General features: G+C 70.3%; 44 protein-coding genes and 1 pseudogene. 25 read left to right on the top strand and 20 right to left on the bottom strand.

Translation table 11 applies throughout. The annotated features are described in order from the left end of the window. Positions 1-20 precede the first annotated feature (20 nt). On the bottom strand, positions 21-1,454 hold the full coding sequence (locus Ahu01nite_RS06620; protein WP_203835513.1) for an MFS transporter: 1,434 nt from the start codon (positions 1,452-1,454) through the stop codon (positions 21-23). A 39-nt stretch (positions 1,455-1,493) separates the two neighbouring features. Next, on the bottom strand, positions 1,494-3,374 hold the full coding sequence (locus Ahu01nite_RS06615; protein WP_239158668.1) for a glycoside hydrolase family 30 beta sandwich domain-containing protein: 1,881 nt from the start codon (positions 3,372-3,374) through the stop codon (positions 1,494-1,496). A 106-nt stretch (positions 3,375-3,480) separates the two neighbouring features. Between Ahu01nite_RS06615 and Ahu01nite_RS06610 the strand changes: the two genes are divergently transcribed. Genes Ahu01nite_RS06610 through Ahu01nite_RS06595 form a run of 4 tightly spaced genes read left to right on the top strand, consistent with a single transcriptional unit; the run spans position 3,481 to position 8,385 of the window. Continuing rightward, on the top strand, positions 3,481-4,509 hold the full coding sequence (locus Ahu01nite_RS06610; protein ID WP_203835512.1) for a LacI family DNA-binding transcriptional regulator: 1,029 nt from the start codon (positions 3,481-3,483) through the stop codon (positions 4,507-4,509). Next, positions 4,506-5,543 carry a Gfo/Idh/MocA family oxidoreductase gene (locus Ahu01nite_RS06605; protein WP_203835511.1) on the top strand — a complete coding sequence of 346 codons (1,038 nt, stop codon included), beginning with the start codon at positions 4,506-4,508 and terminating at the stop codon, positions 5,541-5,543. Before Ahu01nite_RS06610 ends, Ahu01nite_RS06605 begins: the two co-directional genes overlap by 4 nt. Positions 5,544-5,571: 28 nt before the next feature. Then, complete coding sequence (locus Ahu01nite_RS06600) at positions 5,572-8,208, top strand: putative bifunctional diguanylate cyclase/phosphodiesterase (RefSeq protein ID WP_203835510.1); 2,637 nt, start codon at positions 5,572-5,574, stop codon at positions 8,206-8,208. Positions 8,209-8,217: 9 nt separating this feature from the next. After that, positions 8,218-8,385, top strand: coding sequence for a hypothetical protein (locus tag Ahu01nite_RS06595; RefSeq protein WP_203835509.1), 168 nt, complete (start codon positions 8,218-8,220; stop codon positions 8,383-8,385). On the opposite strand, the gene Ahu01nite_RS06590 is transcribed toward Ahu01nite_RS06595, so the two are convergent. Next, complete coding sequence (locus Ahu01nite_RS06590; RefSeq protein ID WP_203835508.1) at positions 8,363-9,226, bottom strand: GNAT family N-acetyltransferase; 864 nt, start codon at positions 9,224-9,226, stop codon at positions 8,363-8,365. The two genes, Ahu01nite_RS06595 and Ahu01nite_RS06590, sit on opposite strands and share 23 nt — an antisense overlap. A 53-nt stretch (positions 9,227-9,279) precedes the next feature. Here Ahu01nite_RS06590 and Ahu01nite_RS06585 point away from each other — a divergent pair, with 53 nt between their 5' ends. Then, the gene (locus Ahu01nite_RS06585; RefSeq protein WP_239158667.1) at positions 9,280-9,879 is read left to right on the top strand and encodes a hypothetical protein; all 600 of its coding nucleotides are present in this window, start codon (positions 9,280-9,282) and stop codon (positions 9,877-9,879) included. Here the strand turns inward: Ahu01nite_RS06585 and Ahu01nite_RS06580 are convergent. Beyond that, on the bottom strand, positions 9,857-10,465 hold the full coding sequence (locus tag Ahu01nite_RS06580) for a hypothetical protein (protein WP_203835506.1): 609 nt from the start codon (positions 10,463-10,465) through the stop codon (positions 9,857-9,859). The two genes, Ahu01nite_RS06585 and Ahu01nite_RS06580, sit on opposite strands and share 23 nt — an antisense overlap. An 81-nt stretch (positions 10,466-10,546) precedes the next feature. Here Ahu01nite_RS06580 and Ahu01nite_RS06575 point away from each other — a divergent pair, with 81 nt between their 5' ends. Genes Ahu01nite_RS06575 through Ahu01nite_RS06565 form a run of 3 tightly spaced genes read left to right on the top strand, consistent with a single transcriptional unit; the run spans position 10,547 to position 12,599 of the window. Then, positions 10,547-10,978 (top strand): hypothetical protein, encoded by a 432-nt coding sequence (locus tag Ahu01nite_RS06575; protein WP_203835505.1) that lies wholly within the window; start codon positions 10,547-10,549, stop codon positions 10,976-10,978. 12 nt (positions 10,979-10,990) lie between these two features. Next, complete coding sequence (locus tag Ahu01nite_RS06570) at positions 10,991-11,917, top strand: 2-deoxy-5-keto-D-gluconate 6-phosphate aldolase domain-containing protein (RefSeq protein ID WP_203835504.1); 927 nt, start codon at positions 10,991-10,993, stop codon at positions 11,915-11,917. Between the two features lie 13 nt (positions 11,918-11,930). After that, positions 11,931-12,599, top strand: a complete 669-nt coding sequence (locus Ahu01nite_RS06565) for a GNAT family N-acetyltransferase (RefSeq protein WP_203835503.1) — start codon at positions 11,931-11,933, stop codon at positions 12,597-12,599. 2 nt (positions 12,600-12,601) lie between these two features. Here Ahu01nite_RS06565 and Ahu01nite_RS06560 read toward each other — a convergent pair whose 3' ends face one another. After that, entirely contained in the window at positions 12,602-14,152 is a 1,551-nt protein-coding gene (locus Ahu01nite_RS06560; RefSeq protein ID WP_203835502.1) for a glycerophosphodiester phosphodiesterase family protein, read from the bottom strand. Between the two features lie 71 nt (positions 14,153-14,223). Further along, positions 14,224-14,937: a DUF1775 domain-containing protein gene (locus Ahu01nite_RS06555; RefSeq protein WP_239158666.1), complete on the bottom strand. Its 714-nt coding sequence runs from the start codon at positions 14,935-14,937 to the stop codon at positions 14,224-14,226. A 110-nt stretch (positions 14,938-15,047) separates the two neighbouring features. Here Ahu01nite_RS06555 and Ahu01nite_RS06550 point away from each other — a divergent pair, with 110 nt between their 5' ends. Next, positions 15,048-15,959 (top strand): 5'-3' exonuclease, encoded by a 912-nt coding sequence (locus tag Ahu01nite_RS06550; RefSeq protein WP_239158665.1) that lies wholly within the window; start codon positions 15,048-15,050, stop codon positions 15,957-15,959. A gap of 166 nt (positions 15,960-16,125) precedes the next feature. On the opposite strand, the gene Ahu01nite_RS06545 is transcribed toward Ahu01nite_RS06550, so the two are convergent. From Ahu01nite_RS06545 to Ahu01nite_RS06520, 6 genes are all read right to left on the bottom strand, one after another. Then, entirely contained in the window at positions 16,126-16,791 is a 666-nt protein-coding gene (locus Ahu01nite_RS06545) for a hypothetical protein (protein WP_203835501.1), read from the bottom strand. Between the two features lie 47 nt (positions 16,792-16,838). Beyond that, a complete protein-coding gene (locus Ahu01nite_RS06540) occupies positions 16,839-17,729 on the bottom strand; it encodes a GNAT family N-acetyltransferase (RefSeq protein WP_203835500.1) in 891 nt (296 codons plus the stop codon). 170 nt (positions 17,730-17,899) lie between these two features. Next, the gene (locus tag Ahu01nite_RS06535; RefSeq protein ID WP_203835499.1) at positions 17,900-19,195 is read right to left on the bottom strand and encodes an FAD-binding oxidoreductase; all 1,296 of its coding nucleotides are present in this window, start codon (positions 19,193-19,195) and stop codon (positions 17,900-17,902) included. Further along, positions 19,192-20,262 carry an LLM class flavin-dependent oxidoreductase gene (locus Ahu01nite_RS06530; RefSeq protein WP_203835498.1) on the bottom strand — a complete coding sequence of 357 codons (1,071 nt, stop codon included), beginning with the start codon at positions 20,260-20,262 and terminating at the stop codon, positions 19,192-19,194. The genes Ahu01nite_RS06535 and Ahu01nite_RS06530 overlap by 4 nt, the downstream gene beginning before the upstream one ends. Further along, a complete protein-coding gene (locus Ahu01nite_RS06525; RefSeq protein ID WP_203835497.1) occupies positions 20,252-21,094 on the bottom strand; it encodes a sulfurtransferase in 843 nt (280 codons plus the stop codon). The genes Ahu01nite_RS06530 and Ahu01nite_RS06525 overlap by 11 nt, the downstream gene beginning before the upstream one ends. After that, positions 21,091-21,798: an alpha/beta hydrolase gene (locus Ahu01nite_RS06520; RefSeq protein ID WP_203835496.1), complete on the bottom strand. Its 708-nt coding sequence runs from the start codon at positions 21,796-21,798 to the stop codon at positions 21,091-21,093. Before Ahu01nite_RS06520 ends, Ahu01nite_RS06525 begins: the two co-directional genes overlap by 4 nt. A gap of 122 nt (positions 21,799-21,920) precedes the next feature. Here Ahu01nite_RS06520 and Ahu01nite_RS06515 point away from each other — a divergent pair, with 122 nt between their 5' ends. Both Ahu01nite_RS06515 and Ahu01nite_RS06510 read left to right on the top strand, forming a co-directional pair. Further along, complete coding sequence (locus Ahu01nite_RS06515; protein WP_203835495.1) at positions 21,921-22,766, top strand: LysR family transcriptional regulator; 846 nt, start codon at positions 21,921-21,923, stop codon at positions 22,764-22,766. After that, on the top strand, positions 22,766-23,842 hold the full coding sequence (locus Ahu01nite_RS06510; RefSeq protein WP_203835494.1) for a M20 family metallopeptidase: 1,077 nt from the start codon (positions 22,766-22,768) through the stop codon (positions 23,840-23,842). Before Ahu01nite_RS06515 ends, Ahu01nite_RS06510 begins: the two co-directional genes overlap by 1 nt. Here the strand turns inward: Ahu01nite_RS06510 and Ahu01nite_RS06505 are convergent. After that, positions 23,817-26,867, bottom strand: a complete 3,051-nt coding sequence (locus Ahu01nite_RS06505) for an NACHT domain-containing protein (protein ID WP_203835493.1) — start codon at positions 26,865-26,867, stop codon at positions 23,817-23,819. The genes Ahu01nite_RS06510 and Ahu01nite_RS06505 overlap by 26 nt on opposite strands. 78 nt (positions 26,868-26,945) lie before the next feature. Here Ahu01nite_RS06505 and Ahu01nite_RS06500 point away from each other — a divergent pair, with 78 nt between their 5' ends. Next, on the top strand, positions 26,946-27,872 hold the full coding sequence (locus Ahu01nite_RS06500; RefSeq protein ID WP_203835492.1) for an RICIN domain-containing protein: 927 nt from the start codon (positions 26,946-26,948) through the stop codon (positions 27,870-27,872). On the opposite strand, the gene Ahu01nite_RS06495 is transcribed toward Ahu01nite_RS06500, so the two are convergent. After that, positions 27,860-28,303: an SRPBCC family protein gene (locus Ahu01nite_RS06495; protein WP_203835491.1), complete on the bottom strand. Its 444-nt coding sequence runs from the start codon at positions 28,301-28,303 to the stop codon at positions 27,860-27,862. The two genes, Ahu01nite_RS06500 and Ahu01nite_RS06495, sit on opposite strands and share 13 nt — an antisense overlap. 137 nt (positions 28,304-28,440) lie before the next feature. Here Ahu01nite_RS06495 and Ahu01nite_RS06490 point away from each other — a divergent pair, with 137 nt between their 5' ends. The 4 genes from Ahu01nite_RS06490 to Ahu01nite_RS06475 are packed head-to-tail and all read left to right on the top strand — an operon-like array spanning position 28,441 to position 31,481. Continuing rightward, positions 28,441-28,719: a hypothetical protein gene (locus tag Ahu01nite_RS06490; RefSeq protein WP_203835490.1), complete on the top strand. Its 279-nt coding sequence runs from the start codon at positions 28,441-28,443 to the stop codon at positions 28,717-28,719. A 15-nt stretch (positions 28,720-28,734) separates the two neighbouring features. Beyond that, entirely contained in the window at positions 28,735-30,138 is a 1,404-nt protein-coding gene (locus Ahu01nite_RS06485) for a DUF4331 domain-containing protein (protein WP_203835489.1), read from the top strand. Next, positions 30,135-30,467, top strand: a complete 333-nt coding sequence (locus tag Ahu01nite_RS06480; protein ID WP_203835488.1) for a phospholipase — start codon at positions 30,135-30,137, stop codon at positions 30,465-30,467. The genes Ahu01nite_RS06485 and Ahu01nite_RS06480 overlap by 4 nt, the downstream gene beginning before the upstream one ends. Before the next feature lie 36 nt (positions 30,468-30,503). Further along, positions 30,504-31,481, top strand: a complete 978-nt coding sequence (locus tag Ahu01nite_RS06475; RefSeq protein ID WP_203835487.1) for an AraC family transcriptional regulator — start codon at positions 30,504-30,506, stop codon at positions 31,479-31,481. A gap of 6 nt (positions 31,482-31,487) precedes the next feature. Here the strand turns inward: Ahu01nite_RS06475 and Ahu01nite_RS06470 are convergent, their stop codons facing one another. Continuing rightward, positions 31,488-31,721, bottom strand: coding sequence for a hypothetical protein (locus tag Ahu01nite_RS06470; RefSeq protein ID WP_203835486.1), 234 nt, complete (start codon positions 31,719-31,721; stop codon positions 31,488-31,490). Positions 31,722-31,895: 174 nt separating this feature from the next. Then, positions 31,896-32,927, bottom strand: a complete 1,032-nt coding sequence (locus tag Ahu01nite_RS06465) for a hypothetical protein (protein ID WP_203835485.1) — start codon at positions 32,925-32,927, stop codon at positions 31,896-31,898. Positions 32,928-32,968: 41 nt separating this feature from the next. Between Ahu01nite_RS06465 and Ahu01nite_RS06460 the strand changes: the two genes are divergently transcribed. From Ahu01nite_RS06460 to Ahu01nite_RS06450, 3 genes are read left to right on the top strand one after another with little or no spacing between them, the layout of a single operon-like run. Next, on the top strand, positions 32,969-34,108 hold the full coding sequence (locus Ahu01nite_RS06460; protein WP_203835484.1) for an MFS transporter: 1,140 nt from the start codon (positions 32,969-32,971) through the stop codon (positions 34,106-34,108). A gap of 60 nt (positions 34,109-34,168) precedes the next feature. Beyond that, positions 34,169-34,933, top strand: a complete 765-nt coding sequence (locus Ahu01nite_RS06455) for an SDR family NAD(P)-dependent oxidoreductase (RefSeq protein WP_203835483.1) — start codon at positions 34,169-34,171, stop codon at positions 34,931-34,933. Positions 34,934-34,991: 58 nt separating this feature from the next. After that, positions 34,992-35,591 carry a TetR/AcrR family transcriptional regulator gene (locus Ahu01nite_RS06450; RefSeq protein ID WP_203835482.1) on the top strand — a complete coding sequence of 200 codons (600 nt, stop codon included), beginning with the start codon at positions 34,992-34,994 and terminating at the stop codon, positions 35,589-35,591. 135 nt (positions 35,592-35,726) lie between these two features. On the opposite strand, the gene glgC is transcribed toward Ahu01nite_RS06450, so the two are convergent. Next, a complete protein-coding gene (glgC, locus tag Ahu01nite_RS06445) occupies positions 35,727-36,959 on the bottom strand; it encodes a glucose-1-phosphate adenylyltransferase (RefSeq protein WP_203835481.1) in 1,233 nt (410 codons plus the stop codon). 60 nt (positions 36,960-37,019) lie between these two features. Between glgC and glgA the strand changes: the two genes are divergently transcribed. Further along, on the top strand, positions 37,020-38,243 hold the full coding sequence (gene glgA, locus Ahu01nite_RS06440) for a glycogen synthase (protein WP_203835480.1): 1,224 nt from the start codon (positions 37,020-37,022) through the stop codon (positions 38,241-38,243). On the opposite strand, the gene Ahu01nite_RS06435 is transcribed toward glgA, so the two are convergent. After that, positions 38,225-39,124 carry an NAD(P)/FAD-dependent oxidoreductase gene (locus Ahu01nite_RS06435; RefSeq protein ID WP_203835479.1) on the bottom strand — a complete coding sequence of 300 codons (900 nt, stop codon included), beginning with the start codon at positions 39,122-39,124 and terminating at the stop codon, positions 38,225-38,227. The genes glgA and Ahu01nite_RS06435 overlap by 19 nt on opposite strands. 162 nt (positions 39,125-39,286) lie before the next feature. On the opposite strand from Ahu01nite_RS06435, the gene Ahu01nite_RS06430 reads away from it, so the two are divergent. Then, entirely contained in the window at positions 39,287-40,927 is a 1,641-nt protein-coding gene (locus Ahu01nite_RS06430; RefSeq protein WP_203835478.1) for a glycoside hydrolase family 10-like protein, read from the top strand. Here the strand turns inward: Ahu01nite_RS06430 and Ahu01nite_RS06425 are convergent. Together Ahu01nite_RS06425 and Ahu01nite_RS06420 are read right to left on the bottom strand one after the other, a co-directional pair. Further along, entirely contained in the window at positions 40,917-42,551 is a 1,635-nt protein-coding gene (locus tag Ahu01nite_RS06425; protein ID WP_203835477.1) for an ABC-F family ATP-binding cassette domain-containing protein, read from the bottom strand. The genes Ahu01nite_RS06430 and Ahu01nite_RS06425 overlap by 11 nt on opposite strands. A 24-nt stretch (positions 42,552-42,575) precedes the next feature. Then, a complete protein-coding gene (locus Ahu01nite_RS06420) occupies positions 42,576-43,397 on the bottom strand; it encodes a PhzF family phenazine biosynthesis protein (protein ID WP_203835476.1) in 822 nt (273 codons plus the stop codon). 110 nt (positions 43,398-43,507) lie between these two features. Between Ahu01nite_RS06420 and Ahu01nite_RS06415 the strand changes: the two genes are divergently transcribed. The 4 genes and pseudogenes from Ahu01nite_RS06415 to Ahu01nite_RS06400 form a co-directional block, all read left to right on the top strand. After that, positions 43,508-44,929: a sigma 54-interacting transcriptional regulator gene (locus tag Ahu01nite_RS06415; protein WP_203835475.1), complete on the top strand. Its 1,422-nt coding sequence runs from the start codon at positions 43,508-43,510 to the stop codon at positions 44,927-44,929. Between the two features lie 38 nt (positions 44,930-44,967). After that, positions 44,968-46,923 carry a vWA domain-containing protein gene (locus Ahu01nite_RS06410; protein ID WP_203835474.1) on the top strand — a complete coding sequence of 652 codons (1,956 nt, stop codon included), beginning with the start codon at positions 44,968-44,970 and terminating at the stop codon, positions 46,921-46,923. Between the two features lie 399 nt (positions 46,924-47,322). Beyond that, positions 47,323-47,943 (top strand): cardiolipin synthase ClsA, encoded by a 621-nt coding sequence (clsA, locus tag Ahu01nite_RS06405; protein ID WP_203835473.1) that lies wholly within the window; start codon positions 47,323-47,325, stop codon positions 47,941-47,943. 623 nt (positions 47,944-48,566) lie between these two features. After that, positions 48,567-48,808, top strand: a pseudogene (locus Ahu01nite_RS06400) (hypothetical protein); the annotation flags it as partial.

Here is a 48,808-nt window from a genome sequence, read left to right as displayed (position 1 = left end):
TTGCAGGCCGGGCGGGGTCGTCACGGGCGGGATTCTTGCAGGGTGGGCGAAGGGGCGTCGCGGGATTTGCGGGTGGTCAGGACGTCGGTGACGGCGGCGGTCAGGGCGATGAGGACGAAGGCGAGGGTGACCAGCAGGGCTGTTCGGAGGGCGAGGGACCAGCTGCCGCCGTTGGAGGCCAGGCGGTTGAAGAAGACCGCGCCGACGACGGCGATGCCCAGGGCTGTGCCGATTCGCTGGCCGGTCTGCAGGACGGCGCCTGCGCTGCCGGCGCGACCGACCGGGACCTCGGAGAGGGTGAGGGTCTGGTTGGGGCTGATGACCAGGCCGCTGCCGATGCCTGCGACCAGCAGGGGGAGGGCTGCCGCCCAGCCGGCGTGGTGGCCCGGGACGAAGTGGAGCGCCACGAGGGTGGCGAGCAGGCCGATGGTGACCAGGCTCAGGCCGGTGACCACGAGGTGGTGGCCGTAGCGGTTGACGACGCGGCCGCCGAGGCCCGCTGAGACGGCTGAGCCTACGGCGAACGGGGTCAGGGACAGGCCGGCGAGCAGGGCGGAGTAGTGCAGGCCGCTCTGCAGGTACAGGGTGTAGATGAAGAAGATCGTGGTGAAGCCGGCGAAGTAGAACGCGCCGATGAGGGCGCCCAGCCCGTACGAGCGGACCTTGAACAGGCTCAGGTCGATCACCGGGGTGCCGCCGCGGCGTTCGAAGCGGCGTTCCCAGGCTACGAAGCCGGCGAGGACGACCGCCGAGGCCACGGTGAGCAGCCATTTGGCCGGGCCGTGCCACTCGCGCTCTTCGACGAGGGGCAACAGCAGCAGGAGTACGCCCAGGCCGAGCAGTCCGACGCCGGCGGGGTCGAGGCTGCCGGGGGTGGAGTCGCGGGCGGGGGCGGCGGGGATCCAGCGTCGGCCGAGGATGATGGCGACGACGCCGATGGGAACGTTGATGAAGAAAATCCAGCGCCAGCCCTGGGAGGCGCCGAGAAGCTGGATGAGCAGGCCGCCGAGCAGGGGGCCGACCGCGGAGGAGATGCCGACGGTGGCGCCGAAGAGGCCGAACGGGCGGCCGCGTTCCTCGGGTTCGAAGAGTTGCTGGATGAGGCCGGAGACCTGGGGGCTGACCACGCCGGCTGCCGCGCCCTGGACGAGGCGGGCGATGATCAGCCAGAGGGCGCCGGTGGCGAGGCCGGCGGCGGCGCTGGCCAGGACGAAGACCGCGAGGCCGGCGATGAAGACGTCGCGGCGGCCGCGGGCGTCGCCGTAGCGGCCGGCCGGGACGAGCAGGAGGCCGAATGTCAGCGCGTAGCCGGACAGGACCCACTGCAGGCCGCCGGAGCTGAGGCCGAGGTCGTCGCGGATCGAGGGGAGGGCGACGTTGACGATGCTGACGTCGAGCAGTGTCATGAAGCCGGCCACCAGGGCGACGGTCATCGCCTTCCAACGGTTTGTCACCGCCGGGGAGTGCCCAGGTGGCCTGCTCCAAAACAGTGACTACCGGTACAGCCGGAGGTCGGCGATGCTCCACCAACTGCTGCTGGATCCGGTGCTGGTGACGCGCAGGTAGCGGGAGCGGGTGGTGCCGACGGTCACGGTGGTGAGCTGGCCGGTGCCCGTGCCGGTGGCCAGGGTGCGCCAGTGGATGCCGTCGTTGCTCGCGGTCAGGGTGAACGCGCGGGCGTAGTCGCCGAGGTTGTCGCCGCTGTCGATGGCGATTTTCGCGTACGTGGTGGGCGTACCCAAATCGGCTTGCAGGTATTGGCCGGGCGCCTGCGGAGCCTGGCTGGACCACCGGGTGGCGGCGTCGGCGTCGACCGCGTCCTGCGCGCCGGGTGACGAGGCGGTCGCGGTGGGCTCGGTGGTGACCTGGTGGGGGACGGGGAAGGCGCCGCGGGGCCAGGTGAACGTCGCGAGCGCGCCGCCGGGCAGGGAGTATTCGAACGAGCGGGCACCGACGGCGACGGTGAAACTGCGTGGTGCGTCGTTCTCGTTGTGCACGATCAGGGCCGTGGAACCGTCGGGGTTGCGGAAGGCGACGTCCATCAGCTGGCCGTTCCAGCCGGTGGTGCCGAACGACGTGCTGGCGATGCGTACGGCGCCAGGTTTCACGAACTTCGACAGGTGGCCGATCGTGTAGTACTCGGCGTCGCGGGTGACGGTGCCGTCGGGTTGCAGGGTGAGCAGGCCGGTGCACGTGTCGCAGCCGCCGAGGTGCGGGCCGCCGGTGCTGTCCAGGGCGATGTTCCAGTTCACGACCGATTTTGCCCAGTTGCGCGTGGTGCCGATCGCGAGGGTTCGCGCGTGCCAGGTCAGCGTGCCCCGGAAGATGTCCGCGGGGGTGTCGTCGGGTCCGTGCGAGCCCGAGCATTCGGTGAACCAGATGCCCTTGGCGGGAAAGGCCTGGTGCAGCGCGGTCTGGGCGCTCGGGTCACCCGAATAGCAGTGGTACGCGGTCCCGGCGAGCCACTTGCCCGCCGGCGACGCGAGCAGCCGGTACGGGTAGTCGGTCTCGGGGTCCTCGCCGGCGGGGGTGGTCGCGACGTCGCCGGGGTGCGTGGTCCAGTTGTGGTCGTACCCGAGGATCTTCGTGCGCGGGGACGCCTTGCGCAGCAGCGGGCCGAGCGCGGAGATGACCTTCGCTTCCTGGGGTACGGGCAGCGCGGTGCCCGGGTACCCGCCGTCGTGCCGGTTCTGCGGTTCGTTCTGCACGGTCAGGTAGTCGATCGGTACGCCGGCCCTCGCGTACGCCTGCACGTACTTGACCAGGTACCGCGCGTAGGCGTCGTACACCGCCGGGTCGTCCTTGAGGTGGCCGCCGATGAGGGAACCGCTGGTCTTCATCCAGGCGGGCGGGCTCCACGGCGTACCCATGACGGTCAGTTGGGGGTTGAGCTGGCGCGCGCGACGCAGCAGCGGCAGGATCTGGGCCTCGTCGTGGGCGATGCTGAAGTGCCGCAGGGCGTAATCGGTCTGGCCGGCGGGCACGTCGTCATAGCTGTAGTGCGTGGCGGTGGCGGTGAAGTCCGAGGAGCCGACCGGCTGGCGCAGGAAGCTGACCCCGATGCCCTGCCGCGAGTCGAACAGCGATCGCAGCGCTGCGTCCCGTTTCGCCGGGTCGAGCCGGTAGAGCACGGCGGCGGCGGAATCGGTCAGCGAGGCGCCGAACCCGTCCATGCTCTGGTAGCTCACGCTCGGGTCGATGGTGATCGTCGTCAGGTCACTCGTGCCTTTACCGAACGCGAGCGGTGCACGCTCGTGCAGCTCCTCGGCGCGGTCGGGAGTCGTGACCCAGACCCGCACGTCGGCGCGTGCGGAAGATGGATGGAAACCGGGCAAAGGGCTGAAAGCCAGCACTGCGGCAAGCAGAATCCGCACAACCGCCTCCTGTAACAAATGAAACACGCCAGCGGCGTTTCTATCGACAGGAAACAATGCGGAAACCAAACTGTCAACACTTGCGAAGAGCGGCAGGAGGGCAACCATGAAACAGAGCGATGAAACAAGGCGCGGCGGCACGGTGCGGGACGTCGCCGCCGCCACGGGCGTGTCGATTGCGACGGTCTCCCGGGTGCTCAACGGGCGCGGCAACGTCGCCCAGCACACCCGCGAGGTGGTCGAGCAGGCGCTGGCCGAGCTCGGTGGCACCGGCCCCCGCCCCCGCGGACCTGCCCGCCCGGCGGCCGGGGCGGTGTTCGTGCGCTGTCCGTACGTGCTCACCGACTATTTCGGGCTGATCGTGTCGTCCATCGCCGAGACGCTCGACCTGCACGGGCGCGCGATGCTGCTCAGCGCCGGCGAGGCCGCGCAACGCACCCCGGTGCTCAGCCGGCTGCCCACCCGCGCGGGGGTCGCCGGAGCCGTGCTGATCCTGCCCCCCGAACCCGCCGAGGAGCTGGCCGCGCTGCGCCGGCGCCAGTTCCCGTTCGTGGTCGCCGACCCCCGGGAGCCGCCGCCGCGCGACACCCTCGCCGTCTCCGCCGCGCACGCCGCCGGGGCTCGCAGCCTCACCGCCCATCTCACCGCCCTCGGGCACCGCCGGATCGGGGTGGTGGCCGGGCCCGACGAGTGGATGGCCAGCGACGCCCGCCTCGCCGGACACCACACGGCGCTCGCCGCGGCCGGTGTGCTGCCCGACCCGGCCCTGGTCCGGCACGTCGAGCCGACCGTCGAGCAGGGGCGGCAGGCGGCCGCCGAGCTGCTGGCCCTGGCCGATCCGCCGACTGCGATCGTCGGGTTCAACGACAAGACCGCCGTCGGTGCACTTCAGGCTGCTGCCGAGCGTGCTCTGCGCGTACCCGACGATCTCTCGGTTGCGGGTTTTGACGACATCGACCTCAGCCGGGCCACCAGCCCCATGCTCACCACCGTGCGCCAGCCCCTCGCGGAGCTGGGCCGGATGGCCGTGTCGCTGCTCGACCGCGCGATGCAGCGGCACGACCAGGAGGCCCTGCACGTCGAGCTGGCCACCGAGCTCGTCGTGCGGGGCTCGACGGGTAGGGTGCGGCCGTGACCACGTTCGTGACGGTGGGCGCCGGATGGCGTTCGCAGATGTTCTGGCGGATCGCCGAAGGCCTCGACGGCGTCGACTGCGTGGGCGCCGTCGTGCGCACCCCGCGTGACCTGCCGGTCCCCGCCTTCGGCAGCCTGGCCGAGGTCGACGCCGACTTCGTGGTCAGCGCGGTGTCCTGGGAGGCCAACCCGGGTGTGATCACCGAGGCGGTCGGGCGGGGTCTGCCCGTGCTCGCCGAGACCCCGCCCGCCAAGGACGCCCCCGCGCTGCGGGAGCTCTGGACGGCCGTGGGGGAGTCCGGGCTGGTCCAGGTGGCGGAGCAGTATCTACTGATGCCCGCGCACGCCGCCCGGCAGGCCGCGGTCCGGGCAGGTCTCATCGGTACGCCGTCCCAGGTGCAGGTCTCGTCGACGCACCTCTACCACGCGGTCGCGATGATCCGCGGGCTGCTCGGTGCCGGTCACGGCCCGGTCGCCGTGCGGGCGACGTCGACCACCGCCCCGCTGGTGAACCCGCTGACCCGCGACGGATGGACCGGTGACGCCGACCCGCAGCCGGCCGGGACGATGATCGCCACGCTCGACTTCGGCGGCGGGCTCTCCGGGCTCTACGACTTCACGGACAACCAGTGGCACAACCAGCTGCGCTTCCGGCGGCTCCTGGTCCGCGGCAGCCACGGCGAGCTGCGCGACGACGAGGTCGTACGGCTCACGGCGCCGCGCACGGTCGTGCGTACCCCGCTGGTGCGCCGGCAGACGGGCTACGACCTGGACCTCGACGGGTTCGACACGGACACCATCACGCTCGGCGGCGACGTGCTCTACCGCAACCCCTACCCGGGGCGGCGCTGGAGCGACGAGGAGATCGCCATCGCGACCCTGCTGGACGCGACTGCGGCCTGGGTTCGCGGCGAGGGCCCGCCGCCGTACCCCCTGGCAGAGGGCGCCCAGGATCACCTGATCGCGCTCGCCATGCAGGAGTCCGCCGAGACCGACCGGACCGTCACGACGACGGCCGAGAGCTGGGGCTCATAAATCGGGCGTTCCCGCCGATGTGACGTACATGACGTCCCAGCGGGTGCGCGCGTGCTTTGTCGCGTGGATCGTGGCACTTTGCGTCGTTTATTACGCGTGGCCCGCTTCCCACGTCTACTCGTGGGGTGCGATCGGCTTCTCCAGCGCCGCGGCGGTCGTGGCCGGCGCCATGAGGAACCGGCCCGCCCGGCGGCTTCCCTGGTATCTGATCGCGCTGGCGCTGGCGGTCTTCGTCTCCGGCGACACGGTGTACTACGTCAAGACCGCACTCGGCATCGTGCCGCCGTTCCCGGACTGGTCCGACGTGCTGTACCTGCTGGTCTACCCGCTGCTCGCGGTCGGGCTGGTGCTGTTCATCCGCACCCGGGCCGGTGACCGCAACCGGGCCGCGCTGCTCGACGCGCTGGTGCCCACGGTCAGCCTCGGGCTGCTCTCCTGGGTGTACCTGATCGCGCCGTACACCCGCGACACCGACCTGAGCGTGCTCGAGAAGGCCGTGTCGGTCGCCTATCCGCTCGGCGACGTGCTGGCCCTCGCCATCCTCATGCGCCTGCTCGCCACCCCCGGGCGCAAACCCGTCGCCCTGCAACTGCTGTCGGTCAGCATCCTCGGCGTCCTCGTCTCGGACATCATCTACGGCCTCGCCCGCCTCGACAGCGACTGGGCGGTCGGCGGCCCGATCGACCTCGGCTGGGTCGTGTTCTACGCCGCGGCAGGGCTCGCCGCCCTGCACCCCTCGATGGTCACGCTCACCGAGGACGCCCGGCACATCGCCACGACCATGCCCACCGGTGGCCGCCGGCTCGCGTCCCTGACCGCCGCGTCCCTGATCGCCCCGGCGGTGCTGCTCGCCGAGCACCTCACCGGCGGCGTCGTCGACGCCCCGGTCATCGCCGCCGGCTCCGCGCTGATGTTCCTGCTGGTCATGGCACGGGTCGGCGGGCTGCTCACCGACCGGATCGCGCTGGCCTCCGAGATCAGCCGTCGCGACGGCGAGGCCTACTTCCGGACCCTGATCCAGAGCGCGTCCGACGTCATCCTGATCGTCGGGGACGACGACCGCGTCCGGTACGCGAGCCCGTCCGCAGCCGCCCTGCTCGGCCACCCCGACCTCACCGGCTCGTCGCTCGACGAGTTCATCGCCGATACCCACCGCCCGGCGCTGAGCGACGCGCTGACCCTCGCGCGCGCCGGGCGTACGGACACCGACGGTCTCGACCTCACCGCGATCACCGCCGACCGCCGCCCGCTGCAGGTCGAGTGCGGCATCCGTGACCTGCGCGCCGACCACACCGTGGCGGGCCTCGTCCTCACGATCCGCGACGTCACCGACCGCCGCCGCCTCGAGAACGACCTCGCCCACCAGGCCTTCCACGACGGGCTCACGGGGCTGGCCAACCGGGTGCTGTTCCGCAACAGGCTCGACCACGCGTACGCCGTGGCCGCCCTGGGCGGCCACGACCTCGGCGTGCTCTTCGTCGACCTGGACGACTTCAAGGAGGTCAACGACACCCTTGGGCACGCGATCGGCGACCAGCTCCTGATCGCCGTCGGTCAGCGCATCACCCAGGCCATCGGCGTGCACAACACCGCCGCGCGCATGGGCGGCGACGAGTTCGCCGCCCTGATCGCCTCCGCCGACGGTGACGCCGTCGCCGACCGCATCGTGGCCGCGCTGGCCGTCCCGGTCGAGCTCAGCGACGGCCTCGGCGGCACCCACATCGTCAGCGGTGCGGCCAGCGTCGGCGTCGCCACCAGCCAGGACGCGAAGAGCCCCACCGAACTGCTGCGCCACGCGGACCTCGCGCTCTACCTCGCCAAGGGCGCCGGCAAAGGCACCTGGCAGCGGTACCGCAACGACCTGCACTCCGCGATGGTGGAACGGCTCGCGCTGCGGACCGCGCTGCACGAGGCCGTCGACGCGGAACAGTTCGTGCTGCAATACCAGCCGATCGTCGATGTGCGTACGCAGATCGTCGTCGGCGTCGAATCCCTGGTGCGGTGGCAGCATCCCGATCGGGGGCTGCTCTCGCCGTACCACTTCATCGAACTGGCCGAGGAGAACGGCGCGATCGTCGGCATCGGCGAATGGGTGCTGCGCGAATCGTTGCGCCAATTCGCCCAGTGGCGTTCCGCGGGTTCCACGCTGCGCTACATCAGCGTCAACGTCTCCGCCCGGCAGTTCCGCCAGCCCGGCTTCGTCGACCGGGTACGCGCCGCACTCGACGAGTTCGGGGCGCGCCCCGAATGGCTGCTGCTGGAGATCACCGAGAGCCTGGTGCTGCGCGACGCCGAGCAGGTGTGGGCGGATCTGGAGACGTTGCGCGCGGTGGGCGTACGCATAGCGATCGACGATTTCGGCACCGGGTATTCGTCCCTGAGTTACCTGCGGCAGATGCCGGTCGACGTCCTGAAGATCGACAAGTCGTTCATCGACGACATCCTCGCCAGCAAACAGCAACGCGCCCTCGTCAACGCGATCGTCACGCTGGCCCGCAATCTGAACCTCACCGTCGTCGCGGAGGGCATCGAGCACGCCGACCAGCGCGCCATGCTCGCCAGAATGGGCTGCCCCTACGGCCAGGGCTACCTGTTCTCCCGCCCGGTCTGGCCGGACGACGTGCCCGCGCTCACAGCGTCGATCGTGGCCGGCGTGGCGGGGTAAGTTCGGCTCATGGCTACCTACAACGTGATCTGGAACGACGAGCGCGGCACCCAGGCCCTCGAAGCGGACGACGTCATCCTCGAGGACGGCATCTACGAATTCTGGCGCGAGAACGAGGTCTTCCTCCGCGTCCCCACCACCGACATCAAGGAGCTCACCCCGATCGCTCAGGTGTGACGAGCCCCTTGCGGTAAACGGTCGCACTGCGCCGCACGACCATGCCGGCCCGCTGATACAACCCCAGCGCTGAATGCGTCCACAACGTGCAGGAACGGATGTCCTTCTCCTGGAGATCGCGGAACGCCCGTCGCAGCAACAGCCGGGCGATTCCGCGACTCCGGTAAGCCTGATCCACCGCCACCCGCTCGACATACCCGTCCGCGAGCGTCAGCACAGCCCCGACAATCCGCTCCCCGTCGAACGCCACGGGCGAGAATTCCGGCGCGAAATCACTGCGACCCACGGTCTGCTGTTCCCATTCCGCGAACTCCAGCCTGCGCCCCTGCAACTTCTGAAAAGCATCCTCCACCATGTCGTACGCCGCCCGCGCATCACTCTCGCGATAGGCCCGCACGGTGATCCCGCTCATCTCGCCGGCCTCAGGCTCGTCGTCCAGCACCTTCTCCAGCATCCACGACGTCACCATCGCCTCGAACCCGTGCGCAACCATCAACGCCCCGGCAGCCACATCCTCGTCCCGCACGGTCTGCGCCACCTGCTCCGACCCGGCCTTCACGGCCCGCCCCTCGATCCAGCTGAGCAACTCCCCACCGAGCCCCCGCCCCCGATGCGCCGGATGAACATCAGCCTCCGACCGCCGATCCACCCACGCCCGCGCCACGATCACGCCGTCCTCGTCCTCGACAACCCGCGTATCCAGCGCCAGCTGCAACCCCGGCCGCCGCAGATCCGCGGCGATCCGCTCCGCATCCGGCCCGTCCGGATCACACAGGGCCACAAGGTCCCGGATCGCCGGCACATCGCCCGTCGTCGCAGACCGCCATCGATAAGAAGCCATGCGCGCGATTTTAGGGGACCTTGCCGCTCGTCCGCGGGTGGCACTATCGGCAGGTGACAACGTCTGCCCCGCCCCGCATCGCCGTGACCAGCACCGCCACCGGCCTGTTCCTGATGAGCTTCTTCACCCTGCTCTGGGCTTCGAACACCTTCACCGGCTGGCCGGCCGCGATCGCCGGGACCATCATGACGTTGGCGGTTGCCGCGGTCGGGTGCTTCATCTTCCAGGGCGTGCGGCTCCTGCGCGCCCGCAAGCAGTTCCGGGCCGAGCTCTCCGCGGACGACGCCAAGATCCGCAGCAGATCGGGCCAGGCATTCGGCATCATCTTCGGCGCGGAAGGCCTGGCCATCTGGCTGGTCGTCCTCATCCTCAACGCAACGAACAACAGCGACTACGTCGTCCCCGCCATCGCCCTCATCGTCGGCTTGCACTTCTACCCGATGGCCCGCGTCTTCCGCCGCACCATCGACCTCTACCTCGCCACGTGGACCTGCCTGGTCGCGGTCGCGGGCATCGTGGCGATCGCCCTGGGTGCATCCGCGAACGGGACCGCATCGGCGGTCGGCCTCGGCGCAGCAACCGCGACGACGGCCTACGGCATCTACATGTTCCGCGGCGCCACCGACCTCCTCAACCGGGTGGGTCGGCAGTAACAGGGATAGTCGGAGGGTCCTCTATCTCGGGCCGGCGGGCGTTCTCATAGCCCAGCCTCGGGGAGGGTTGCGCCGCGCGGGGCGAGAACTCGCCGCTGACACCGAGATCCGCACGTGCGGCTCGGTGAAATCCGTTGATTGCCGTGAAATAGTCGTCAAATGCCTTGGCCCAGCCATCCCGGTCGGTGTCGTCCAGAAGTCCGCGTGCGAACCACTCGATCCTCCAAATCGCACGATTGAGTTCCTGCCCCGCGGCCACGACGTTGCTCCCGCCGATCAGATTGACGGTTTCGAAGGAGGAGCTTCGCGCCATGTTCGCCTCCGCGAGTGGCTCCAAGCCTGCTTCGCGCTGCAACGGTGGCGCGTGGTCGTCGAGCTGAACCGATGCGGCGATTCGCTCGGCTATGTCACGCATCCGCTTCACACAACTCACGTACTGGCCGTAGGCCTGCAATTTCCGTTCTCGCCACTCGCGTCCGAGGGCCCATTGCTCCCTGCGCTGTTCTGCCATAAATGTGAAGAAGTACGACAGGGCGGCCCCTACGATGACTCCGGTGAGCGCGAGGATCGGGGTCAGCGAGTTCACCCACGAGGACTAACCGTGTCGTGGCGCTTCGGGCAAGAGCATGTCGTTGATCCGTCATCAGACACGCCGTGAAGGAGAGGGATGTACAGCCGACGTGACCTGGTTCAGGCCTACCTGGGTGCGCAGAATTGGGGATATGGCGGCTACTACACGGAGTCGCCAACCTTCAACGCCGCCCTGGAAGAGTATTACGTGCAGCTGCTCGACGGTCTGCAGAAGCTGTTCGGCCTGCAGTTCGACATGGTGGGCTCCCCGAATCCCGCGCTGATGATGCTGTTCCGGTCGACCGCTGAATCGCTGCTCGCTCTGCGTACGCCATGGTCAGGGTTCCTGGAATCAGGGCTCCTCGTTCGCAAACTTGAGGAGGCGGGGGAGCACGGGGTCCGGGTCACCGAGGCCGGCGAGAAGATCGATGCTCTGATTGCTGAGGCCCGCGAGGCCCATCTGACGCCGAGCCGAGCCCGTTCAATCACGCCCTCTGGGAATAGCGATGTGATGTACGAGTCGCTTTAGGGGGTGCCACGCGTGGGCAACCCCGTGGTCATGACGTGGGAATCTGGGAGTGACGGTCCGCTATTCATCCTGGCGATGGATCACCGGGATTCGTTCGGGAAGACGCTGTTCGGGGTGGCGGGCGATGAGCCTGATCCCGATCAGCTGGCGGGGATCAAGCAGGCCAAGCGGCTCATCTTCGAGGGGCTCGAGGTCGCTGCGGCGCAGTTGCCCACCGGCCGGGCGGGGGTGCTGGTCGATGAGCAGTACGGCCAGGACGTGATCGACAAGATTCCACGGGATGAGGACGGCGTCGTGCTGGCGGTGCCGATCGAGGCGAGTGGGCAGGAATGGTTCACGTTCCAGTGGGCTTCGCAGTGGCTGGAGCACATCGACCAGATTCGGCCGGATTTTGCGAAGGTGCTGGTGCGGGACAATCCCGACTTTCCCGTCGGTGCGCGGGAGCAGCAGTTCGATCTGCTCGCTGATGTGACGGAGAAGCTGGGCGATCTGGGCGTACCGATGCTGTATGAGTTGCTGGTGCCCGCGACCGAGGCGCAGTTGCACAGCGTGGGCGGGGATGCGTACCGATATGATCGGGATCTTAGGCCTGAGCTGGTGGAGCGGGTGATTGCCGATAACCAGCGGCACGGGGTGGCGCCGGCGATCTGGAAGGTCGAGGGGCTGGAGACCGTGGAGGCCGCGCGGTTGATCGCCGGGCAGGTCAAAGCGGGGGATTCGCACGCGGATCTGATCGTTCTGGGCCGGGACGCGCCGCAGGAACGGCTTTACCACTGGCTCGAGGTCGCGAGTGAGGTGCCGGAGTTCGTGGGGTTCGCGATCGGGCGGAGCATCTGGGAGGACGCCATTCGCGAGCACAACGAGAACCACGACGACGAGGCCGCGCGGAAGGCGATCGCCCAGCGGTATCTGGATTGCGTGGCCCGCTGGAAGGCCTGAGAGGATCAAGGGCGTGGAAAACCTCGACAACCCGGTCTGGGCGGCACTCTCCGGGCCGCAGAAGAACCTTTCCCAGAGGTACGCGAGAAGCGCGCGCTTCGACCCCGCGATCAGCGCGTTTGCCGCGCTGGAAGACCCGTCCGACCCGCTCGCCTGGGCGGATCTGCGGTCCCTGCTGGACGAGGGCGAAACGGTGATTCTGGCCGCGCCGGGACTGGTCGTACCGGACGGATTCGGGGCGGAAGGTCTCACTCCGGGGCTGCAGCTCGTCGGTGCCGGCTACCACGGCGCGCCCGCCGCGGAGGCCGAGGTGCTGACCGGTGCCGACGCTCCCGAGGTGATGGATCTCGTCGCCCGCACCCGGCCGGGGCCGTTCCGGGAGCGGACGATCGAGCTCGGCACGTACCTGGGGATCCGGCGTGGCGGGAAGCTCGTGGCGATGGCCGGGCAGCGGATGCGCCTGCCCGGTTACACCGAGATCAGCGCCGTCTGCACGGACCCGGAGTTCCGCGGCGCGGGCCTCGCCACCAGGCTGATCGCCGCGGTCACCGACGAGATCCGCGGCCGCGGGGACATCCCGTTCCTGCACGCCGCGAACACCAACACCACGGCGATCCGGCTGTACGAGAACCTGGGATTCACCGTGCGTACCGAGGTCAATTTTGTCGCGGTGACCCGCTGATCTCAGCGTAGGCCGTTGCGACGGGCGACCAGGATCGCGAGGTCCCGGTCGCCGGCGACGACCCCGTCGGCGCCGAGGTCGATCACGTGCTGCAGGGCCTGTTCGTCGTCGGCACCCCACGGGATGACCTTGAGGTGGTCGCGGCGTTGCAGAACGCTCACCGATGGGCGGGCGAGGTCGTGGACCCGCCAATTCGCGGAGACCGTGGTCGCACCGGTGGCTTTCACCAGCGTGCCGAGGTCGCGGAAGCGGCAGCACTGCGTGACCACGGCGGTTGTCGGGATCCCGGGGAGCTTGCGCCAGTCGTACGATCGGATGCTGACGCGCCCGGCGAGACCGGACCGGTTGATCTCCCTGATCAGCGCGCGATGGTCCGCTGCGCCCGGACCGAGTTCGACGGCGACGCGCAGGTCGGTGCGGCCGCTCGCCCGCACTGCCGAGAAGACCGCTGTGCTGTCCGTCACCAGGGTGGAGACGTCCGGATCGGCGATTGCCTCCGCTCCGGCCGCCTGCAGATCAAAAGGCGACGGGTACGCCCTGGGCAGCGCAAACCCCGCTCCCGCCAGCACCGTACGCAGCCGGTCCGGGTAGTCCGTGATCAGCCCGTCGACACCGAGCCGGATCAGGTCCGCCATCACCGCCGGGTCGTCGACCGTCCACGGCACGACCTTGATGCCCGCCCGGTGTGCACCGCTGACCATCGCCGCCGTGACATACGGGTCGTACCCGCCGTCCGCTCGCGCCCACCCGTAGACGGGGGAGAGCGCGTCCGCGCCGAACGACCGGATCGCGGCGATCGGGTCGCCGCCGAAGTCGTCGATGTCGAGCCCGCCCAGCCACGGCGACGCACCCGGCAGGCCGGTCTGCAGGAAGTCCCGGTTGGTCAGCGCGACCAGCGGCAGCCGCGGCTCGACCTCGCCCATCCGCATGAGCGCACCCCAGTCGAAGCTCTGCACGGTGACCTGCCGGAGCAGCCCGGCCCTGCGCACCTCGGCGGCGACGACCCGCACGAACTGCTCGCGCGGTGCGGTCTCCTGAGGAGCACCCGCCTCGACCTTCGTTTCGACGTTCAGCTTCACGCCGCGGGCGTCGTACGTGTGGACCAGGTCGAACACCTCGGACAGCAGCGGCATGCGCGCCCCCGGCACCGGCACCTGAGTGGGGAAACCGGCGAGCTGCGTGCCGCCGCAGTCCATCGTGCGGACCTCGGCGAGCGTCAGGTCCTTGATGAACCGCCCGGCGAACGCGGGACCGCATTTCTTCGCGTCCACCTTGCGGTCGTGCGTGACGACCGCCGCACCGTCCTTGGTGATCTGGACGTCCAGTTCGAGGGTGCTCACCCCGAGGCGCAGGGCGTTGCCGAACGATGCCAGGGTGTTCTCGGGGCGCAGGGCGATACCCCCGCGGTGGGCCTGCAGGTCGAAGCTCTTCCGCGCTGCGACCGCGCCTTCCGGTACGGTCTTCCGCGCTGCGACCGCGCCTTCCGGTACGCCGAGAGCGGCGAGGACGACGGCCGGCGCGACCACCGCGGCGATGATGCGTGTCGATGCCATACCCGGAACCGTGCCGGGTGAAGGCTGACAACGCGTTAACGCGACCTGAAGTTAGCTCCTGTTGCGACTTCTCAGGACGCGGACCCGGTGCTCTTCTTGCGGCGCAGGCCCAGGAAGAAGCCGAGGCCGGCGATGATGGCGGCCAGGATCAGCCAGATCCACCACGTCGAGGTGCCACCGTCGTCATCGGTGCTCGCGACCGGGTCGGTCACCGCGGCCGGGGCGATGCTGGGTGCGGCGCTCGGTGCTGCGCTCGCGCTGGGCTCCGCGGCGGGGGCGCTGCTCACGGTGGCTGCCGGCTTCGGGCCCGGCTTGAGGGTGACCAGGGGAGCGGGGCTGTCCGGCTCGTCCTCGCCCTCCTGCTGGATCTCGATCCACCGGGCGACCTCGCCGTCGCCGTACGTTTCCAGGGTCTTGAACGACAGCCGGGTCTCGCCGTCGGGCAGCTTGGCGATCTTGACCTTCCACTCGGCGTCGGTGCCGGCCTTCAGCGCCTTGCCGCCGACCGTGAACCCGTCGGCGTTCGCCGTGAACGTCCAGCCGGCCGGTGCCTTGACCAGCGTGACGTCGGCCGGGGCGATCCCCGCGGGCAGCACCACCCGCTCGCTCTTGATGCCGGCGGACGGGTTCTCCGCCTCCCCGGAGAACGTCAGCGTGACGTCGGTCGCGCCGGCCGTGTCCTTGTCGGCGGTGACCTCCACGTGCGCGGCGGCGGGGGCGGCCAGGGCGAGCACCCCCAGACCCGCGAGGACGGCGACAGCGGACAACCGGGACCTGTTACGCACGCGAACCACCTTCGGCAGACGAACAATCGAGCCAACAGTCGTTCACCGTGCCGCGAAAGTTCCCGGCGCGCTCAGCTTTTTTGTCAGACCCCTTCGTTAGGGTCGTTCCCGTGACCTCGCGACCCTTGCTGGCAGTCGACACCCCGAGCCTGTACTTCCGGGCGTTCCACGGCATCCCCGAGTCCGCCGGGCGCACCGACGCCGGTGAGCCCGTCAACGCGATCCGCGGTTTCATGGACATGCTGGCCCAGCTGATCCGCACCCGCCGCCCCGATCGCGTCGTCTGCGCCCTCGACGCCGACTGGCGCCCGGCCTGGCGGGTCGCGCTCGTCCCGTCCTACAAGAAGCACCGCGTCGCCCACGGCGCCGTCGAGGAGGTGCCCGCCGCCCTCGAGAAACAGGTCCCGATCCTCCTGCAGGTCCTCGAAGCGGTCGGCATCCCCGCGTTCGGCGTCAAGGGCTACGAGGCCGACGACGTTCTCGGCACCCTCGCGGCCACCCAGCCCGCCCCGGTCGAGGTGGTCTCCGGCGACCGCGACCTCTACCAGCTCGTCGACGACACCCGCGGCACCCGCCTGCTCTACTGCGGTCGCGGCGTCGCCAAACTCGAAGACAGCGACAACGCCGCGGTCGAGGCCAAATATGGCGTTCCGCCCCGCTGGTACGCGGACTTCGCCGCCATGCGCGGCGACCCGAGCGACGGCCTCCCCGGCGTCGCGGGCGTCGGCGAGAAGACGGCCGCCCGCCTCATCGCCCGCTACGGCGGCATCGACGACATCGTCGCAGCCCTCGACGACCCGGACTCAGGCTTCGCCCCCGGCGTCCGCGTCAAGCTCCTCGCCGCCAAGGAATACCTGGCCGCCGCCCTCCCGGTCTGCAAGGTCGCCCTCGACGTCCCCCTGCCCGACTTCGACGCCACCCTCCCCACCGCCCCGGAGAACGAGGACGCCCTGCTCGCCCTGGCCGCCCGCTGGAACCTCGCCAGCTCCGCCAAACGCCTCGTCGACGCCATGGCCGGCTGACCGCCGGGTGCCCGCCGGTTCCCGCCTGACGTCTGGTTGACGTGCGAGGGCCGGCTGACCCCGGGTGGCTTGCGGTTCCGCATAACGCCTGGTTGACGCGCGTTGGGCGGCTGCGGGTGCCTCGCGCGTCAGATCCCGGCGTTGATGCGCGCCTGGTTGTCGGTTGTCAGCCGATGTCGGTGAGGGCGGCGACCACGGCGTCGAGGATCTGGGCGGGGCCGGCCTGGGGTGCCGTGATGACGCGGTAGTGCGGGGGCAGGTCGAGCTGGGCTGGCGGCGGGTCGTCGAGGACGGCGACGGTGCGGTTGGCGATGCTGGCGGCGGCGAAGCTGGTGAGCAGGCGGGAAGCGGACCCGTCGTGGTCGAAGACGCCGATGAAGCCCACCAGGTGCGGTTTGTGCTGGTGGAGGGCCTCGCGGAGGGCGGTCGCCGCGGCGGGGGTCTCGGTGATGACGACGGGTGGGCCGTCGGGAGCCACTTCGGCGAGGGCGCTGATCAGGTCGCCGTCGTCGGCGAGGGCCTTCACGAGTTCGGTGACGTCGAGGGTGAAGATGGTGTCGTCGTCCTCGGCGGCGGCCAGGCGGATGACGAGGCGGACGTCGTCGGCCTCCTCGCCGTAGTGGCGGGCGAGCTCCTCGCCGAAGCCCATGATGTCGAGGCGGTCGCGGATCTGGGCCGCGGTGGCACGGTAGATCGCGCGCTCCGGGGAGGTCCCGGCCGGGACGAGGTCGGCGGGGGCGAAGACGAAGCTGGCGTACGGGTCGACGACGCTGCGGTAGGACCTGAGTTCGCGGTCGCCGGCGTACAGGTGGGCGTACGGATAAAGATCCACCGGGGAAGCCTGCCACACACGGCGGCAGACCTCCCCACTCGCGGGTTCTATCCGGGCCAGACCATGTCGATCTGCCGTTCGAAAACGACGTAGCCGGCACGGTCAAAAGCCCTGGCCATGGGTACGTTGCCCACGTCGGTCGCCGCCCGCGCCCGCGGCATGCCCGCAGCGGCGAGGATCCGCGTCCCCTCGGCGAGTATGTCGTCGATCAGGCCCTTCCCGCGCAGCTCCGGCACCACCGCGAGGTACGCGATGATCGGGTTGTAACCGTTGTGCGCGGGAATCACGAACCCAGCGGCCTCGCCGTCATGCTCAGCGACGCGCCACCACTCGTGCGGGCTGGAGTAACGCTCCAACTCATCCCTGTACTGCTCACGCGCGGACTGCTCAGCGGTCATCCGGGTGAGCTCGTCCCGCCCGTGCGCGTCGAGCGTGCCGGTCAGGACCCGGGTCATGAGCCCGATCAGCTCCTCGGCGTCGCGCGGCTGCCGGAAGGTGAGCCGGCCGCTGGGCTCGGCGATGGGTGTGCCGGGTTCCCAGTGCAGCCGCAGCCGCTCCACGAAGATCTTCGCCCCGGTGCGTTCCAGGACGGCGAACCGCTCCTGGTTGCCGGGATCTTTACGCCAGTCCGGGCTGAGGAACCGGGTGTACTCCGGCTTGGTGGCCAGCGGATCCAGCGCTTCGCGGAGCAGCGCCTCCCCGGCCCGGGCATCCGTGAAGTCGAAGATGTCGAGAACCTGGGGCGCGGCCCCGCCCGGCCGGGACCACAGCCCCACCCTGGCAACGAGCTCGCCGTCGTCGAGGGCCACCCACAGCCAGCCGGGGTGGCGTCGTCCCGCCGTCAGATCGCCGGCGACTTCCTTGTTGAGCACGTACGGAAAATGGTTGAACAGGTCGATCTCGTCCGGCCCGGTGATCGGGCGCAGATGCAGCGTCAAGGCGTTGTTCTCCTAGGGAGACAAGCGCCCGCGGATCCGGATCAGGCGAACCTGACCCGGGAGGACGCGAGCGCGGCGGTCATGCGGTTCATCGCTCGTCCCTCCTTTCGGTTGTCGGTATGGACCGTAGATCTACCGCCCTGGCGGCACCGCCCGCAACCGGTTTACCGTTACAGGACTTTGCCCGGGTTGAGGATGCCGTTCGGGTCGAAGAGGGATTTCAGGCCGCGCTGGAGGGTGAGGTTGGCGGGGTCGAGTTCGCGGGTGAGCCATTCGCGTTTCAGGGTGCCGATGCCGTGTTCGCCGGTGATGGTGCCGCCCAGCTTCAACGCCAGGGCGAAGATCTCGTCCGCGGCCGAGGCTGCGGCGGCAGGGCGGGACGGGTCGTCGACGATGATGGGGTGGAGGTTGCCGTCGGCGGCGTGGGCGAGGGTGCAGATCGGGATCTGCCAGCGGGCGGCGATGTCGGCGATGGCGGTGATCGCTTCGGGGAGGCGGGAGCGGGGGACCGCGATGTCCTCGATCAGCGGCCGGCCGAGTTGTTCGATCGCGGGCAGGGCGGAGCGGCGGGCGTGCAGGAGTGCGTCGCCGTCCGAGCTGACCTCGAGGGACACCGCCGTGGGGCGTAAAGCGGACAAAACGCCATCCACCCCCGACGAGACCTGGACGATGAGAAGCGCCGAGCCGCGAGCGGCCAGAGACGTGCCCAGGTAGGCGTCGACCGCGGAGAGTGCGGCCGCGTCGAGGAGCTCCGCGATCACCGGCTGGCCCGGGACTCCGGCGAGGGCCGTGCAGGCCGCCGCCGCGTCCGTGAAGGATGCCGCGATCGTGGTCAGCCCGGCCGGGATGGGGCGCAAGCGCACGGTGGCCGCCACCACGACGCCGAGCGTCCCCTCGGAGCCGACGAAGAGGCCGGTCAGGTCGTAGCCCGCCACGCCCTTGAACGTGCGCGTGCCCGTCTCGATGCGGGTGCCGTCGGCCAGGATGACCGACAGGCCGAGGACCGAGTCCCTGGTCACGCCGTACTTGGCGCAGCGCAGGCCGCCCGCGTTCGTGGCGATGTTGCCGCCGATCGTGGAGATCTCGTGGCTGGCCGGGTCGGGGGCGTAGCGCAGGCCTGCGGTGGCGGCTGCGCGGTCGAGGTCGGCGGTGATCACCCCCGGTTCGACGACGGCCGTGGCGTCGGCGGCGGACAGCGACACGATGCGGTTCATGCCGGAGAGATCGAGGACGACCGTGCCCGTGCCGGCCGTGGACGCGCCGGTCAGGCTGGTGCCGGCTCCTCGCGGGACTATGGGCGTACCCGTCGAAGTTGCCCACCGCAGAGCTTTCGCGACGTCCGCGGCATCTCGCGGCAGGAGGACGGCTTCCGGCCGTCCCTCGACCAAAGATCCCGATCTGTCGGTACGCCGTGAGTCCAGCACCGCGTCCTCCGTGCTGAACGGAACGCCCCCGAACTCAGTCACCGCAGCGCCCGCCGCGCGAGTTCCTGGCGCACGATCGGCAGCACGTACCGCGCGTAGTCGATGGCGTCGTTCAACGGGTCGTACCCGCGGATCGACAACAGCTCGCAGCCGATGTCCACGTAGTCGAGCAGCGCCGCCGCGACGGTCTCCGGCGAGCCGACCAGCGCCGTGGAGCTGCCCGCCGCGTTGGTGGCCGTGACCAGGGGCGTCCACAGTGCGCGGTCGTGGAGTTCACCCTTCGCGGCGACGTCGAGCAGCCGCTGCGAGCCGACGTTGGCCGGGCGCGCCCCATCCCCGGTCAGGGCTGCACCGGTAGAGGCTGCGGCCGCCTGGACCTTGCCGAGCGTGGCGTACGCCTTCTCCCAGGCCAGTTCGTCGGTGGCCGCGACGATCGGGCGGAACGACACCCAGATGCGCGGGCGTGGGCGGCCGGCGGCGTCGGCGTACTTGTTGACGGCTTCGATCTGCTGTTTCGTCTCCGCGAGGGGCTCGCCCCAGAGGCCGAAGATGTCGCCCTGCTGCCCGCCGACCCGGTACGCGTCCTCGCTGGACCCGCCGACCGACACCGGGATCGTCTCCTGGTACGGCCGGACGGCGGACTGGAACCCCTCGAATGTGTAGTACGGGCCGGTGTGGCTGAACGGCGTCTCCGAGGACCAGGCCCGGCGCAGGATCTGGATGTATTCGTCGCTGCGCTCGTACCGCTCGCCCTTGCTCAGGTAGTCGCCCTCGCGCCGCTGTTCCTCGTCGCTGCCGCCGGAGATGATGTGGATCGCGAGGCGCCCCTTCGAGATCTGGTCGAGGGTCGCGAACGTGCGGGCCGCGTGGGTGGGGAACGTGACGCCGGGGCGGTGGGCCAGCATCGGCTTGATGCGCTCGGTGTGGTTGACGACGAAGTGTGCCAGGTGCGCGGCATCCACCGACGACGAGTGATACGCGACCAGCGTGTAGTCGAACCCGCCGTCGTCGAGCGCGTGGGCGTACCTACGGGCGTAGCCGGCGTCGAAGGCCGCTCCCATGCCCAGGGCGGGGGAGGGTGAGATCGCGCTGATGAATTCAACGGGCATTACTGCCGCCTGTCTCGATCGGGCGGTGCGGGTCGCTGCTCCAGGCGGACCAGGAGCCGGGGTAGAGCGCGGCGTCGATCCCGGTGACGGCGAGGGCGGCGATCTCGTGGGCGGCGGTGACGCCGGACCCGCAGTACACGCCGACCGTCTTGCCGCCCAGGTCCTGGAACCGGGCCTGCAGCTCGTCATCGGGCCGGAAGAACGGGACGCCGCCGGTCAGGTTCGCGCCGGTGGGGGCGCTGACGGCACCCGGGATGTGGCCCGCCCGGGGGTCGATCGGCTCGACCTCGCCGCGGTAGCGCTCGGGTGCCCGGGCGTCGAGCAGCACGCCCGTGGTGGCCAGCGCGGCGGCCTCGTCGGCGGTGAGCGTGGGCAGGTGCCCGCCGGTCAGCGTGATGTCGCTCGCGGGTTGCGGGTGCGCCGCCCCGGTCGCCTGGTCGTAGCCGGCCTCCGCCCACGCGGCGAGCCCGCCGTCGAGGATCCGCACGTTGCCGAGACCGGCCCAGCGCAGCAGCCACCACGCCCGCGACGCCGCGAGGCCGCCGCTGTTGTCGTAGACGACCGCGCCGCGTTTGCGGGTCAGTCCCCAGCCGCGGGCGGATTTCTGCAGGTCGTCCGGCGAGGGCAGCGGGTGCCGGCCCTCGCCGTGGTGCCCGGCCAGCTCGGTGTCGAGGTTCACGTAGACGGCGCCGGGAAGGTGGCCGTCGCGGTAGTGCTGTTCGCCGTCGGGGTCGCCGAGCGCCCAGCGGACGTCGAGCAGGACGGGTGGCTCCGGCTCGGCCAGCCTGCGGTGCAGGTCGGCGGCGGTGACCAGGACGTCGTCGCGGCTCATGACGCTTCCCTGGCGATCGCGGGGAGGTCTGCGCCGAGGCGGAGGCGTTCGAGGAACAGGATCACGTGCGCGGCGACCGTACGGTGGGTGACGTCGTTGAGGATGTCGTGCCGGCCGCCCTCGATGACGAACAGCGACCCCCCGGCGTACCGATCGCGTACCCCGTCGAGGGGGCTGATCTTGTCGTCGCCGCCGTGCAGCCCCAGGGCCGGAACGGTGACCGCGCCTACTGTGTCTATCAACTCAGTAGGAATTTGGGCCGAAAAAACAGCGCCGGGCGTGGCGCCACCGCGGCCCAGGACACCCTGATGGTTCGGGCACGCCGTGCGCGCCTCGACCTCGTCGTCGAAACCGGTCAGATCGATCGCCGGACGCACCCCCGCGCGGGGGATCCCGGCGGTGATCACGCCGTCCAGCCCCGGCGCGCCACGGGCGGCCAGCGCGAGCGCGAACAGGGCGCCCGTGTCGGAGCCCGCCACCACATGCGGGCCGGGCAGAGCATCGTCGACCAGCAGCTTCTCCGCCGCGGCGAAGCTGGCGGGAAGGTCGGTGGTGACGTCGGGCAGCACCCGGACCTTGTAGCCGTCGGCGGCGATACGGCGGCCGAACCGCGCGTACACATCGACGTTCTCGCCGCGGCCCGCCGCGACGATCACGGTGCCCCGCGGGTTGATACCCTCGGGCTCGTTCCACTGCTCAGTCATGATCGCAAACCTCGCTGTCGGATTGGGAGAAAGTCTCGCCGATCACGGCAGCGCGCGTCCAACAACGTTTGGCGATCACCAATAAACACTATTACTTATCAATCGCTTGCTACGGTCCGGCCATGGCACCTGTACTGGACATCGTCGCACTTCGCAGCCTGATCGGCGTCGCCGACTGCGGCGGCTTCCACCGCGCCGCCGAGGTCCTGCGCATCAGCCAGCCCGCGGTCAGTCAGCACGTCCGCCGCCTCGAGAAGGCCGTCGGCCGCCCCCTGGTCACCAAACAGGGCCGCCGCACCTCCTTCACCCCCGACGGCCAGGCCCTCATCGCCGAGGCCCGCCGCATCCTCACCGCCCACGACGACGCCCTGCGCCGCCTCGCCGGCCCGTCCCAGGCCACGTTCACCGTCGGCACCACCGAACACGCCGCCGACCTGATCCTGCCCATCGTCACCGCCGCGCTCACGGCCACCCACCCCGGCAGCGCGGTCCGCTTCCGCATCGACCGCACCGCCCGCCTCGACGAAGCCGTCGCCCGCGGCACCCTCGACCTGGCCGTCACGATGGCCGAGGTCTCGTCCGCCCCCGCGGCCCCGGTCGGAGCTCTGGGCCTCTCCTGGTACGCCGCCCCCGGCTGGACCGCCCCACCCGCCGGCGAACCCTGGCCGGTCGTCGCCATCGAGGACCCCTGCCTCCTGCGCCGCCGCGCCCTCGACGCCCTCACCGGCCGCGGCCTCAACCCGTTCGTCGTCTGCGACACGGGCTACGCGGCAGGCGTCACGGATGCCGTCCGCGCGGGCCTCGGGGTGGCCCTGCTCGCCGACACCGGCACGGCCCCTGCAGGTCTCGCCCCCCGCCCGGACCTCCCGGCGGTCGCCCCGGCCGCCCTCGGCCTCAACACCCGCCACGGCACCGACCCCACCCTCTCCGAAACGGTGGCCGCCGCCCTGCGCGCAACACTGGCCTGATGGCCTTCCTCGACACCGCCACCCGCCTGATCGCTGTCCGATCCACCGCGGACCAGCCCTCGCAGCTCCTTGAGGCCCTCGACCTGGTCCTTGCCGAGGTCGGCCCCGGCTTCACCGTCGAACGCTTCCAATCCCACGGCAAACCCAGCGCCCTCGTGTACGCGGGACCGTCGCGCCCGCATTTCCACGTCGTCCTCAACGCCCACCTCGACGTCGTCCCCGGCACGGACCCGCAGTTCTCACCCACCGTGCTCGACGGCCGCCTGTACGGACGCGGCACCCACGACATGAAACTCGCCGCCCTCGTCATGGCCCAGGTCTTCACTTCCGTGGCACGCGACCTGCCGTACCCCTTGGGCCTGCAGCTGGTCACCGACGAAGAGGTCGGCGGCCACGACGGCACAGCCCACCAGATCGCCGCCGGCGTCACCGCGGACTTCGTCGTGATCGGCGAGCAGAGCGCCCTACGCATCGTGACAGACTCCAAAGGCATCCTCCAGGTACGCGTCCACGCCACCGGAGTCGCCGCGCACGCCGCGTACCCCTGGCTGGGAGAAAACGCCCTCCTGACCCTGACCGCCGCCCTCGACCGCATCCTGACCCACTACCCCGTGCCATCCGCGGAGTCCTGGACGACAACGGTCAACGTCGCCCGCATCGAGACCTCAAATCAAGCAACCAACCAGGTCCCCTCCGACGCCACGGCCTGGCTCGACATCCGCTTCCCACCCGACGACGCATCCATCAACGGCCGGACACCCGATGACGTCGCGTCCTACCTGTCCACCCTGGCCGGCCTCCCGGTCACGGTCGACAGCTTCGGCCCACCCCACCACGCCTCCCAGTCCTCACCATTCGTGTCAGCACTCCGGGAAGCTGCGGTGTCAGTCGGCTACACCGGCGACTTCCTCCGCAAACACGGCGCCGCCGACGGCCGCTTCTACTACGCAGCAGGAACGGACGCGGTCATCTTCGGCCCCGGCGGCGACGGCCAGCACGGCCCCGCCGAATACGCCGACCTTGCAACGATCGAGCCGTATCGCCAAGCCCTCACCACCTTCCTGCAAACACTGTGACCTGCCCCGGTTCGTCATGGATCAGATCCAGGATCGCCCCCGTGCGGGAGAAGGTGTCCACCTCCGGCAGATGGCTGAGCAGGGTGTTCCACTCATCGGACTGCTCGTCGTGAGCCGCGGCACGCATCATGGCTCCCATCGCAGCGACACCGCGGTAGACGTCGGGATCGGCAAGATCGGGAATGGTCTCCAGCAGCGCAGGAAAGCGGCATACGGCAATCGCCAAGGCCCAGGCGGGTGGATCGCCCAGCCGCCCCGATGCCGTAAGGACCAGGCGGGCAAGGTCGCTGACATCCTCGACGGCCGTCGCCGCGTCCGCGTGTCGTAGGACGCGGACTGCCAGTTTGAACACCTCCTCGACGTGCGCCAGAGGCGTGGTCTTCTGCAGGGTCCGGGGCATCCAGGTGACGGGCCGACCGGCCGCGGCAGCCACCATCCAGTTGCGCATGGCAACGACCCAGTCGTCGGATGGTGAGGCAAAACCCTCCAGGGCGCCGATACCCACCCCCAGACGCTCGGCTGTCCGGGTGTGACCCGCCAACTCGGCGTGTGCCAGGTGGCTGGAGACCAATGCTCCGGGAGGCTCGTCGAAGATGATCAAGCCACGGACATGGTCGCGGCGGAGGCTGGCCAGCATTGCCTGCCACCCGCCGACGTCGAGTCCGGCGTTCCACAGCGAGACGGTCCGTTCCCAGTCGTCCGGGATCAGCCAGGTGCCGGGCGGCCGGAAGGCGAGCGTCAGCAGGACGAGGTTGGCGGAGTAGGCGGCGAGTTCCTGGAGATGGTCGAGCGGCGTGGGACGGTACCCGGGAAACCGGGTGGCGGCCGGTCTCGCCCGGAAGCGCTGGAGGCAGAATCCGAGGACGGCGTTGATGCCGTCCTGTTCCCGGGGGTCGAGCACTGCGAACAACTCGTCGGCGAAGCGAAGGACTGGTTTGCTGGTCGCGATCGGCTGGTGGGACAGCAGCGCTAACAGGCGATCGTCCTCGGGGTCACGGCTGCCGCGGTGGCTGCCGTACGCACGGTCGGCGATGTCGCGGAGCTCCTCCACGATGCTGCGGGCTACGAGGTATTCGCCGAACGTCGCGTGGAGGAACTCGTAGGTTCGCACGCTGCGGCGGACCTCCAGCGCCTCCGCGGTGTGGATGAAGAAGAACTCGGCGAGTAACCGTTGGCCGGCTTCGTCCGGTCGGCTGGCTTCCGGGCCGTGCAGGGCTTCGAGGTCGGCGCCCAGTTCGAGCTCGGTGACGTGCTGACGGCCGCGGTTGAACATCGCCAGGGCGGCGATGCCCAGGCGCTTGATGGTCTTCTCCGCGGCGGTGCTCAGCTCGGCGGGGGTCGCGCCCTGCTTGTCGGCCTCGCGTAGGGCGTACGTGTGGAAGAGGTTTTCGTAGAGGGTGGCTGTCGAGACCTCTTCGGAGAGCTCGGGCGTTGCCGGGTCTGCTGCGTAGAGGGCGAGCATCAGCAGGAGCAGCGGCTGGCGGGCCAGATGGGGCTGGCGGAGCGCGACCTCGGGGGTGAGCTCGCGGACCTGTCCGGCACGGATCGCGCTCAAGTTGCAGTCGCGCCAGCGGGAGAGCCAGTCGGTGGTGCGCCTCTCGTCGAAGTCGTCGAGCTTGATCACCGGTGTCTGCGGCGGGATCTCGACGCGGTCCACGACTACCGTGCGGGACGTGACCATGACCGCTACCGGGCGGTCCTGGGCGGCTTCGATCTGCTGGAACTGGGCGATCTCGCGGAGGTAGGCGGTGCGGTCGATCGCGGATGCCTGCAGCAGTTCGTCGAGGCCGTCGAGGAGGACGACCCGCAGGGTTCCCGCGGTGCGGTCGGCGAGGTCGGACCAGTCGACGCGCTTGTGGGTGGCGAGGTCGAGGCCTTCCTGGATCTGGTCGAGGATCGGGGCCTGCGCGCTGACGGCTCGCAATGGCACGCGGACCACCGTGTACTCGGCCGGGGGAAGCTGGGCCGCGAGGATCTTGGTCAGCATCGACTTGCCGGTGCCCGGGTGCCCCAGCAGGAGCAGTGGGAGGCGGGTGGCTTCGGTGGAGAGCATGTGGGCGAAGAGCATGAGGTTGAGATCCTCGGCCGTGGGCGTCTCGTCCCACCAGTGTTCGTCGCCGACGCGTGCCTGCGGGTTGTGCGTGGTGACGCGGTAGGCGGGTGGTACGAACAGCTCGGTGACGGTCGGGAAGGTGATGCCGAGGCTGTCGCCGGAGGCCGTCGGGAGGACCACCGGCTCGTGGACGCGAGCGGTGTTGGCGCGGTGGACGGAGAGCCCGAGATCCGACGCCGGCCGGGTCGTGGCGGTCAGTTCCTGGAGGGCGGTCAGTTCCTGGAGGAGGGCATCGATGGTTGCCCGGGTGGCGGCATGCTCTCGCAGCTCCGACCAGACGCGGAACTCGGTGACCGTCGCGCTCAGGTCGACGTAGTGGGTCGTGTAGCGCTCGCGGGCGCGGGCGGCGACCGCGTACGTGTCGAAGGCATGAAAGCCGGCCAGCCCGTCGAGGAAGGTGTACGCGCGTCTGGCGAGCTCGGACTGCCACAGGTGCACAGCGCGGAGGTTCTCCTCGAACCCTCGGCAGCCCGATGGTGCCGGCACCTCGCTGCGGTACAGAGCCTCGAGGAGATGGCCCTGTGCCTGCTCGCGACCGGTGAGCAGGGTTTGCCGGTCCTCGCTGGTCAGGGCGGTGCCGCCGGTCGCCTCCTCCAGCGCTTCGAAGAAGGCGGCGGCCACGATCGTGGTGTGCGCGGCGGCGACGAGGTGGCGGCGTTCCATGCCGGACGTCGCGCCGATGCCGGGGGACAACCGGGTGACGACCTTGCGCAGCAGGCCTGTAGCTTCGTTCTTCTGATCGACCCACCCCCACAGCGCACCGAGAGCGGCGGCGGGCCCGCCCAGGGTGGCGAGGCCCGCGGCGAGGATGGCGCCGCCCAGGATGTCGTTGAGTTTGTCCACGCCGGGCGTGCCCGCGTGGCCGAGGATGCGCAGGGCGCCGTGGAAGGTCAGGGACGGTTCGCGTCGCACCCGGGCGAGCGTAGCGGGATCGGGGGCATGATCGCCTTTCTTCAGCGGTCGTTAAGTGGACGTTCGTAGCATGCGGCCATGTTCAGGGTCCGTCGCATCCTTGTCCTGCTCGCCGTCTTCCTGGCGGTCACTTCTCTTGTCGGCGTCCCTGCTCAGGCGGCCGGGGACGAGGCTGCCAACGTCAAGATTCAGAACCTGGAGAGCCGGTTGTGTCTCACGCCGGCAGGGAGCAGTGGGGCGCTCAACGCCACGATCGTGCAGTACCTGTGCCAGGCCGATCCGTCGCGGTCGTACACGATCCATTTCGACAGTGCGCGGCAGAGCTACCAGATCTGGAACATGAAGAATGACCTTTGCCTGTCGCCCGCCGGGGGCAGCGTCGGCCTGAACGTCGTCATCGTGCAGTACACCTGCGACAGCGACTGGGCTCGGCACTGGTATGTGGTCAAGCAGGCGGGGATCTGGTCGTTGCGGAACGCGAAGAGCGACCTATGCCTCTCACCCGCGGGTGGCAGCACTGCGCTGAACGCGACCATCGTCCAGTACTACTGCGACGGGAACCGGTCCCGCACCTGGGACTGGTACACCGCGGAGTTCTACCAGAACCTGAACGCCGGTCATCTGTGCGTCACGATCGCCGGCGGGAGCGCCGCCCCCAACGCGCCGGCGGTCACCTATACCTGTGACGGCCAGCCCGCGCGGCTGTGGAAGTGGATGCCCACGCCTCACCCGTACACCTTCCAGATCATGAATGTGAGCACCGGCTTCTGCCTGTCCCCGGCCGGTGGCGACAGGCTCCCCGGGGTCCCGATCGTCCAGTACTACTGCGACGGTCAGCCGGGCCGTCAATGGGCAAGGGGTGAACTCGGTGGCCGCTACAGCATCCTCAACTCCGGCGGCTTCTGCCTCGCTGTCGCGAACGACGGCACCGGCCTCAACAACGCCCTCACCCTGGAAGAATGCACCCGCACCCCCTCCCGCACCTGGTCCGTCTACCTCGGCTGACTCATGCGGCGGGTGAGTTCGGCCAGCCGGTGCCTCTGGACCGCGGTGGCCTGGCCGACGACGAATCGGCCGAGCAGGGGTGGGTAGGTGACCTCGATGGTTTCCGTCAGGTCCGTGCCGTCGGGGGCCGGGGTGAGGTCGACCGTGGAGATCAGGTGGACGCGGGCGGGGCTGCGGACGTCGCTCACGATGCGGCGGTCCGGGATGGGGAAGGTCATGGTGACGGCGATGGGGTTGTCCCATGTGAACACTGCGTAGCGGAAGCGTTCCACTGCGGTGTAGGCGACGCCGCCGGGGTGGGGGCGGACGTCTCGGATGTCGACCAGCAGCGGTGACAGGCCGAGGTAGCTCTGCGGATCGCTCAGGTGGGCGTAGATCTTCGCAGGTGGGGACGATATCCGGGCTGTTCGGAAGAAGGTCTGGGACGGCATGGCCAAGGGGTCCTTTCGTGTTACCAACCTTTGGGGAACCTTTACTGGGAAATTGCTTTGAACCGCTGCGGTGATCGTTTCGTACTGATGGCTGTCGACGACGTTTTGTCAGGGCATCTTGGGACGAAAGGCCGAGCATGAGTCGTGTTCACTACGGCAAGCGGGGCACCAGCCGCTTGTCGCGCCGCCGGGTACTTGCCATTGCCGCCACCGCGGGCGTCGGGGTTTCCGTCGCCGGTGTCGCCGGGCTGAGCATGGCCGGTGAGCGGGAGAACGCGGGCGCCGACAGCGAGCCGTTGGTGCTGTCTCTGCGGGACGCCAAGAAGGGCACGTTCGATGTGTTCTCCGGGGGGTCGAAGGTCACCATCACCGATGCTGACCTGGCAAAGAAGATTCTCAAAGCTGTCAAGCGCTGACCAGGAAGGCTGACGATGTCCTCGCACCGCGAAGCACCGGAAATCTCCAAGGACCCGGTCGCCGACAGCGCCGACCTGTACGCGTTCGTGAGCCCGGACGACCATGACACGGTCACCCTGATCGCGAACTACGTGCCGCTGCAGCTGCCGTCGAGCGGCCCGAACTTCTTCGAGTTCGGTGACGACGTGCTCTATGAGATCCACGTCGACAAGAACGGTGACGGGCGGCCGGATCTGACGTACCAGTTCCGGTTCCGGACCGAGCTGCGTAACGACCGGACATTCCTTTACAACACCGGCCCGATCGAGTCGCTGGACAGTGAGAACTGGAACCGGCGGCAGTTCTACTCGGTGACCCGGGTGGACTCGAGTGGTAAGCACACCGTGCTCGCCGAGAAGCTGCCGTGCCCGCCGTGCAATGTGGGGCCGCTGTCGATCGCGGATTACGGCAAGCTGGCCGATGACGCCGTGCACAAGCTCAAGGACGGCGAGAAGGTCTTCGCCGGGCAGCGCGCCGATCCGTTCTTCGTGGACCTCGGTGCCATTTTCGACCTGGGCACGCTGCGTCCGTTCCAGGACAAGCACCTCGTCGGGCAGAAGCTGTTCAACTATGCCGGCAAGGCGGTCAACGCCACCGACCAGATGAACGTGCACAGTATCGCCATCCAGGTGCCGCTGCACATGGTGCGCAAGGACGGCAAGAAGAAGGTCCGTGGCCGTGACCCGGGTGCGGTCATCGGGGTGTGGACGGCGGCCAGCCGCCGGCAGGTGCAGGTCCGGCACGGCGACAAGAACAACGACGACGTGTACGTCGGCCCGCAGGTGCAGGTGTCCCGGCTCGGCAACCCGCTGTTCAACGAGGTCATCGTGCCGATGGCGCAGAAGGACCTGTGGAACAGCCTGCCGCCGAGCGAGGACAAGCGGTTCGCGGAGTTCGTCGAGCAGCCGGAGCTGGGGGCGCTGCTCCCGGTGCTCTACCCGGGACTGTTCGACAACCTGGCCGAGCTGAACAAGGCGAAGACCGCCCGCGCCGACCTGGTCGCGATCCTGCTCACCGGCATCCCGGACGGGCTCATCGACGACTTCCAGAACAACACCGGTGAGACCCAGGCCGACATGCTGCGGCTCAACACGGCGGTGCCGCCGGCCAAGGAGGAGAACGCCTTCGGCCTGCTCGGCGGGGACCTGGCCGGGTTCCCGAACGGGCGCCGCGTCGCCGACGACGTCGTGTCGATCTCGCTGCGGGCGATCGCCGGTGTGACGGTGCCGCTGGTCGACGAGAAGTTCAAGCCGGACGCCGCGGCGGCGCTGGTCGAGCAGGGACTGTCCGTCAAGGACGCCAGCTCGAAGCTGCTCAAGAAGTTCCCGTTCCTGGGCCTGCCGTTCGACGGGTTCAACAACCCCGAGGTGGAGAAGTGAGCGTCGGAGTTCACCACCATCACACGATGGCCCCGTCCGGGCAGGGCACGGTTGTGCTCAACATCGGTGCCGGCATCGGGGCGATGGTCATCCACACCCCCGGCAGCCTGCACGGCCACGAGATCGAGGTCAGCCCGGTGGAGGACGCGGGTACGCGTACGCACGCCGCGGTCCGCGCCCGCTACGTCCGCGACGGTGTCCGCTTCAGCGTGGTCATCGACAGCCTCCCCGCCGGCCGGTACGTCATCTGGCGCGACCCGGTGAGCCCGCTCGCCGAGGTCGAAGTGTCCGGTGGCGCCGTCGCTGAATACTCCTGGCCCGATCTGTAACTGCCGGTGAGGCCCCTGTCGGTCTAGGGTGACTGGATGGACACGGCAGGGGCCGCGCGTACGGTTCTCCGCACCGCGGATGTCGACGAGGCACGGGCGTTCTGCCGTCGCATGTTCTACGGCCCCCTCGAGGTCAAGGCGGCCGGTGGGCTCGACGGGTTCGCGTTCTCCGGTGACGTCGTCCAGCTCGGCCCGCTGACCGTCGGCGAGATCAGCTACGGCATCGAGATCTGTGTGGCGATCGGCGATCTGCGGACGGCGTACCACGTCCTCGCGCCTTTGACCGGTTCGGTGCAGGTCCTGCACCGGGGGACGTCGACCACCGCCGATCCGAGCCGGGCCGCGGTGTTCCAGCCGGGCAGCGACATCGAACTGCGCTGGTCGGCGGACTGCCGCGTCTACAGCGTCAAGGTCGAACGCCTCGCCTTCGAACGCGAACTCACCGCCCTTGACCCACCCGATGTGACCCCGGGCCCGCTGGGGCTGACGTTCGGCCTGGCCGGCGGCCCGGGCCGCAGCTGGATGGCGCTGATCCGCCTCCTGCACACCGAACTGCGCCAGCCGGACGGCCTGTCGGCGCTGCCCCGCCTGCTGACCCGGTGGCGCGACCTCGCGATCGGCGCCCTGGCCTGCGCCGTCGAGCAACGCCACGGTGACGACATCCCGGGCGTCCCGACCGCCCGCCGCCCCCGCCCGGTGAAACGAACCCTCGACGCGATGCACGCCGAACCGGGCCGCGCCTTCACCGCGCACGAGCTCGCCGCGATCGCCGGCGTCGGCGTCCGGGTCCTGCAGGAATCGTTCCGCCGCCACGTCGGTGTCCCACCCTTGACGTATCTACGGCGTTTGCGACTTGAGGGCGTACACGCCGAATTGATCCGTGCCGACAAGGGCCAGGTGAGCGTGAGCGAGGTCGCCCACCGCTGGGGCTTCACCCACCTCGGCCGCTTCGCCGGCTCCTACCGCGACCGCTACGGCCTCACCCCGTCGGAAACGCTCCGCGACCGCACATAGTTGTTGTCAGAAGGACAACCCGATCTCAATCAGGACCATGAGGTACGCCTCGCCGTCGACGGTCTCGTCGGCGGAAGGCGCCCTGATGCCGGCCGGGGTGCCGAAGCCGGAGAAGGCGATCGACATCCCGGAGCCCGCCGGCTGGGTGTCGCTGAAGAACACGACACTGGTGAACCGGCCCTGCTCGTCGAGGTCGGCGAGAAAGCCCCGGTTCCTGGGCTGCTCCTCGCCGGGATTCACGGCGACGCTGCCGCGGAAGGAGCGCTCACCGATCCGTGTGGACTTCCTTTGATCGATCTCAGGAGTGCGCCACTATAGACGGTCTTGCCCGAGTGATCGCGACGCGGGCACACGTACGCCGTGGTCCAGCCGATCGGTGTCCTGAACGGCTTCCTGGAGAACTACTTCACCCGCTCAGCCGTCGTAGTCGAACCACGGGAGGTCGAGGTCGCGCAGGGGCCGCAGGGCCGCGCGATGGTTGGCGCCCACGGTGACGAGCTGGCCGTCCGGGTCGCCGGTGCGGTCGGCGGCGACGATCAGGCCGGGGCCGGCGTAGAGGCGTGCGGGGCCGCCGATCCAGCTCGCCGGGCCCAGGGGGACGCGGCGCAGCAGGGCGGTCAGCCGGGCGAGCTCGTCGTCGGAGAGGAATCCCGAGACGGTCATCGGGGAGGTGAACGACGCCTCGAACAGCACGAACTGCAGGAGTACGCCGCTGAGGGTCTCGATCTCGTCGCGTACCACCGGGTCGGGGTCACCGGTCCGATGCTCCAGGACGAACGCACCCTGGTTCTCGTCGGCGAACGCCACCCAGCCGTTGTCCGTCGTGAGCTCGGCGGGCGGCCGCAGGAAGTTCTGAGCACCGAGGACACTCTTGCGGCCTTCCGCGGCCTCGTACAGCGTACGGAGTGGTTCGGGCGCATCCGTCGGCGGAGCGTAAGCCACCGGGCCTGCCGGGGTGGCCGCGTGCCAGGTGGCGATGAACGCGCGCAGGGCGGCGATGCGGTCCGTGCGCATCAGGTCGAGCCAGGCAGTATCCTCGAGGGGCACGGCGGGGGCGGGGCGGACCAGGTCGAGCTGGTCGTAGGTCAGCCGGGTCGCCGGCCGCAGGGCCGCCCCGAAGACGATGCCGTCGTGGGTCCCGCTGAGCGAGGCCACCCGGGCCGGCCCGACCGGCAGAAGACCGTCGGGCAGCCTGATGTACGCGAGGACGAGCCGGGCGCCGTCCGCATTGAAGTACCCCAGCCCGGACCCGACCGGCCCCGGGAGCACGCCACTCAGAACGATCTCGCCGGCGTCGCGGACAGCGGTGGCGCCGGGGCGGTCACCCGCGTCGACGATCACCACGAGAGCCTGGTCGCCGAGGATGATCGTGGCGTGGGGGAGGGTGAACCGCTGCGGGGAGACGCCGGCGGCGGCCAGCGCTGCTTGCTCGGAGGCGAGATGCACCGCAGATTTCTACCACTTCCTCGTCCCGTTAACGTTAACGGATGTCGGGACGGGCGGGGTTGGCGGCGCTGGCGGCCGGGAGTTTTGGGATCGGGCTGACCGAGTTCGTGATCGCGGGGCTGCTACCGCAGGTGAGCCGGGACCTGCGGGTCTCCGAGGCCGCGGCCGGGTGGCTCATCTCCGGGTACGCGCTGGTGGTCGCGGCCGGCGCGATCGTGCTGACGGCGGTGACCGGGCGGATCAACCGCAAGGCCGTGCTCATCGGGCTGGTGCTGCTGTTCGTCGCCGGGAACCTGCTGACCGCGGTGGCGCCGACGTTCGCCGTGGCGATGCTGGGCCGGGTCGTCGCCGCGCTGTGCCACGGCTCGTTCTTCGGCATCGGGTCGCTGGTCGCCCGCAGGCTGGTGCCACCCTCGCAGGCCTCGCGGGCCGTCGCGGTGATGTTCTCCGGGCTGACCGTCGCCAACGTCCTCGGGGTGCCGTTCGGCGCGCTCGTCGGTGAGCGGTGGGGGTGGCGGGCCACGTTCTGGGGGATCGCCGCGATCGGGATGCTGGCCGTGGCCGCCATCGCGGTGTGGGTGCCGGCGTCCGCGGGAACGGCTTCGCGAGCCGGCCGGGTGGCGGGGGCTTTCCGCTCCCGGCAGGTGTGGCTCACCCTCGCTGCCACCGCCCTCGGGTACGGCGGGATGTTCGGGGCCTTCAGCTACATCGCCTACACGTTCACCGAGGTCGCAGGCTTCTCCAGCGCCGACGTCGCCTGGCTGCTCGTCGTCTTCGGCGCCGGTCTGGTGACCGGCAATCTGGCGGGCGGACGCGCCGCCGACCGCAACCGGGACCGCACGCTCATCGTGTCGCTGGCAGCGCTGGCCGGCACCCTCGTCGCGTTCGGGCTCCTGGCCGGCAGCCGGGTCGCGGCGGTGGCGCTGATCTTCCTGACCGGCCTGTTCGGCTTCGCCACCGTCCCGGGAATGATCACCCGGGTCACCGATGCCGCCGGCGGCGCGCCCCTCGCCGCCAGCGCCAACGTCTCCGCCTCCAACGTCGGCAACGCCCTCGGCGCGTGGCTCGGCGGCCTCGCCATCACCGCCGGCCTGGGCTACACGTCCCCCCTCTACGTGGGCGCCGCCCTGGTCACCCGTGCCCTGACCGTCATGCTCACCGCCACCACCCTCAGTTCTTGACCGTACGGTCCACCATCGCTATTGTGGACCGTGCGGTAAACAACTACCTGGGGAGATTTCGTGGGTCAACTGGACGGCAAGACAGCCCTGGTCACCGGGGGCAGCACGGGCATCGGCCTGGCCACCGCGCAGCGCTTCATCGCGGAGGGGGCGCGCGTCTGGTTCACCGGCCGCCGCCAGGCCGAGCTCGACGCCGCGGCCACCCTGCTCGGTGACAGGGCGACAGCGGTCCGCGGTGACGTGTCCAGCCTGGACGATCTCGACCAGCTGTTCGCCCGCATCCGAGGTGGCGGCGCCGGTCTGGACATCGTGTTCGCCAACGCCGGCGGAGGCAGCGCGCTCGCGACCATCGACGCTCTCACCCCGGAGAATTTCGACCGGACCTTCGCCATCAACGTACGCGGCACCGTCTTCACGGTGCAGAAGGCGCTTCCGCTGCTGGCCGACGGTGGCAGCATCGTGATCACCGGCTCCAGCAGCGCCAGCCGCGGCAACGCCGGGTTCGGCGACTACTCCGCGTCCAAGGCGGCCATCCGCCAGTTCGCGCGGACCTGGGCGACCGAGCTGGCGCGCCGGCGGATTCGCGTGAACGTCGTCGTTCCCGGCCCGACCGACACCCCCGGACTGCGCGGCATCGCCCAGGAGCCCGGTCACGTACAGCCCCTGCTGGACGCGATGGCCGGCACCGTGCCGCTAGGGCGGGTCGCCCAGCCCGCCGAGATCGCTGCCGCCGTTCTCTTCCTGGCGTCCGATCAGTCGAGCTACGTGACCGGGAGCGAGCTGTTCGCCGACGGCGGTGAGGTGCAGACGTTCGCGGCGGCGTGACCCCGGGCCCGCCCTGCTGTCATGGACCGCATGGTCAAGAACTGGGTAGGGTGCTCGCATGGCACGACCACGGCAGTTCGACGAGGAGACCGTGCTGGCCGCGGTCCGCGATCAGTTCTGGACCGCCGGTTACGCGGCCACGTCCCTCGAGGACCTGCTCCGCGTCACCGGTCTCGGCAAAGGCAGCCTCTATGCCGCATTCGGCGACAAGCGGAGGCTGTATCTGCGAGTGCTCGGCGACTACGTCGAAGCTACGCATAACACGCTGCGGGCCGTGCTGGCCGACGCTCCCCGGGCGATCGACGGTCTCCGCCGTTATCTGACCGCCCCCGCCGCGGATCCCACCGGCGCCGCCGCACTCCGGGGGTGCTTCCTGGCGAACAGCACCAGCGAAATGGCAGCGGCTGATGCCGACGTGCTGTCGGCGTCCCACGGCGCTTTCGAGGAGCGGACCGGCATCCTCGCCGAGGCTGTGGCGCGGGCTCAGCGGGAAGGCGACTTCTCCGCCGATGCCGACCCGCGGCATGCCGCCCGCGCCATCGTGGCCGCGCAGCAGGGCATCGTCTTCATGGGCCGCACCGGCATCGACGTCACCGAGTTGCGGGCCGTCGCCGAGACCCTCGCCGACCAGGTCCTGCCCGCAGCTCCCGCCCGCTAGATCCTGTCCGCAGCTCCCGCCCGGCAGGTCCTGTCCGCAGCTCCCGCCCGGCAGGTCCTGTCCGCAGCTCCCGCCCGGCAGGTCCTGCCCGCAGCTCCCGCCCGAGCAAGGCCGGGAGCTGCGGTCCGGGCCAGTTTAAAGATCTACCGTCTGGCCTTTGCCGATGACGACGATGCCGCTGTCGGAGACGGTGTAGCGCTTGCGGTCGCGGTCCAGGTCGACGCCGATCTGGGCGCCCTCGGGGATGACGACGTTCTTGTCGATGATGGCGTTGCGGATGACGGCGCGCCGGCCGACCTGCACGCCCTCCATGAGCACGGAATTCTCCACGTGGGACCAGGAGTTGACCCGGACGTTGGGGGACATCACGCAGCGTTCGACCAGCGAGCCGGAGACGACGACGCCGGGGGAGATCATGGATTCGATGGCCCGGCCCTGGCGGTCGTCGTAGCCGTGGACGAACTTCGCCGGCGGCCAGGAGCCGTAGTTGGTGAAGATCGGCCATTCCATGTTGTAGAGGTTGAAGACCGGGAGCGTGGCGATCAGGTCCATGTGGGCGTCGTAGAAGGAGTCCAGGGTGCCCACGTCGCGCCAGTAGCCGCGGTCGCGTTCCGTGCTGCCGGGGACGTCGTTGTCGCGGAAGTCGTAGACGTTGGCCTCGCCCCGCTCGACGAGCATGGGGATGATGTTGCCGCCCATGTCGTGCTTGCTGTCCGGATTCTGCGCGTCCTGGGAGACGGCCTCGCACAGCGCGCGGGTGGTGAAGACGTAGTTGCCCATCGACGCGTAGATCTCGTCGGGGGAGTCGGGGAGGCCCTCGACGTCGACGGGCTTCTCGCGGAAGGCGCTGATGCGCTTGCCGTCGGGGCCGACGTCGATGACGCCGAACTGGTCGGACATGGATTTGGGCTGGCGGATGCCGGCCACGGTGACCGAGGCGCCCGAGGCGATGTGGTCGTTGACCATCTGCTTCGGGTCCATGCGGTAGATGTGGTCGGCGCCGAAGACGATGACGTAGTCCGGGCTCTCGTCGTTGATCAGGTTGAGGCTCTGGTAGATCGCGTCCGCGGAGCCTGCGAACCAGCGCGGGCCGAGCCGCTGCTGGGCCGGCACGGGGGTCACGTAGTTGCCCAGCAGCGTCGACATCCGCCACGTCTTGGTGATGTGCCGGTCGAGCGAGTGCGACTTGTACTGGGTCAGCACGACGATCTTGAGATACCCGCCGTTGGCGAGATTCGAGAGGACGAAGTCGATCATGCGGTAGATGCCGCCGAACGGGACGCCGGGCTTGGCCCGGTCCGCGGTGAGGGGCATCAGGCGCTTACCTTCGCCACCAGCCAGAACGATCGCAAGCACCTTGACAGCCATGAACGAGAACCTAACTTTCCTTTGGCGTCCACGCCAGTCGAAAGGCCTAAGCTGCGTCACGTGACCGACTCGCACTCGAAATTTACCGGCGACACTCTCCGCGTCGACCTCATCAGCCGTGAATACCCCCCGGAGGTGTACGGGGGCGCTGGCGTGCACCTGGAGTACCTCGCGCGGGACCTTCGCCCGCTCGCCGACGTGCGCGTGCACTGCTTCGGAGCGCCCCGCGACGAGCCCGGCGTCACGGCGTACCAGACGCCTTCGGGCCTTTCTGGGGCAAACGCCGCACTGCAGACCATGGGTGTCGATCTTGAGATCGCGGCGGGCACCGCCGGCACCGATCTCGTGCACAGCCACACCTGGTATGCGAACTTCGCCGGTCACACCGCGAAGCTGCTGCACGGCGTGCCGCACGTGGTCACCACGCACAGCCTCGAACCGCTGCGCCCGTGGAAGGCCGAGCAGCTCGGCGGCGGCTACGCGCTCTCGTCGTTCTGCGAGCGCACCGCCATCGAGAACGCCGACGCGATCATCGCGGTGTCCGGGGGCATGAAGCGCGACGTGCTGACGGCCTACCCGAGCGTGGACGCCGACCGGATCCACGTGGTCTACAACGGCATCGACACCACGCTGTACGCCCCCGACCGCGGCACCGACGTGATCGAGCGGCTCGGCATCGACCTGAACCGCCCCAGCGTCGTCTTCGTCGGCCGGATCACCCGCCAGAAGGGCCTGCCGTACCTCATGCGGGCCTGCCACGACCTGCCCCCCGAGGTGCAGATCATCCTGCTGGCCGGCGCGCCCGACACGCCCGAGATCGCCGCCGAGGTCGAGGGCCTGGCGATCCAGCTGCGCAACGCGCGCGACGAGAACGGCGTCATCTGGGTGCAGGAGATGCTGCCGAAGAACCAGGTCGTACAGGTCCTCACGCACGCGACGGTCTTCGTCTGCCCCTCGATCTACGAGCCGATGGGCATCGTGAACCTGGAGGCCATGGCGTGCGAGACGGCCGTCGTGGCGACCGCGACCGGCGGCATCCCGGAGGTCGTCGCCGACGGTGAGACGGGCCTGCTGGTCCCGATCGAGCAGGTCGCCGATGGCACGGGCACGCCGGTCGACCCGGAGCGCTTCGTCGCCGACCTGGCCGCCGCGATGACGACGCTGCTGGCCGACCCCGCACGGGCCGCGTCGATGGGGCTCGCCGGGCGGCAGCGGGCCGTCGAGAAGTTCTCCTGGTCGACGATCGCCGAGGACACGCTGAAGGTCTACCGCTCCGTACTCTGAAGAATCGCTCGTGCCACCGCGCGTCCGGACAGCCAGGCGGTCTGGACGCGCGGTTTGCCGAACGCGTCGCCGGCGAGCCAGACCCGGCCGTCGGTGGCGTAGGGCTCGGATCCCGGGGCCGGCTGCGCGTAGGTCCAGCGGTGCGTGTGGATCTCGGGCTGCTCGGTGATGCCCAGCAGCTCGCCGACCGCCTCCGCCAGGATCGGGCCGGCCGCTGCGGGGTCGTTCAGGTGCTGCCGCGCCAGCGCCGGCGTGGAGTGCGCGACCAGGACGGGCGCCCGGTCACCGCGCCGGTCACCGTCGTCGAAGATCGTGGCCAGGTCCGGGTGGTCGTTCACGAACGCTGCGTGCAGCTCTTTCCAGGACCGTTGACCGTACGCGAGGACTGCGGCGATCACGGGTTCCCACTGCTGCTCGTTCGCGGCGTCGGCGATGGCGGCCGGGGGATGGAGCCGGAGTGCCTGGGGGCCGGGCATGGCGAGCACGGTGATCACTTCGGGATCGATCGCCGACACTTCGGAATTAAGTGAAATGTCCAGATCGCGCGCCAGGTCCTCGGCGAGGCTGCGGAGCCCTCCCGGCGCCGCCCACCTGACCGGGCCGGTCGTATCAGATTTATCCGGAAAAACGGTGAACGTGTCCGTCCAGGGGTGCGCGAGACCCCGGGCCCGCCACTGCTCGGCGAGAGCGTGGAAATCGGGGTCGTCGGCGACGAAATAGCCGGCGCCGATGTCCGCGTACCGCCCGTCGTACCGCTTGCTGGCCAGCCGCCCGCCGACCACCCGCCCCCGCTCGACGACCCGGACCGTGCGACCGGCTGCAGCCAGCTCCCGCGCACACGACAACCCGGCGATCCCCGCACCCACCACGACGACGTCCATGACGCCGAGCTTAGGCCGTGGCCTGTCGTCGCCCGGCTGCGCGCGGTTAGGTTGTGCACAATTAAATTGCGCACAACTTAATTGTGCACAACCTAACCGCGCGAATGGGTAGGCGCGTGCGCCCGTCCGGGACCGCGTGCGGGCGTCGGGCAGACTGGGGCGATGCGCCGACCCCCCATGCGACTGACCCTGGTGCTGGCCGCCGCGATGCTGGGGGTCTCGGTGATGGGCGTAGGGCTCGTCCGCGCCGCGACCTACTCCGAGCCGTCCGCCGGGCCGATCGTGGTGCCCACCGACCAGAAGCTCGGCCCCGCCGACGGCACCACGGGCAGCTGCGCGGGCGCGCCGGTGCAGGCCGAGCGGGAGCTGCGCGGCATGTGGCTCACCACGGTCATGAACATCGACTGGCCGAGCCGGCCGGGGCTGCCCGAGGCGCAGGTCAAGGCCGAATACCTGAAGTGGCTCGACCTGGCCGTCGCGCGCCGGCACAACGCGATCTTCGTGCACGTGCGGCCGTCGGGGGATGCGTTCTGGCCCTCGGCGTACGCGCCGTGGTCGGAATGGCTGACCGGCAAGCGGGACGGTAAGTCACCGGGCTGGGACCCGATGGAATTCATGGTCGCGGAGGCGCACGCCCGCAACCTGGAGTTCCACGCGTGGTTCAACCCGTACCGCGGGACGCAGCCGGGTCCCGACGGGCCGGGCGCCGACTTCGGCAAGCTCGCCCCGAACCACCCGCTGCTCAAGCATCGCGACTGGGCGATCGCCTACCCCGACGGGAAGACGGCGCGGCTCTACTTCGACCCGGGCAACCCGGCGGCCCGCAAGTTCGTCGAGGACGCCATGCTCGAGGCGGTCGCGAAGTACGACATCGACGGCGTGCACTTCGACGACTTCTTCTACCCGTACCCCGAGGGTGGCGGCAGCACGTTCAAGGACGACGCGAGCTTTGCGAAGCGTACGAACAAAAGCCTTGGCCGTGCCGCTTGGCGCCGGGCGAACGTCGACACTCTCGTGCACGAGATGAGCGACCGCATCAAGCAGCTCAAGCCGTGGGTGAAGTTCGGGATCAGCCCGTTCGGCATCTGGCGCAACAAGACGACGGACCCGTCCGGCTCGGACTCCCACGGCCTGGAGAGCTACGACGCCCAGTTCGCCGACACCCGCAAGTGGGTGAGGGAGGGCTGGCTCGATTACGTCGTCCCGCAGCTCTACTGGGCGATCGGCTTCGACAAGGCCGACTACGCCAAGGTGCTGCCGTGGTGGGTGCAGACGGTCAAGGGCACCGAGGTCCAGCTGTACGTCGGCCAGGGCGACTACCGCGTCGGCGAGAAGGGCCCGTGGAAGCAGCCCGACCAGCTCGACCGCCAGCTAGCCCTGAACGACAGGTACGGCGTCCAGGGCAGCGTCCACTTCAGCGCCAGGCAGGTCCAGGCCGACAAACTCGGCTCGGTCACCCGCTACACGACGAACCACTACGCAGCCCCGGCCCTGCTCCCCACCATGAAGAAGCTCCCCCTGGAGATCCCGGGCACCCCGCGCGCCACCGCCGCCCGCCGCACGGGCAGCACGGTCACCATCGAGTGGCAGGCCGGCGGCGGCCCGGAGCCGGTGTCCTGGGCGCTCTACCGGGTCGACGCCGCGACCCCGCAGAAGGCGGCCCTGGTCGCGACCGGCCGCCGCGGCTCCCAGGACGTGGTCGACCCCGCGCCCCCGGCCGCCGAGGCGACGTACTGCATGAGCGGCCTGGACCGCTCCGGCAACGAGAGCCCGCTCAGCAGCCCGGTGTCCGTCAGCCCTTGACCTTGCCGTCGACGACTTCCAGGTGGCGGTTGGTCTGGACGGCGTCGAGCATGCGGCGGTCGTGGGTGACCAGGAGCAGGGTGCCCGGGTATTCGGCCAGCGCCGATTCGAGCTGCTCGATCGCGGGCAGGTCGAGGTGGTTGGTCGGCTCGTCGAGGACCAGCAGGTTGACGCCGCGGGCCTGCAGGAGGGCCAGGGCCGCGCGGGTGCGTTCGCCGGGGGAGAGGGTCGCGGCGGGGCGGCGTACGTGGTCGGCTTTCAGGCCGAACTTCGCGAGGAGCGTGCGGACGTCCGGGTCGTTGAAGTCCGGGACCGCCGCGCCGAACGCCGTCATCAGCGGTTCGTCGCCGAGGAACAGCCCGCGGGCCTGGTCGACCTCGCCGACGACGACGCCGGGACCGAGGTGTGCCTGGCCCTCGTCGACGGGGAGCCGGCCCAGCAGCGCGGCGAGCAGCGTCGATTTGCCCGAGCCGTTCGCGCCGGTGATCGCGACCTTGTCCGCCCAGTCGATCTGCAGCGTGACCGGGCCGAGCGTGAAACCGCCGCGGCGTACGACGGCCTCGCGCAGCGTGGCGACCACCGCACCGGCCCGGGGGGCGACGGCGATCTCCATGTGGAGTTCCCACTCCTTGCGGGGCTCCTCGACGACCTCGAGGCGCTCGATCATCCGCTGGGTCTGCCGGGCTTTCGCCGCCTGCTTCTCGGTCGACTCGGCGCGCATCGCCTTGCCGATCTTGTCGTTGTCCTTGGCCTTGCGGCGGGCGTTGCGCACGCCCGTCTCCATCCAGCCCCGCTGCATCTGCGCGCGGCTCTCGAGGGCGCCCTTCTTGTCGGCGAACTCCTCGTAGTCCTCGCGGGCGTGCCGCCGGGCCGTCGCCCGCTCGTCCAGGTACGCCTCGTAGCCGCCGCCGTACAGGTTGACCTGCTGCTGGGCAAGATCCAGTTCCAGCACCGCGGTCGCCGTACGCGTCAGGAACTCACGGTCGTGGCTGACCAGCACCGTGCCCGCCCGCAGCCCGGTGACAAACTCCTCCAGGCGGCCGAGGCCCTCCAGGTCGAGGTCGTTGGTGGGCTCGTCGAGCAGGAAGATGTCGTAGCGGCTGAGCAGCAGCGACGCCATCTGCGCGCGGGCCGCCTGGCCGCCGGAGAGCGCGGTCATCGGGTGGTCCAGCGCGACGGCCAGCCCCAGCTCCCCGGTGACCTGCTCCGCACGTTCGTCCAGGTCGGCGCCGCCCAGATCCAGCCACCGTTCGAGCGCAGCCGCGTACCTGTCGTCGGCACCGTCACCACCCACGGCCAGGGCCTCCGCCGCCTCATCCATCGCCACTTGGGCCGGGCCGACCCCGGTGCGGCGGGCGAGGAAATCCCTCACCGTTTCGTCGGCCCTTCGCTCCCGCTCCTGCGGCAGATACCCGACGTTGGCGGTGGGCGGGCTCAGCGTGACGGTCCCGGCCTCCGGGGGCAGCAGACCCGCGAGGGTACGCAGCAGCGTCGTCTTCCCCGCGCCGTTCACCCCCACGAGCCCGATCACGTCGCCGGGGGCGACAACCAGGTCCAGGGCTTGGAACAGCATGCGGTCGCCGTGCCCCGCGGCGAGTTCCCGGGCGATCATCGTGGCGCTCATCGGGAGCTGACTCTACGTGGCGGTTCAACCGGTTACCGGCACCGCGTTGCCGCTGACGCGTACGCCCGCCTCGCCGGGGGTGAGCGTCACCGTCAGTCTCCCGGGCCGGCCCATGTCGGTGCCCTGCGACAGCTCGACAACCGCGTCGTCGGGGACCAGCCCGAGCCCGCGCAGGTAACCGCCGAACGCGGCCGCCGCGGCACCGGTGGCCGGGTCCTCGTAGATGCCGCCGACCGGGAACGGGTTGCGCACGTGGAAGCTCAGCGGACCCTCACGCCACACCAGCTGCACGGTGGTCCAGCCCCTCGACTCCATGAGGGCCTTGAGCGCCGGCACGTCGTAGTCGAGGTCGGCGAGGCGGTGGCGGCTCTTCACAGCGATGACCGGGTGGTACGCCCCCGCGTACGCGATCCGGGGCCGCAGCACAGGGTCGAGGTCGTCCGCGTCCCAGCGCAACGCCGCGAGCAGAGCGACCAGGTCCACGTCGCCGATCTCGCCGACCGCCGCGGGGACGCTGGTCAGCGTCGCGCGGCCCCGCTCATCGACGGTGACCGGGATCTCGCCCGCGTTCGTGACGAACGTGTAGGTGCCGGGCCCCTGCCGGTCGCCCAGCGCCACGGAGGTGGCGACGGTCGCGTGCCCGCAGAACGGGACCTCGGCCAGGGGACTGAAGAAGCGCAGCCGGTCGCCGGTCAGGAACGCCGTCTCGGAATACCCCAGGTCCGCCGCGATGCCCAGCATCTCGGCATCGGTCAGGGCGCTGGCGTCGAGCACCACGCCGGCCGGGTTGCCGCCGGCCGGATCAGTGCTGAAGGCCGCGTACCGGAGGATCTCGACGTCTGTCATGGCTCCGAGCTTGCCCTTTTCCGCTCCCGCGCGGCCAGCGCCAATCCGGACGATCTGGCCCCGGCGTTTGTCATGGTCGTTGTTCACAGGCTCGGAGTAGCGTTCGGTGGGTGCCAGAGGCTTCCACGCTCGTACCCACCCCACCCACCGATCTCCCGCGCACCCTCGGTGAGCTCCGTGCCTCCGGGCACGAGTTCCGCACCGTGAAGGAGGAACTGCGCGACAACCTGCTCGACCGGCTGCGCAGCGGCGCGCCCCGGTTCCCCGGCATCGTCGGCTACGACGACACCGTCCTGCCCGAGGTCGAGCGGGCGCTGCTCGCCGGTCACGACATGGTCCTGCTCGGCGAGCGCGGCCAGGGCAAGACCCGGCTCATCCGCGGCCTGATCGACCTGCTTGACGAGTGGACGCCCTACATCACCGGTTCCGAGCTGCGGGAACACCCGTACCAGCCGCTGACCCCGGCGATGCGGCGGCTGGCCGGCGAGACCGGCGACCTGCTGCCCGTGTCCTGGCTGCACCGCTCCGAGCGCTACGGCGAGAAGCTCGCCACCCCGGACACCAGCGTCGGCGACCTCATCGGCGACGTCGACCCGATCAAGGTGGCCGAGGGCCGCGCGCTCGGCGACCCGGAGACGATCCACTTCGGGCTCGTGCCGCGTACCAACCGGGGCATCTTCGCCGTCAACGAGCTGCCCGACCTCGCCGAGCGCATCCAGGTGTCGCTGCTCAACGTGCTCGAGGAGCGCGACATCCAGGTCCGTGGCTACCAGCTGCGGCTCCCGCTCGACATCCTGCTCGTCGCGTCCGCCAACCCGGAGGACTACACCAACCGCGGGCGGATCATCACCCCGCTCAAGGACCGGTTCGGCGCCGAGATCCGCACCCACTACCCCCTGGAGGTCGAGCTGGAGTCCGAGCTCATCCGCCAGGAGGCCAACCTGTCCGCGTCGGTCCCCGAGCACCTCATCGAGGTCATCGCCCGCTACACCCGGGCGGTCCGCGAGTCCCCGGCGGTCGACCAGCGCTCCGGCATCTCGGCCCGCTTCGCGATCGCCGCCACCGAGACCGTCGCCGCGTCCGCGCTGCGCCGCTCGGGGCTGCGCAACGAGCGCGAGGCCGTCGCCCGGGTCTGCGACACCGTCTCGGTGACCAGCACCCTGCGCGGCAAGGTCGAGTTCGACAGCGGCGAGGAGGGCCGCGAGGTCGAGGTCCTCGCGCACCTGCTGCGCCTGGCCACCGCGGAGACGTTCCGGGCCCGGCTCGCCGGTCTCGACCTGTCCGGCTTCACCGAGCTGGTCGCCGAGGGCGCGATCATCGAGACCGGCGACCTGGTCTCGGCCGACGAGCTCCTGACCCAGATAGGTACGGTCCCCGGGCTGGCCAAGGTCCTCGACCGGCTCGGCCTCGGCGACGCGCCGAGCCCCGGGCAGGCCGCCTCGGCGATCGAGTTCGTCCTCGAGGGCCTGCACCTCACCCGCCGGCTGGCCAAGGAGCTGACCGACGACGGACGCACCCTCTACGGGAGCTGACATGCGCTTGTTCATCGGCCCGCGCGAGGAGCGCGATCATGGCCGGTAACCGATTCCGGTACGGCGCGTGGCGGGACGGGCCCGACCCGCTCGCCCCGCCGTACGACGTCCGCGCCGCCGTCGACGAGGTCGGCGAGCGCGTCCTCGCCGGGGAGAACCTGCGCGACGCCCTGCGTGAGCTGCTCCGGCAGGGCCCGCGCGAGGGTCGCGGCCTGGACGAGCTGCGGGCCCGCGCCCGCCGGATGCGCCGCGACGCCCTGCGCCGTGGCAACCTCGACGGCGCGGTCACCCGGGCCCAGCAGCTGCTCGACCAGGCCGTCGCCGCCGAACGCGACGAGCTGCGCAACCGCCCCGACGATGACGACGCCCGCTTCAACGAGGCCGTCCTCGACAACCTGCCCCGCTCCACGTCCCGTGCGGTCGAGGAGCTCAGCGACTACCACTGGGCCAGCGACGAGGCCCGCGCCACGTACCAGCAGATCCTCGACGGTCTGCGCCGCGAGGTCGTCGAGCAGCGCTTCGCCGGCATGAAGGAGGCGCTGCAGGGCCGCGACCCGGCCACCGACGCCGCGGTCGCCGAGATGGTCGGCGACCTCAACGACCTGCTCGGCAAGCACAACCGCGGCGAGGACACCGGCGACGCGTTCCAGCAGTTCATGGCCAAGCACGGCGACTTCTTCCCGGAGAAGCCCGGCAACGTCGAGGAGCTCATCGACTCCCTGGCCCGCCGGGCAGCCGCCGCCGAACGCCTCATGCGATCGCTGAGCCCTCAGCAGCGTGACGAGCTGGCGAGCCTGATGGACCAGGCACTCGGCGACGGCCCGCTGCGCAGCCAGCTCGGCGAGCTGACCGACAACCTGCGGGCGCTACGGCCCAACCTCAACTGGGGCCGCGGCGAGCGCATGAAGGGCAGCGAGGATCTCGGGTACGGCGACGCCACCCAGGCGCTCGGCGAGATCGGCGAACTGGACGAGCTGATGGAACAGCTCGACCAGGACCATCCCGGGGCCACCCTCGACGACATCGACGTGGAAGCGGTCGAACGCCAGCTCGGCCGGGGAGCCGCCGACGACGTACGCCGCCTGCGCGACCTGGAACGCGAACTGCGCCGCCAGGGCTGGGTCACCCGCGACGACGACGGCCTCACCCTGTCACCCAAGGCCCTGCGCAGGCTCGGCCGCACCGCCCTGGCCCAGGTCTTCAAGGACCTGACCAGCAAGCAGCGCGGCAACCACGACCTGCGCGACGCGGGCGCCGCCGGTGACCTCATCGGCTCGTCCCGCCGCTGGCAGTTCGGCGACTCCCAGCCCCTCGACGTCGTCCGCACCATCGGCAACGCCGTCCGGCGCGGGGGAGCGGGCACCCTGCCCGTCCGCCTCGAACCGGACGACTTCGAGGTCGCCGAGACCGAGCGGCGTGCTTCCGCCGTGGTGGCCCTCTGCGTCGACCTGTCCTACTCGATGTTCGCCGACGGCCGCTGGGGCCCCATGAAGCAGACGGCCCTCGCGCTGTCCCACCTCGTGGCCACCCAGTTCCCGCAGGACTCGCTGCAGATCATCGGCTTCGGCCGCTACGCCATGCCGCTCTCCCAGGGCGAGCTGGCCGCGATCGAGCCCGACATGGTCCAGGGCACCAACCTGCAGCACGCCCTCAAACTCGCCGGCCGCCACCTGCGCCGCCACCCCGGCGCGGAACCGGTCGTCCTCGTGGTCACCGACGGCGAGCCGACGGCCCACCTCGAGCCGGACGGCGAGGCCTACTTCAACTGGCCGACCCTGCCGGAGACGGTCCAGCTCACGGTGCACGAGGTGGATCAGCTGACCCGTTACGGCGCCACGCTGAACCTCTTCATGCTCGGCGAGAACGAGGGCCTGCGCCGCTTCGTCGACGCGGTCGCCCGCCGCAGTGGTGGGCGGGTGTTCAGCCCCGAGGTCGAGGAGCTGGGCGCGTACGTCGTCGACGACTACGTCCGCAGCCGGCGCGGCAAACGCTGACCGGTCCGTAGGCCGGGTTTGTGGTCGGCCGGTCTCGTGTTCGGCCAGGCCTCGTGTTTTGTCAGGGCGAGTCCGGCATCTGCCGGACTCGCCCTATTCGTTGGCACTCAGCGATCTGCGTCACGTCGCACACCCCGTTTCCGCACGTCCCAGCGCCCGGAACTGCCAACCTATCCTCCTAGGATGCCTACGGGATGTGCGGCGCGTAACGAGTAGCGGACAGACCGGCACGGGGTGATGGGGGTGTGGCGTGCGGCTGGATATAGTGGCCCGGCGAGTGAGCGGCCCGGGCGTGTCCGGCCGGCCTTCCGGGGGGATGGCGGCGGACCAGGCGATACGGGCCGGGCAGGGATAGCCACGGGTGGGGTCTCGTGGCGGTTGCGGGGGAGAGGGGGCGCCATGACGCACGAGGCTGCGCCCAGAACGGCCACGAACCGCATCTGGACGATTCCGAACGTGATCAGCTTCCTGCGCCTGCTGGGCGTACCGCTGTTCCTCTATCTTCTCCTCGGCCCGCACCACGACGTCGCAGCGGTGATCGTCCTGGCCGTGGGTGGCAGCACCGACTGGGTCGACGGCTACATCGCCCGCCGGATGAATTCCGTCAGCCGCCTCGGCGAGCTCCTCGACCCGTTCGCGGACCGCCTCTACATCCTGGCCACCCTGGTCGGCTTCACCCTGCGCGAGGTCGTCCCCTGGTGGCTGACCACCGCCCTGCTGCTGCGCGAGCTGGTCCTCGGCATCGCCCTGCTGATCCTGCGCCGCCACGGCTACGGCCCCCCGCCCGTCCACTACGTCGGCAAGACCGGCACGTTCGTCCTGCTCGCGGCGTTCCCGGTCCTCCTGCTCGCCGAAGCGGTCCCCTCGATCGACACGGTCACCCTCCCGATCGGCTGGGCCCTGGCCTGGTGGGCCCTAGGCCTCTACTGGGCCGCAGCAGCGCTCTACCTCGCCCAGACCCGCGCCCTGTTGCGCGCCGACGCCGCCGTGCCGCCGCCCCGCGAGGCTGTCGCAGGATGACCTCGCCCCACGGCGGCCCCGACGATCGCCGGCAGCGACCCCCGCAACCCCCACCCACCGACCCACCGCCCGCCACGGCCGCGCCGACGACACCGCTGCCCGAGACCCAGGACGTCCCCGAGGCCCCGGCCGCGCAGCCGGCACCGAAGCCCGCCCCGGACGACCAGGCCCCGGCAGCCACCCCGCACGCAGAGCCTCCGCCAGCTCGGCCGGCCGAGCCGGCAGCGGGTAAACCGGCAGCACCTGCCGACCCATCGCGGGCAGAGCCTGCAAGTCCGTCCCCCGGGAACGCATCACCTACGGGATTCCCGGCAGCAGACCTGCCGCCCGCCGCTCCCGCTTCCGCGCCGGTGACGCCGACGCCCGCCGCTCCCGCGCCGGTGACTCCGTCGCCTGCGAGTTCCACGCCTGTGAGTCCGTCGCTCACGGTCGTTCCTGCCGCGACCACAGGGGCTGGCCCGTCAGTCGCGGGCACGTCTGCCGTGAGTCGTGCACCCGAGGGTGCCGGAACCGCACCGCCGTCGAGCGTCGGAGCTGAAGCGGACCAGACCGCGGATTGGTTCGGGTCCGGAACACAGCAGGTCAAGCCGCGATCCGACGCGCCCCCGCCGTCCCCTGCCGCGATGACAGCGGATCAGGCCCCCGGCTCCGAGGACCGTGCCGACGCGGCCGAGCCCGGACTCCCCGAAGCCGCCGTCGACATCACCCCGCCCGCCGAAGTCGCCCCGCTAGCCGGAGCCGCCGCCGAAGTCGCCCCGCCCGCCGAGGCCGCCGAAGCGACCCGCTCTGCTGAAGCGACCCGCCCTGCTGAAGCGACCCGCCCTGCTGAAGCGACCCGCCCTGCTGAAGCGACCCGCCCTGCTGA

It is taken from the genome of Winogradskya humida, from assembly GCF_016862215.1.
GTDB lineage: Bacteria > Actinomycetota > Actinomycetes > Mycobacteriales > Micromonosporaceae > Actinoplanes > Actinoplanes humidus.
This window is presented reverse-complemented; position numbering and strand designations above follow the sequence as displayed.

What these genes read in the sequence shown, in the direction of transcription:
- Ahu01nite_RS06610 (WP_203835512.1), top strand. Translation starts at nt 3,481, where the DNA reads ATGAAACAGAGCGATGAAACAAGGCGCGGCGGCACGGTGCGGGACGTC.
- Ahu01nite_RS06600 (WP_203835510.1), top strand. Translation starts at nt 5,572, where the DNA reads ATGACGTCCCAGCGGGTGCGCGCGTGCTTTGTCGCGTGGATCGTGGCA.
- Ahu01nite_RS06595 (WP_203835509.1), top strand. Translation starts at nt 8,218, where the DNA reads ATGGCTACCTACAACGTGATCTGGAACGACGAGCGCGGCACCCAGGCC.
- Ahu01nite_RS06590 (WP_203835508.1), bottom strand. Translation starts at nt 9,226, where the DNA reads ATGGCTTCTTATCGATGGCGGTCTGCGACGACGGGCGATGTGCCGGCG.
- Ahu01nite_RS06575 (WP_203835505.1), top strand. Translation starts at nt 10,547, where the DNA reads ATGTACAGCCGACGTGACCTGGTTCAGGCCTACCTGGGTGCGCAGAAT.
- Ahu01nite_RS06560 (WP_203835502.1), bottom strand. Translation starts at nt 14,152, where the DNA reads ATGGCATCGACACGCATCATCGCCGCGGTGGTCGCGCCGGCCGTCGTC.
- Ahu01nite_RS06530 (WP_203835498.1), bottom strand. Translation starts at nt 20,262, where the DNA reads ATGCCCGTTGAATTCATCAGCGCGATCTCACCCTCCCCCGCCCTGGGC.
- Ahu01nite_RS06525 (WP_203835497.1), bottom strand. Translation starts at nt 21,094, where the DNA reads ATGAGCCGCGACGACGTCCTGGTCACCGCCGCCGACCTGCACCGCAGG.
- Ahu01nite_RS06520 (WP_203835496.1), bottom strand. Translation starts at nt 21,798, where the DNA reads ATGACTGAGCAGTGGAACGAGCCCGAGGGTATCAACCCGCGGGGCACC.
- Ahu01nite_RS06515 (WP_203835495.1), top strand. Translation starts at nt 21,921, where the DNA reads ATGGCACCTGTACTGGACATCGTCGCACTTCGCAGCCTGATCGGCGTC.
- Ahu01nite_RS06510 (WP_203835494.1), top strand. Translation starts at nt 22,766, where the DNA reads ATGGCCTTCCTCGACACCGCCACCCGCCTGATCGCTGTCCGATCCACC.
- Ahu01nite_RS06500 (WP_203835492.1), top strand. Translation starts at nt 26,946, where the DNA reads ATGTTCAGGGTCCGTCGCATCCTTGTCCTGCTCGCCGTCTTCCTGGCG.
- Ahu01nite_RS06495 (WP_203835491.1), bottom strand. Translation starts at nt 28,303, where the DNA reads ATGCCGTCCCAGACCTTCTTCCGAACAGCCCGGATATCGTCCCCACCT.
- Ahu01nite_RS06490 (WP_203835490.1), top strand. Translation starts at nt 28,441, where the DNA reads ATGAGTCGTGTTCACTACGGCAAGCGGGGCACCAGCCGCTTGTCGCGC.
- Ahu01nite_RS06485 (WP_203835489.1), top strand. Translation starts at nt 28,735, where the DNA reads ATGTCCTCGCACCGCGAAGCACCGGAAATCTCCAAGGACCCGGTCGCC.
- Ahu01nite_RS06475 (WP_203835487.1), top strand. Translation starts at nt 30,504, where the DNA reads ATGGACACGGCAGGGGCCGCGCGTACGGTTCTCCGCACCGCGGATGTC.
- Ahu01nite_RS06460 (WP_203835484.1), top strand. Translation starts at nt 32,969, where the DNA reads ATGTCGGGACGGGCGGGGTTGGCGGCGCTGGCGGCCGGGAGTTTTGGG.
- Ahu01nite_RS06450 (WP_203835482.1), top strand. Translation starts at nt 34,992, where the DNA reads ATGGCACGACCACGGCAGTTCGACGAGGAGACCGTGCTGGCCGCGGTC.
- glgC (WP_203835481.1), bottom strand. Translation starts at nt 36,959, where the DNA reads ATGGCTGTCAAGGTGCTTGCGATCGTTCTGGCTGGTGGCGAAGGTAAG.
- Ahu01nite_RS06435 (WP_203835479.1), bottom strand. Translation starts at nt 39,124, where the DNA reads ATGGACGTCGTCGTGGTGGGTGCGGGGATCGCCGGGTTGTCGTGTGCG.
- Ahu01nite_RS06430 (WP_203835478.1), top strand. Translation starts at nt 39,287, where the DNA reads ATGCGCCGACCCCCCATGCGACTGACCCTGGTGCTGGCCGCCGCGATG.
- Ahu01nite_RS06425 (WP_203835477.1), bottom strand. Translation starts at nt 42,551, where the DNA reads ATGAGCGCCACGATGATCGCCCGGGAACTCGCCGCGGGGCACGGCGAC.
- Ahu01nite_RS06420 (WP_203835476.1), bottom strand. Translation starts at nt 43,397, where the DNA reads ATGACAGACGTCGAGATCCTCCGGTACGCGGCCTTCAGCACTGATCCG.
- Ahu01nite_RS06410 (WP_203835474.1), top strand. Translation starts at nt 44,968, where the DNA reads ATGGCCGGTAACCGATTCCGGTACGGCGCGTGGCGGGACGGGCCCGAC.
- clsA (WP_203835473.1), top strand. Translation starts at nt 47,323, where the DNA reads ATGACGCACGAGGCTGCGCCCAGAACGGCCACGAACCGCATCTGGACG.